The following is a 56,888-nucleotide window of genomic DNA, read 5'->3' on the forward strand; positions in this document are numbered from 1 at the left end:
CCAGGCGCAGAAGGACAAGCTCGACCATATCTGCCGCAAGCTCAGGCTGAAGGCGGGCGACCGGCTGCTCGATATCGGCTGCGGCTGGGGCGCGATGCTGATCCACGCCGCCAAGCACTTTGGCGCCATCGGCCATGGCGTGTCGCTGTCGGAGGAACAGACCCGGCTGGCGCGCGAGCGCATTCGTGCCGAGGGGCTGGAGGACAGGATCACCATCGACATCAAATCCTACACCGAGCTCGACGGCAGCTATGACAAGATCTCGTCGATCGGCATGTTCGAGGCGGTCGGCCTCGCCAACCACGCCACCTATTTCTCGACCGTTCACCGGCTGTTGAAGCCGGGCGGCATCTACCTGCACCATGCCATCACGAGGCGCGGCAAGGGCGGCACGCGCAAGACCTTGCGCAAGGGCCCCGAATACAAAGCGCTGATCAAATACATCTTCCCCGGCGGCGAGGTCGACACGATCGGCATGACACTCGGCAATCTCGAGGCGCACGGGTTCCTCGTCGCCGACGTCGAGAATTTGCGCGAGCACTATGCCCGCACCTGCAGGCTGTGGGCCGAGCGCCTGCACGCGCGTTTCGATGAGGCGATCGCCGAGGTCGGCGAGCCCAAGGCACGGCTGTGGCTGCTTTATCTGACCGGCTGTTCGATCACCTTCGATCGCGGCTCGGCGCAGATTTTCCAGACAGTCGTCACCAAGCGAGCGCGGGGGCCAAGCGGCCTGCCGCCGACGCGAGCGGATCTTTATCGGTAGCTACAGAAAACGCATCGCGTCGCCGACCTTGATACCGGCCGGCCGATCCACCGTGCAGTAGACGCCGAGATTGTGCGCGTTGTGGCGGACCAGATTGCGCAGGATCGCCGGGTCGTCATCGAAGCCGTCCTGGGCGATGATGGTGAAACCGCAGCGGCGGCAAGGCTCCGAGATGGTCACTAGCAATTCGCCGATGGCGAGCTTGCGGCCGATCCATTCCGTTTCGGGAAACGAGCCATCGACCGCCGCCATATCGACGACGATGTTGGGGCGGAAGCGGCGCGGGTCGGCGGCGCCATCCGGATGCAGCGCCGTCAGCCGCGCCAGCGACGCCGTGGTCAGGAGGTGGATCGGCGCCTTGCTGTAGCGGGCGGCGGTGACCGGACCGGCATAGGCAGGCGGGGCATTCTCCCGGCCGAACGGCCGGATCGAGGCGGCGAAGCCGAGATAGGCCGATACTGCGCGGTCGCATTCGACCCCGGGGGCGCTCAACCAGTCGCCGTCAGGGACGGCGATCTCAAGGTTGCGATCATTGGCCAGCCGGGTGCGGATGCGCGGCACCTTGTGCCATTTCGCCTCGCGGTCGGGCCTGGCGATCTCATTGTCCGAGACATCGACGAGGCCGAACATGCGGTCGCCTGCCATGCCCGCCGGTTCGACCAGAATGGCGTCCTGGCGCTCGCCGGCGAGCGAGCTTGCCGGATAGCGCCAGAGCTGCGCGACAGTGCCAATATCATTCATTGCGTTGGTCTCTCGTTCGCCGGGCTTCCCGCGACCTTCGACCAGTCGTTTTCAGCCCTTCTTGTTCTGCCGGTTGGCGATGAGATCGTCAACGACGGCCGGATCGGCGAGCGTCGAGGTGTCGCCAAGGGTGGCAAAATCGTCCTCGGCGATCTTGCGCAGGATGCGGCGCATGATCTTGCCGGAACGCGTCTTGGGCAGGCCGGGGGCGAACTGGATCTTGTCGGGCGAAGCGATTGCGCCGATCTCCTTGCGGACATGAGCGATGAGCTCCTTGCGCAACTCCTCGGTCGGCCCCACCCCCTTCATCAAGGTGACATAGCTGTAGATGCCCTGGCCCTTGATGTCGTGGGGATAGCCGACGACGGCGGCCTCCGAAACCTTGTCATGGCTGACCAGCGCCGATTCGACCTCGGCCGTGCCCATGCGGTGGCCGGAGACGTTGATGACGTCGTCGACGCGACCGGTGATCCAGTAGTAGCCGTCGGCGTCGCGGCGGCAGCCGTCACCGGTGAAGTACTTGCCCTTGTAGGTGGAGAAATAGGTCTGCACGAAACGGTCGTGATCGCCATAGACGGTGCGCATCTGGCCCGGCCAGGAATCGGTGATGCAGAGATTGCCGTCGGCGGCTCCTTCCAGCACCTTGCCTTCGCCGTCGACCAGCTGCGGCTTGACGCCGAAGAAGGGCCGCGTCGCGGAGCCTGCCTTGAGGTCGGTGGCGCCCGGCAGCGGCGTGATCAGGATGCCGCCGGTCTCGGTCTGCCACCAGGTGTCGACGATCGGCACCTTGCCGTTGCCGACGACGTTGAAATACCACTCCCAGGCTTCCGGGTTGATCGGCTCGCCGACCGAACCGAGCACGCGCAGCGATTTGCGCGAGGTCTTCGTCACCGGGTCGTTGCCGGCGCCCATCAGCGCGCGCAGCGCGGTCGGGGCGGTGTAGAAGATGTTGACCTTGTGCTTGTCGATGACTTCCCAGAAACGCGACTGCGACGGGTAGTTCGGCACGCCCTCGAACATCAGCGTGGTGGCGCCGTTGGCGAGCGGGCCATAGACGATGTAGCTGTGGCCGGTGACCCAGCCGACATCGGCGGTGCACCAGTAGATATCGCCGTCATGGTAGTCGAAGACATATTGGTGGGTCATCGACGCATAGACGAGATAGCCGGCGGTGGTGTGCAGCACGCCCTTCGGCTTGCCGGTCGAGCCTGAGGTGTAAAGGATGAACAGCGGGTCTTCCGCCTTCATCTTCTCGGGCTTGCACTCGGCTTTCACCGTCGCGACCTCGTCGTGATACCAGAGGTCGCGGCCTGGCGCCCAGCCGATCTTGCCGCCGGTGCGGCGCACGACGAGGACGTTCTTCACCATGACGAAGTTCTTCGCGGCGATGTCGATCGCCTTGTCGGTGTTCTCCTTCAGCGGAATCGACTTGCCGCCGCGCAGGCCTTCATCCGACGTAATGACGAAGGTCGATTCGCAGTCGACGATGCGGCCGGCCAGCGCATCGGGCGAGAAGCCCCCGAAGACGATCGAATGGATGGCGCCGATACGCGTGCAGGCCAGCATCGCATAGGCGGCTTCCGGGATCATCGGCATGTAGATGGTGACGCGGTCGCCCTTCTTGACGCCGTGCTTCTTCATCACATTGGCGAGCCGGCAGACATGCTCGTAGAGCTCGTTATAGGTGATCTTCTTGTCGTCGTAGGGGTTGTCGCCTTCCCAGATGATGGCGGTCTGGTCGCCGCGCTTCTTCAGATGGCGGTCGATGCAGTTGTAGGAAACATTGGTCAGCCCGTCCTCGAACCATTTGATCGAGACCTTGCCGTCGAAGGAGGTGTTCTTGACCTTGCTGAACGGCTTGAACCAGTCGATGCGCTTGCCGTGCTTGCCCCAGAACTTGTCCGGGTTCTTGATGCTGTCGGCATACCATTTCAGGTAAGTGTCGTTGTCGATCAGCGCATTCTTCTTCCACGTCGGCTGGACGCGATGGACATGAACCTCGGACATTCCTGACTTTCCTCCCAAACCATACGCCGGCTTGAACCGCCGGCGGGATCGCGGCGAAGCGGCCGCGAATTCGGCGGCATTATTACCAGTTCCGGCCTTACGGCAATATTAGACGTTGGGTTTGCGTGGCGGGATGCCGCAGGGGCACGGGCTCGCGTTGTCAGCACTCAGGTTGGCTCGCTGCTAACTGTATGTTTTCGCGTCGAAAAGCCTGTTTCGATCAGGAAAAATCAATAGACAGTTAAGCAACGGCGCGCACAATCTGACGTTGGGAGGAAAGGAGATTCAACCAAGGGACCGCCAAGGGGGCAGCAATGCGCGACCATGCCGAAATGGACCTGATGCTCAAAGGCTATGGCCTGACCACGGCCAAGATTCTTTATCATTTCCCCGATCATCCGCATCTCCTGCAGAGCTTCATCTGGCAGGACTACGACATCGCTCCGACGTTTCCGGTGCTGATCAAATTCATCGAATTCTGGAAGGCCAAGCTGGATGGACCGCTGCACTCGGTTGTCTACACCCACCAGAAGCTGATCGCGCCGAATGAATGGCGCAAGGTGGATGGCGAGTTCGTACTGCATTAAGGCGCAGAAGTGTTGACGGAGTGCTTGCGTGATGTATCGCATGCGTTGGTGGTTAGCGGAAATGCGCCCATCGTTTCGTCATCCTCGGGCCTGACCCGAGGATCCATGCAGTGACCTTTGCCGTGGAGTGCAACGCAGCAGAATTCTGCACCGTTGCAACGCCTTGAAGTCGCGGCATGGATACTAGGGTCTCCGCGACGGAGCTGCGCTCCTGCTTCGCCCTAGGATGACGAACCTCCGAGACCGTGGCCAACTACCAGCGCTTGCGCTGACTCAGCCGGCGCTCAAACGGCCGGCGGGTTCAGCCTGGCGAAACCTTCCTGGCGGCGATAGGGGAAATACGGGTAGGGCGCAGTCACTTCGCTTGCGGCGTCGAGTTTCTTCACCTGCTCCGGCGTCAGCGACCAACCGACGGCGCCCAGGTTCTGGCGCAGTTGCTCCTCGTTGCGGGCGCCGATGATGACGGAGGAAACGGTCGGGCGCTGCAACAGCCAGTTGATGGCGATCTGCGGCACGGTCCTCCCGGTTTCCTGCGCCACCGCGTCCAGCGCATGCATCACCCGGTAGAGATGTTCGTCCTCGACCGGCGGGCCAAAGCCTGCGGTGTCATGCAGCCGGCTCTTTTCCGGCAGAGGCTGGCCGCGGCGGATCTTGCCGGTCAGGCGGCCCCAGCCGAGCGGGCTCCACACCAGCGCGCCGACGCCCTGGTCGAGGCCGAGCGGCATCAGTTCCCACTCATAGTCGCGGCCGACCAGCGAATAGTAGACCTGGTGCGCGACATAGCGCGGATAACCGTGCTTATCGGCCTCCGCCAGCGACTTCATCACTTGCCAGCCGGAGAAGTTGGAGACGCCGACATAGCGCAGCTTGCCGGCGCGCACGAGCTCGTCCAGCGTCGACAGCACCTCCTCGATCGGCGTGCCGGCGTCGAAGGCATGCAGTTGCAACAGGTCGATGTAGTCGGTGCCGAGGCGCTTCAGCGCGGCGTCCACGGATTTGATCAGGCGCGAACGCGAGGAGCCGTAATCGGCCGGCCCGTCGCCCATCGGCAAGGACGTCTTGGTCGAGATCAGCACGGCATCGCGCCGGCCCTTGATGGCTTCGCCGAGCACCTCTTCGGAGGCGCCGTTCGAATAGACGTCGGCGGTGTCGAACAGATTGACGCCGGCCTCGAGGCAGATGTCGACCAGCCGCCGCGCTTCCTTGGCGTCGCTGTTGCCCCAGGCGCCGAACAGCGGGCCGGAGCCGCCAAAGGTTCCCGCGCCGAAGGAGAGTGCGGGCACTTTCAGGCCCGACGCGCCGAGACGTCGATAGTCCATGATTTTGTCCTTTCAATTGCTGGATGAAGTCAGTTGCCGGCTGCTCAATTCTTGATCAGTTGGCCGAGATCGATGGCCGCGGCCATGGCCCGGTTTCCCTTGTCGCCCGGATGGAGGTGGTCGCCGGAATCGAACTCCGGCAGCAGGCGTGTCGGGTGCACGGGATCGCGGAGCAGCAGGTCGAAGTCGACGACCGCATCGAAGGCACCGCTGGTTCTGATCCAGTTGTTGACCTTCTGGCGCAACGCTTCTTTTTCAGGCGTGTAGTAGGCATCGAGCGGCGTGCCGCTCAGCGCGCCCTCAAAGGGCGTCAACGTGCCGCCGACGATGATCAGATTATGGGCGTGGGCCTGGGCTGCGAGTTGCAGGTATCCAGTGGTGAGTGCCGCCAGAGAGGGCAGGGATTTCTCAGGTGCGAATGGCGTGCCGGGCCAGCTGATATCGTTGATGCCGATGAGCAGGATGACCGCCTTGACGCCGGGCTGAGCCAGCACGTCACGGTCGAAGCGGGCCGAAGCCTTCACGCCCATCGCATCATCCAGCAGCTGCGCTCCGGATATGCCTGCGTTAAGCACCGACACGTGCTTCGAGACGAGACGCTCGGCGAGGACGTCGGGCCACCGGTTGTCGGCGTCCAGCGTGGCGCCGTTGCCGTCGGTGATCGAATCGCCGATGGCGATCACGGCGCCATCATTTGCCGGCGCATCGACCAGGATCTCGCTGACCAAGGTACGCGCGTCGGTGGTCTGCGCAGCCGCGATGGTTTCGGAAGCCGTCTGGTTGCCGTCGCCGATATAGGCGGTCTGCTTACCGTCCCAATGGAAGGTGGAGATTGGTGTGGGCTGCGGCAGATAGACCGATATCGAAAGGCGGCTCAAGGCGTCGAGGGGCAATTCCACCGGATCGCTGACCAAAGGCGCGCCTGCCGGAACTGTTGCCTTTGCCTGACCGCCGAATGTGACGGCACGATCGGTGCCGGCGGTGATTTTCGAGTCCTTGCCAGCTCTCGCCGCACGTATTTCGCCGATCTGGATCGGCACGTTTGAATACTCGTTCGACAGGACGATGCGGAACCGCCTGCCGCCAACGCTGGTCCTGACTGTCTGGCGTATGGTCTGGTTCTCAAGCTTTGGCATCATTTTCACCGGCAAGGCAAAATCGGTCCCCCATGTCGGTTGAGGGCTGGCCGTCCAGGTGCCCACCCAGTCCTGTTTCTCGCCGGCAATTGCCGGGCTGACCATCGACGAAGCCGCCAACGCGAGCGCGCCGAGCGTCAGGCGCGTTGCCAGAAGGGCGACGGTGGTGCGGTGGATCGGAAGTGTCATAGGTTCTCCTCTCGGTCTCGTTTCGGGGCGTCTGTCGACGGGTCGATATCGGTGCTGCCATCACTTCATGGAGACGGTGCCGGCAGCAGCCGGGATCAGCCGCTCTTCATGTCTGTCGAGGCGCAGCGCCAATCCCGCCACGGCGAGTGCCGCGACCGGCAGCAAAGCGGCGACCCAGGTGAGCGAACCCAGCCCAAGGCCATGGGCGATGACCGCGCCGCCGAGCCAGGCGCCGGCGGCATTGCCGAGATTGAAGGCGGCGATGTTGAAGGAGGAGGCGAGGCTCTGGCCGGCGCCTTGCGCCTTGTCCAGCACCCACATCTGCAGCGGCGCCACGGTGCCGAAGGCGGCGGCCCCCAGCAGGCCGACATAGATCACCGCCAGGACCTGGCTGTGGATGGCGAAGCTCATGGTGGCCAGCACCACAGCCAGCACCACGAGGCTGCCCAGCACCGCCGGCACCAGCCAGCGGTCGGCGATCTTGCCGCCGGCGAGGTTGCCGGCGATGAGGCCGCCGCCGAAGACGAGCAGGATCGGCGACACTGCCGCTTCCTTGAAGCCGCTGATCTCGGTCAGCAGCGGGGCGATGTAGGTGAAGACGGCAAAGACGCCGGCATAGCCAAGCACGGTGGTGGCGAGGCCGAGCAGCACCGGCGCGCGGCGCAGCACGGCGAGATCGGCGCGCAGGTCGCTCTTTTCGGGTGCTGCCTGGCTGCGCGGCACCAGGGCCAGGATGACGGCGAAGGCCGCTAGGCCGACCAAGGTCACCGCCCAGAAGGTCGCGCGCCAGCCGAAGGCCTGGCCGAGCCAGGTGCCGAAGGGCACGCCGAGGATGTTGGCGATGGTCAGCCCCGTGAACATCAGCGCGATCGCCGATGCCTTCTTGTTGGGCGCGACCAGGCCGGTGGCGACGACAGAACCGACGCCGAAGAAGGTGCCATGGGCAAAGGCGGTGACGATGCGAGCGCCCATCAGGGTCCAATAGTCGGGCGCCAGCGCACAGGCGAGATTGCCCAGCGTGAAGATCGCCATCAGCGCCAGCAGCACGGTCTTGCGCGGCCAGTTGCCGGTGGCGATGGTGAGCAGCGGCGCGCCGATGACGACGCCCAGCGCATAGCCCGAAATGAGCTGGCCGGCGGCCGAGATCGAGACGCCGAAATCCTTGCTGACGTCGATGAGCAGACCCATGATGACGAATTCGGTGACGCCGATGCCAAAGGCACCGGCGGCGAGGGCGTAGAGAGCAAGAGGCATGACGGTTCCCACTTTGGCGACGACGAGCGCCTTGTCCAAACCGCGCTCCGAGCCGAAAGATCGTGTCGCCATGCACTGTGAACCAGACTTGCGTTCGGCACATTTACTGTGAAATAGATTCACAAATGGCCAGACCCGATATCAACCGCTCCGGCGAGATCGAAGTGTTCGTGCGCGTTGTCGAGGCCGGTAGCTTCTCGGCGGCTGCGCGCACGTTGCGCATGACGCCATCAGCCGTCAGCAAGCTGATCGCGCGTCTGGAAGCCCGGCTCGGCGCGCGGCTGGTCAGCCGCTCGACACGCAAGCTGCAGCTGACGCCGGAGGGAACGGCATTCTACGACAGCGGATTGCGTATCCTGTCCGATATGGCCGCGGCCGAGCGCGAGGCGGCGGCGGGTGCGGCACCGCGCGGGCGGCTGCGCGTCAACACCTACGTGCCCTTCGGCGTGCACCGGCTGATCCCGCTCCTGCCGCGCTTCCTTGAACGCTATCCCGAAATTTCGGTCGATCTGGTGCTGACCGACAGCGTCATCGACCTGATGGCCGAACGCGCCGATGTCGCCATCCGCGCCGGGCCGCTCGGCGAATCGCGGCTGGTGGCGCGCAAGCTCGGGCAAAGCCGGGTGGTGGTGGTTGCGGCCCCGTCCTATCTCGAAGCGCAGGGAAAACCGCTGACGCCGGCCGATCTCGATGGGCATAATCGCATGGGCTTCGGCTTCGTAAGGCATATTGATGGCTGGCCGTTTGTCGACGCTGCCGGCAACGCGGTCATGGTCCCGATCACCGGCAACACGCTGGTCAGTGACGGCGAGGCGATGCGGCTGATGACGCTGGCCGGAGCAGGCATCTCCCGGCTGGCGCGCTGGCATGTCGCGGCCGATATCGTAGCCGGTCGGCTGGTGACGCTGCTGGAGGATTTCAATCCGGGCGACGAGGAGGCGACCCATGCCGTCTATGTCGGCCAGGGCCGGCATCTGCCGGCGCGGGTGCGGGCCTTTCTCGATTTTCTGGCCGAGACTGTACGGCTCTGAGGAAACGCAGGTTTTCAAGGTCCGTTCGACAACCCGGCAGGGGCGGGATATGGAATCCCCGTCCGCTCATCATCTCGGGATCGCAACGATGCTGTTCCGAAATTGCGCGGCGGATGGTGCCATCGTCACCTCCAGACATCCCCATATGCTGCTCCGGCTTACCGATGGTAGCCGCAATCGCGTCCGGTACAAGGCGGCCGTGCGGCTTGAAGCGCGAAAAAGCCGCGCGCCCGAAGGAACGCGCGGCTTTGCAGAAAATCGCGTCGTGGTGGAGACGGACTACCCCTTCGGCACGAATGGCGCCGGGCGACGGCCGGCCGCCTGGCGCTCCAGCATCCAGCCGGGATATTCGGACGGCAGCGCGCTGACCTCGTCGAGCCTGGCGAGATCGTCCGCGTCGAGCTTCACTTCAGTCGCGGCAAGGTTCTGTTCGAGCTGGTCCATGCGGCTGGCGCCGATGATGACGCTCATCACGAAGGGCTTGGCCAGGACATAGCCGAGCGCCACCGTGGCAACGCTGACACCATGCTTCTTGGCGATCTCGCGCATGACGGCGACGGCCGCCCAGGCGCGATCCTCGTTGACCGGCGGGAAGTTGAAGGACGCACGGCGGCCCTCGCCATTGCCGGGCGCACCGGGACCGTACTTGCCGGAAAGCAGGCCGCCCGCCATCGGCGACCACACCATCAGGCCCAGCTTCTCCTCGTTGATGAGCGGCACGATCTCGCGCTCGAGGTCGCGGCCGGCGATCGAATAGTAGGACTGGATGGTCTCGAAGCGGGCGAAGCCCTTGCGGTCGGCGATACCGAGCGCCTTGGCGATGCGCCATGCCGCCCAGTTGGAAACGCCGACATAGCGGACCTTGCCACTGGCAACGAGGTCGTCCAGCGCCCGCAGCGTCTCGTCGATCGGCGTCACCGCGTCGGTGCCGTGCAGCTGATAGAGATCGATATGGTCGAGCTGCAGCCGTTCGAGGCTGGCATCGACCGAATCCATGATGTGGCCGCGCGAGGAGCCGCGCTCGTTCGGACCCTGGCCCATGGCGCCATGAACCTTGGTGGCGATGACGACGTCCGAACGCTTGACGCCGAGGTCCCTGAGCGACTGGCCGAGCAGGCGCTCGGACTCACCGAAGGAGTAGACGTCGGCCGTGTCGAAGAAGTTGACGCCGGCGGCGATCGAGCGGCCAACGATCTCGTTGACGCCCTTCTGGTCGAGGCTGGCGATCAGCCCCCATTGGGCATTCTGGCCGGCGGCACCGAAGGTCATGGTGCCGAGGCACAGTTCGGAGACGTACATCCCCGTATTTCCAAGCTGGTTGTAACGCATGGCGAAGCTCCAGGAGAAACTTGTGATGACACAAAACAAATAGGAACGGTACGTTTCGTTTCCAGTCGTGGCGCAGCCAGCTTGCCGAACTGGCCCAAAGGCGTGCGTATCAGCGGCTGCCGAAGATCGCCGAGCCGACCCTGACGCTGGTGGCGCCGAAGGCGATGGCCGTCTCGTAGTCGCCGGACATGCCCATCGACAGTTTGGCGACGCCGGCCTCGCGAGCGAGCTTTTCCAGCAGAGCGAAATGCGGGCCGGGGTTCTCGTCGGCCGGCGGGATGCACATAAGCCCTTCGATGGCGAGGCCGTGGACATCGCGGCAGCGGGCGACGAAAGCAACGGCGTCGCGCGGTTCGATGCCGGCCTTCTGTGGCTCGGAGCCGGTGTTGACCTGGACATAGAGCTTTGGGGAGCGTCCCTGCCGGGCAATCTCCTTGGCGAGTTCGACGGCGATTTTCTCGCGGTCGACCGTCTCGATGACGTCGAACAGCGCCACCGCCTCCTTGGCCTTGTTCGATTGCAGCGGACCGATGAGATGCAGCTCGATGTCAGGAAAAGCCTGCTTCAGATCAGGCCATTTGCCCTGCGCTTCCTGCACGCGGTTCTCGCCGAAAACGCGCTGGCCGGCCTCGATGACGGGGCGGATGTCGGCGGCGTCAAAGGTCTTGGAGACGGCCACCAGCGTCACCGCGCCGGCCTCGCGGCGGGCCTCCTGCTCGGCGGCGGCGATCTTCGCCTTGACCGCGAAAAACTGCTGAACGGTGTCACCCATATGCAAATCCCGCTGTTTTGATCCGCGTTTTTAGCCGCCGCGAAGCCCATATGGTTGACGGGTTTGCCAAACCATGGTGAACACCCGGACCACATTCCCTGAACCGCGGAGCCAGTCGCCCGCGGTTCGCGCCTGCTTTTAAGTGAAAAACGTCCCATGGCAACCGAACGATACAATCCGCGCGCGTCAGAACCCAAATGGCAGAAGGCCTGGGCCGAAAAGAAGCTGTTCGAAGCGCGCAATGACGACCCGAAGCCGAAATACTACGTGCTGGAGATGTTCCCCTATCCGTCGGGGCGCATCCATATCGGCCACACCCGCAATTACACGATGGGCGACGTGGTGGCGCGCTACAAGCGGGCCAAGGGCTTCAACGTGCTGCATCCGATGGGCTGGGACGCCTTCGGCATGCCGGCCGAAAACGCGGCGATGCAGAACAAGGTCCACCCCAAGGAATGGACCTACCAGAACATCGCCACCATGCGCGAGCAGCTCAAGGTCATGGGCCTGTCGCTGGACTGGGCGCGCGAATTCGCGACCTGCGATGTCGAGTACTACCACCGCCAGCAGATGCTGTTCCTCGATTTCGTCGAGAAGGGGCTGGTGACGCGCAAATCCTCCAAGGTCAACTGGGACCCGGAGGATATGACGGTGCTTGCCAACGAGCAGGTCATCGACGGGCGCGGTTGGCGCTCCGGCGCGCTGGTCGAACAGCGCGAACTGACGCAGTGGTTCTTCAAGATCACCGAATTTGCGCAGGACCTGCTGGATTCGCTCGACGGCCTCGACGAATGGCCCGAAAAAGTGAAGCTGATGCAGCAGAACTGGATCGGCCGTTCGGAAGGTCTGCTGATCCGCTGGCCTCTGGCTGCACCGATCGCCGGCGAGCATGAGCTGGAAGTCTACACGACGCGGCCCGACACCATCTTCGGCGCCTCCTTCATGGCCGTCGCCGCCGATCACCCGCTGGCCAGGAAGGCCGCCGAGACCAATCCGGCGCTGGCGAAGTTCATCGACGAGGTCCGCCATATGGGCACGTCGGTGGCCGCACTTGAGACGGCCGAGAAGAAGGGTTTCGACACCGGCATCCGCGTTGTTCATCCCTTCGACGACAGCTGGACACTGCCTGTCTACGTCGCCAATTTCGTGCTGATGGAATACGGCACCGGCGCCATATTCGGCTGTCCGTCCGGCGACCAGCGCGACCTCGACTTCGCCAACAAATACGGCTTGCCGGTGATCCCGGTGGTGATGCCCGAAGGCGTCGATGCCAAGTCGTTCCAGATCACGGAAGAAGCGTATGTCGACGACGGCGTGATGATCAATTCACGCTTCCTCGATGGCATGAAGCCGGACCGCGCTTTCGACGAGGTGGCGAAGCTGCTGGAGCAGAAGACGATCGGCAACCGGCCGATGGCCGAGCGCAAGGTGAATTTCCGCCTGCGCGACTGGGGCATTTCGCGCCAGCGCTACTGGGGCTGCCCGATCCCGATGATCCATTGCGAGGATTGCGGCGTGGTGCCGGTGCCGAAGGCCGACCTGCCGGTCAAGCTGCCCGACGATGTCGATTTCGACCGGCCGGGCAATCCGCTCGACCGGCATCCGACCTGGCGGCATGTGAAGTGCCCGCAATGCGGCAGGGACGCGCGGCGCGAAACCGACACGATGGACACGTTCGTCGATTCGTCCTGGTATTTTGCCCGCTTCACCGCGCCCTGGGCGCATGAGCCGACCGATCCCAGGGCGGCCAATGAATGGCTGCCGGTGGATCAGTATATCGGCGGCATCGAGCATGCGATCCTGCATCTGCTCTATTCGCGCTTCTTCACCCGCGCCATGCGCGAAACCGGCCATGTCGACCTGGCCGAGCCGTTCAAGGGCCTGTTCACGCAAGGCATGGTGGTGCACGAAACCTACCGCGTCGGATCGGCTTCGAACGGCCGCTGGCTGGCGCCGACCGAGGTGCGGCTGGAGGGCGTCGACGGCGAACGCCGCGCCTTCGACATCGCCACCGGCGACGCTGTCACGATCGGCCCGCTGGAGAAGATGTCGAAGTCGAAGAAGAACACGGTGAGTCCCGAAGACATCACCGATGGCTACGGCGCCGACACGGCACGCTGGTTCATGCTGTCGGACTCGCCGCCCGAGCGCGACGTCGAATGGACCGACGACGGCGCCGCCGGCGCGCATCGCTTCATCCAGCGCGTCTGGCGCCTGGTGTCGACGGCGGCCGAGACGCTGGCCGGCATCAAGCCCGAGGTGGCCAATACCGGCGAGGCTGGAGCGGTTTCCAAGGCGGCGCACAAGATCCTGAAGGCGGTCGGCGAGGATATCGAGAAGCTCGCCTTCAACCGCGCCATCGCCCGCATCTACGAACTGGCCAATGCGCTGACCACGCCGCTCAACCAGGTGGCGGAAGGCAAGGCCGAGCCGGCCCTGCAGAGCGCCTGCCGCCAGGCGGTGGAGATCCTGGTGCATCTGATCGCGCCTGTCATGCCGCATCTGGCCGAAGAGTGCTGGGAGACGCTCGGCGGCACCGATCTGGTCGCCGAACGGCCATGGCCGGTCTTCGACCCGGCGCTGGTCGTCGACAACGAAGTGACCTATCCGGTGCAGGTCAACGGCAAGAAGCGGGGGGATTTGACAATTGCCCGCGACGCGGACCAAGGTGCGGTCGAAAAAGCGGTACTGGCTCTCGACTTCGTGCAGAAAGCACTCGAAGGTAAGGCTCCGCGCAAGGTGATCATCGTGCCGCAGAGGATCGTCAATGTCGTTGCCTGATCGGGAAAAGACAGAGCTGAGCCGTCTGCTGCGCCGCGTGGCGCTTGTCGGCTCGCTGGCGCTGGTTTCGGCCTGCACGGTGCACCCGCTCTATTCCAACGCGCCGTTGTCCACGGGCGCGAGCGCCAATGCCGAGCTGGCGTCGATCGCCATCAAGCCGGTCAGGACGCGTTATGCCCAGCAGGTGCGCAACAATCTGATCTTCGGCTTCGGGCGGGGTGCCGGCGAACCGGCGTCGCCGCTTTATTCGCTTACTCTCAGCGTGACCGAAGCTGTTGAATCCTCGGCCCTCGTGCAGGTCGGCACCGATGAGGACGAGCCGACCGCCGGCTCGGTGACGCTGACCGCCAACTATACGCTGACCGATGCGAAAACCGGCGCCGTCATCACCGTCGGCAAGCGCTCGATCACCTCGTCCTTCGACAGGCCGCGCCAGGAATTTGCCTCGTACCGGGCGCAGATTGATGCCGAGAACCGCGCCGCGCGCGAACTGGCCGAGGCGCTGCAGCTGTCCATCGCCCAGGATCTGGTCCGGCACGGGAAGTCGGCCAGCTAGCGCCACCTTCTTTTCACGGAAAACGCTGCCTCGATCCAGGTGCACGGCCCGCTTCGCGATGGCCGAGAGTTCTCTTTTTAACCCGACGCATGTGCGCGAGCGGATGATCGTGAGGTGACGATCATCGGCTCGAATCCGGCTCGTGCGCCATCGCCGCGAAAGATATTTTTCGGCCGCTCCAAAAGCGCTGACGGGAAGCAACTGTTAACCACTCGCTCCCTATTGCTCAGCAGACATTTCAGAGTGAGTCTTGAGAATGGAATCCAAGCGTTTTCCTCGGGTCAATTCATTGAAGCCAGCTTCGCCCGATGACCCCGAGGGAAAGCGTTTCAACGGCCCGGGCGGCAAGGCGGGCGGCCAGCAGACCGGCGCGGCCGCGGCCGGCAATTTCCCGCCACCTGTCGATCTCGGCGGCAACGAAAGCCCCGCCTGGCAGGAATATTTCTTCCTGGCGCCCAATGTGCGGTTTACCCGCACCCCGGACTATGAAGCCAGCCCGCGCCATCCGCGCCAGATCACCTCCGAGCAAGGCGAACCGCCGGCGCGGCAAGCCGTCACACAGCCTGCCGCGGCCGCGCCGTCGTCAGGGGTCTCGTCCCCGTCATTGCCGGCGGCGATGAAAAGCCGGAGCGCCGCTCTGGAAGCCGCCCGGCCGCCCGCCGGCAACAAAGCCGCGATGCATGAGAGATCGCCGGCCTCGGCATCCGTTCCGCCAAGCCATGCCAACGAAAAGGCGCGGACCGTTGTGACGGCCGGTCCGAGGACCGCTGCGCCGGTACGGGCACCCGCGCCGGCCGCGCCTGCCCAGGCAATGGCGGCGCCAGTCAGGACGACAGGCCGCGAAACCGTCCGCTGGCCCTATCTGTCGGATCACGTCTTCTTCGAGCTCATGGCGCCCTACATGATCGAAGGTTCGTCGCCCGCGTCGCGAGCCGTCCCGGTCCCGCGCGCCGCCGCGCCAGCCGTCGCCGGTCGGGTCGATGTCCGCGCCGCGCCCTCGGCCGACCCGACCGCGTCGTTCCGCGTCATCGACTGGCTTCCAGGCCAGCAAGCCCCTGCCGCTTTGCCGGATGTCCGGCCGGCCAACTCCAACGAAGCCGCGGTTCAGCCGGTAGCGGGTGGTGTGCCGAAGCGAGCCCAAGCGCGGATGGCAACCTCTGCCGTCGCGGGCAAGGCCGCTCCGGCGCAGGTCGCGCAAGGCGCCGAGGAGACCGTGCAGGCTCCGGCCGTGCGCGCCTCTTCGCCGCTGCCTTTGGTCGGCAAGATCGTGCCGGCCACGACCGGCGAGGCGTACGAACTTCCCTCGGAAGAGCTGCTGCAGCAGCCGCCGGAAGGGCAGGGCTTCTATATGTCGCAGGAGCGGCTCGAGCAGAATGCCGATCTCCTGGAGAGCGTGCTCGAGGATTTCGGCGTCAAGGGCGAGATCATCCACGTTCGCCCGGGTCCGGTCGTGACCCTCTATGAGTTCGAGCCGGCGCCAGGCGTCAAATCGTCCCGCGTCATCGGCCTTGCCGATGATATCGCCCGCTCCATGTCGGCGATTTCGGCGCGCGTCGCCGTCGTGCCCGGCCGCAACGTCATCGGCATCGAGCTGCCGAACGAGACGCGAGAGACCGTCTATTTCCGCGAACTGATCGAATCGCAGGGCTTCCGCAAGACCAGCTGCAAGCTGGCGCTTTGCCTCGGCAAGACGATCGGCGGCGAGCCCGTCATCGCCGAACTGGCGAAGATGCCGCATCTGCTCGTCGCCGGCACCACCGGTTCCGGCAAGTCTGTCGCCATCAACACCATGATCCTGTCGCTGCTCTACCGGCTGAAGCCGGAAGAATGCCGGCTGATCATGGTCGATCCGAAGATGCTGGAACTCTCCGTCTATGATGGCATCCCGCATCTTCTGACGCCCGTCGTCACCGATCCCAAGAAGGCCGTCACCGCACTCAAATGGGCGGTGCGCGAGATGGAGGACCGCTATCGCAAGATGGCACGGCTCGGCGTGCGCAACATCGACGGCTACAACGAGCGCGCCGCCCAAGCCCGCGACAAGGGCGAGGCGGTCATCATGACGGTGCAGACCGGCTTCGAAAAGGGCACCGGCGAGCCGCTGTTCGAGCAGCAGGAAATCGATCTTGCGCCGATGCCTTACATCGTCGTCATCGTCGACGAGATGGCCGACCTGATGATGGTCGCCGGCAAGGAGATCGAAGGCGCCATCCAGCGCCTGGCGCAGATGGCGCGCGCCGCCGGCATCCATCTGATCATGGCAACGCAGCGCCCCTCGGTCGATGTCATCACCGGCACGATCAAGGCCAACTTCCCGACCCGAATTTCCTTCCAGGTCACCTCCAAGATCGACAGCCGCACCATCCTGGGCGAGCAGGGCGCCGAGCAGCTGCTCGGCCAGGGCGACATGCTGCACATGATGGGGGGCGGGCGGATATCACGCGTGCACGGCCCATTCGTCTCCGACGCGGAGGTCGAGCATGTCGTGGCGCATCTGAAGGCGCAGGGCCGCCCGGAATATCTGGAGACCGTGACCGCCGACGAGGACGAGGAAGAGGTCGAGGACGACCAGGGCGCGGTCTTCGACAAGGGATCGGTCGCGGCCGAGGACGGCGATTCCAGCTATGACGAAGCGGTCAAGGTGGTGGTGCGCGACAAGAAGTGTTCGACGTCCTACATCCAGCGCCGGCTCGGCATTGGCTACAACCGCGCCGCCTCCCTGGTCGAGCGCATGGAGAAGGAAGGCCTGGTCGGCGCGCCCAACCATGTCGGCAAGCGCGAAATCATCATGGGCCGGCGCCCGCAGGCAGCCGCGGCCGACGACGACGGCACGGAATGATCGGCGGTCCTTTCGGCGATCGGGCTTCTTGCGACGCGTAATAAAAAAGGCCGGTCGCCCGGCCTTTTCTCATTGAAGCAGTGCGATCTCAGCCGATCTTCTGGCCGGTCTTGGCCCAATCTGCGAGGAACTGTTCCAGGCCCTTGTCGGTCAGCGGGTGCTTGACCAGCGCCTTCAGCGTCGCCGGCGGCGCGGTGATGACGTCGGCGCCGATCAGGGCCGCCTGCTTGACGTGGTTCACCGTGCGCACCGATGCGGTCAGGATCTCGGTCTGGAAGTCGTAATTGTCGTAGATCTGGCGGATCTCCTGGATCAGCTCCATGCCGTCCGAGCCGGTGTCGTCGATGCGGCCGACGAAGGGCGAGATGAACGAGGCACCGGCCTTGGCGGCGAGCAGAGCCTGATTCGCCGAGAAGCACAGCGTGACGTTGACCATGCGGTTCATCTGGGTGCGGATCGTCTTGCAGGCCTTCAGGCCGTCCAGCGTCAGCGGCACCTTGATGCAGACATTGGGCGCGATCTTGGCCAGCACCTCGGCCTCCGCCATCATGTCCTTGTATTCGGTCGCCACGACTTCGGCCGAGACCGGGCCGGCGACGATATCGCAGATCTGCTTGGTGACGTCGGCGATCTTGCCGCCGGATTTGAGAATCAGCGACGGATTGGTGGTGACGCCGTCGAGCAGCCCCAGATCGTTCAGCTCACGGATATCCTTGATGTCGGCGGTGTCGACAAAAAATTTCATGGCGGGTCTCCTGACGATTTCGTCGTGCCTGGGAAGGCACGTTCAGCGTTGCTCTTTGATCTAGACCAAAGTCGGGGCAAGGTCACGCCTCATGATCGAAGATTCGCCCTTTGTCGCAGCCGCACCGGTGCTGGTGCCGATGCCTGCCGAACGCCCCTACACCTATGCCGTGCCGGCCGGCATGCGCGTCGTGCCAGGGTCGATCGTGCGCGTGCCGCTCGGGCCGCGCCAGGTTGCCGGCATCGTCTGGGATGGCGCGGTCGAGACTGTCGATGCGAAAAAACTGCGCCCGATCGAACAGGTCTTCGACTGCCCGCCGATCGACCGTTCGATGCGCCGTTTCGTCGACTGGGTGGCGCAATACACGCTGTCGGCGCCGGGCATGGTGGCGCGCATGCTGCTCAGAGCGCCGGAGGCCTTTGACCCGGAGCCCTGGATCGAGGGATTGCAACGCACGCTTATCGTTCCCGACCGGATGACGGATGCGCGGGCGCGCGTGCTGGAAACGGCCGAAGGCGGGCTGGCCTGGACGCGGTCGGGCCTCGCGCATGCGGCCGGTGTGTCGTCGACTGTGATCGAGGGGCTGAAGGCGCAAGGCGTGTTCGAGACGGTGATGATCCCGCCGCGCCCGGTCGTGGCAGCACCTGATCCGAGCTATGCCGTGCCGGAATTGATGCCGGACCAGAGCGACGCCGCATCGATGCTGCGCGCCAATGTCGCGGCCGGCGCCTTCAACGTCGCGCTGCTCGACGGCGTTACCGGGTCTGGCAAGACGGAGGTCTATTTCGAGGCGGTGGCGGCGGCGCTCGACCAGGGCAAGCAGGTGCTGATCCTTTTGCCGGAAATTGCGCTGACCCACGCTTTCCTCGAACGCTTCCAGCAGCGCTTCGGCGCCAAGCCGGGCGAATGGCATTCCGACCTGCCGCCCAGGATGCGCGAAAAAGTCTGGCGGCAGGTGGCGGAAGGCACGGTGCGCGTCGTTGCCGGCGCGCGCTCGGCGCTGTTCCTGCCGTTCAAGGAGCTTGGCCTGATCGTCGTCGACGAAGAGCACGACCCTGCCTACAAGCAGGAGGACCGTGTCTTCTACAATGCGCGCGACATGGCGGTGGTGCGCGGCCATATTGGCGGCTTTCCGGTGGTGCTGGCGTCGGCGACGCCTTCGGTCGAGAGCCGCGTCAATGCGAGCCAAGGCAAGTACAACAGGGCCATCCTTTCCGCCCGCTTCGCCGAGGCGGCGCTGCCGCAGCTGAAGTCGATCGACTTGCGGCGCGCGCCACCGGCGCGTGGCGGCTTCCTGTCTCCGGTGCTGATCGACCATATGCGCAAGACGCTGGAGAAGAAGGAACAGTCGCTCCTGTTCCTCAACCGGCGCGGCTATGCGCCGCTGACGCTGTGCCGCGTCTGCGGCCACCGTTTCGGCTGCCCGGTCTGTTCGGCCTGGCTGGTCGAGCATCGCTTTCGAGGCCAACTGGTCTGCCATCATTGCGGGCACAATGAACGCCGCCCCGAAGCCTGCCCGGAATGCGGTACGCTCGACCATCTGGTCGCCTGCGGCCCGGGTGTCGAGCGCATCGCCGAGGAGGTCGTCACGCATTTCCCCGATGCGCGCACCATCGTCTTGTCGTCCGACCTGATGGGCGGGGTGCGGCGGCTGCGGCTGGAACTGGAAGCGATCGCCGATGGCGAGGCCGATATCGTCATCGGCACGCAGCTCGTGGCCAAGGGCCACAATTTTCCCAACATGACGCTGGTCGGCGTCGTCGATGCCGATCTCGGTCTTGCCAATGGCGATCCGCGCGCCGCCGAGCGCACCTTCCAGCTGCTCAGCCAGGTGACCGGCCGCGCCGGCCGCACCGGCAAGAAGAGCCTCGGCCTGCTGCAGACTTTCCAGCCCGACCATCCGGTGATGCGGGCGATCGTCTCGGGCGATGCCGAGGCTTTTTACGAGCGCGAGATCGCCGAGCGGGAGCGGGCGGCCCTGCCGCCCTTCGGCCGGTTGGCCGGCGTCATCGTCAGCGCGGTGACGCGAGCGGAAGCGGAAGGGCATGCACGCGGCCTGCGCCGCGCTGCGCCCGAGGCGTCGGACCTGTTCGTGCTGGGGCCGGCGGAAGCGCCGCTCTCCCTACTCGGCGGTCGCCATAGGTTCCGCCTGCTGATCCAGGGCGAACGGCGCGCCGACATGCAAGGATTTATCCGCACCATGCTGGCCAATGGGCCGAAGCAGCGCGGCTCGGTCCGGGTGCAGGTCGACATCGACCCGCAGAGCTTTTTGTAAGGTCGCCATATCGGCGATAGGCTGCTGGCCAGCGAGAAACGGAAGATCACATGAAAACCCTTGGCTTGCTCGGCGGCATGAGCTGGGAATCGACCGCCATCTACTATCGCCTGCTCAACGAGATCGTGCGCGATCGCCTTGGCGGGCTGCATTCGGCGAAGCTGCTGCTCTGGTCGTTCGACTTCGCCGAGATCGCCGAGCGGCAGCATCATGGCGATTGGGACGGCGCCGGCGTGCTTCTGATTGATGCCGCGCGCAAGCTGGAGGCGGGCGGCGCGGAGGGTCTGGTTCTGTGCACCAACACCATGCACAGACTGGCTGACCAGGTGCAGGCGGCGGTGTCGATCCCCTTGATCCATATCGCTGACGCCACGGCGGCGGCGATCAAGCGCACCGGCATGCAGCGCCCGGCGCTGCTGGCGACGCGCTTCACCATGGAGCAGGATTTCTACAAGGGCCGGCTTGCCGACAAATACGGCCTCTCGCCAGTGGTGCCCGATACGGCCGGGCGCGACATGGTGCATCGCGTCATCTATGAGGAGCTCTGCCAAGGCATCGTCACCGAAGCCTCGAAGGCGGCTTATATCGAAGAGGCCGAACGCCTGCGCCGCGACGAGGCCGCCGACAGCATCATCATGGGCTGCACCGAGATCACCATGCTGATCGGACAGGACGATTTCGACATTCCGGTATTCGACACGACACGCATCCATGCCGAGGCGGCGGTGGAATTCGCGCTCGGTTGACGCGCTCTCTTTTGATTTTGACGCAATTCCTTAGGGAAAACGCTGCGCGTTTTTCCCGGGAGAACCGTTTCACACTTTTCCTGGCATTGCTTTGAAAGTGCCTGATGCCATCTGGCGCGGCGCTTTTCCTCGGCTAGAATGCCCGGAATTTCAAAACAGGCATTTCGAGGGGACACAATGGACTTTGCGCTTCCATGGCCGACGAGCCAGGGCGAATGGCTGGCCTGGTCGAGCGCAGTCTTCACCGTGCTGCTCGGCCTTCTGTTTTTCCTGGCACCCAGCCTGGCCTTCCGCATCCTGCGCCTGCAGGCGAAGCCGGAGAAAGCGGCGGCGATCGCCGAGGGGCGTGGCCGGATGTCGGGCTTCTATCTCGGCGTCGGCCTGTGCTGCATCCTCTTGGCGCAGCCGCTGGTTTACATGGCGCTCGGCTTCTCCTGGCTGTTCACGGCCTTCGGCCGGCTGCTGTCGATGATGTCGGATGGCGCCAATACACCTTTCAATTGGGTTTCCATTGTGGTGGAATTGGTCCTGGCGGCGTTGCCGCTTGCCTTTGCCTTCGGCTTTGTGCCTTGAATCGCTAGCTATTCCGTGGCGCGAGGCGAGACTCTTTCGCCGGATGCGACAATAGTGCCTGAAAAGCATGCGGAACGACGCATTGCGGTCTTAAAATGCCTGTGCTAGACGGCAATCGACTTTCGGCCGGGGATAGCGGAAGCCGCGCCTCCGTGCTTGAAAAAATGCAGTAAGGTCAAAGATTTAGCCAGAGTTTTTGCTCGCGCCAACAATCTGCGGCCTGTCAGACAAGAGAAAAGACGGTCCGTGGCCCAATCGTCATCGCCAATCTCAGGTGTCGCAGAACGCTACGCGGGTTCGCTGTTCGAACTCGCCCTGCAGGCAAATTCCGTGGCCAAGGTCGAGTCCGACCTCAACAGTTTCGAGGCGATGCTGGCTGGCAGTTCCGACCTGACCCGGCTGATCAACAGCCCGGTGTTCTCCAGCGAGGAGCAGGCCAAGGCCATCGCGGCGATCGCCGACAAGGCTGGGATCACCGGCCTCACCGGTAATTTCCTGCGCGTCGTCGCCCGCAATCGCCGGCTCTTCGCCGTGCCCGGCATGATCAAGGCGTTCCGCCAGATCGCCGCCGAGCATCGTGGCGAGACCGCTGCTGAAGTGACGTCGGCTCATGAGCTGACGGCTGCCCAGCAGACCGAACTCAAGGCGGCGCTGAAAAGTGTTGCCGGCAAGGACGTGGCCATTTCCGTCACCGTCGATCCGTCGCTGCTCGGCGGGCTGGTGGTCAAGATGGGCTCGCGCCAGATCGATACGTCGCTCAAAACCAAACTCAATTCGCTCAAGCTTGCACTGAAAGAGGTCGGCTGATGGACATCCGCGCCGCGGAAATTTCCGCAATTCTGAAAGACCAGATCAAGAATTTCGGCAAGGAGGCCGAGGTCTCCGAAGTTGGACAGGTGCTGTCCGTCGGTGACGGTATCGCCCGCGTCTACGGCCTCGACAATGTCCAGGCCGGCGAGATGGTCGAATTCCCCGGCGGCATCCGCGGCATGGCGCTCAACCTCGAAGCCGACAATGTCGGCGTCGTCATCTTCGGCGCCGACCGCGACATCAAGGAAGGCGACACCGTCAAGCGCACCGGCGCCATCGTCGACGTTCCGGTCGGTCCGGGCCTGCTCGGCCGCGTCGTCGACGCGCTCGGCAATCCGATCGACGGCAAGGGCCCGATCAAGGCGACCGAACGCAAGCGCGTCGACGTCAAGGCGCCCGGTATCATCCCGCGCAAGTCGGTGCATGAGCCGATGTCGACCGGCCTCAAGGCCATCGATGCGCTGATCCCGGTCGGCCGTGGCCAGCGCGAGCTGGTCATCGGCGACCGTCAGACCGGCAAGACCGCCATCATCCTCGACACGATGCTCAACCAGAAGTCGGTGCACGACAACGGCCCCGAGAAGGAAAAGCTCTACTGCGTCTATGTCGCCGTCGGCCAGAAGCGCTCGACCGTCGCGCAGTTCGTCAAGGTGCTGGAAGAGCGCGGCGCGCTCGAATATTCGATCATCGTCGCCGCCACCGCTTCCGATCCGGCGCCGATGCAGTTCCTGGCGCCGTTCGCCGGCTGCACCATGGGCGAGTATTTCCGCGACAATGGCATGCATGCGCTGATCAGCTACGACGATCTGTCGAAGCAGGCCGTCGCCTATCGCCAGATGTCGCTGCTCCTGCGCCGCCCGCCGGGCCGCGAAGCCTATCCGGGCGACGTCTTCTATCTGCACTCGCGCCTGCTCGAGCGCGCCGCCAAGCTCAATGACGATCTGGGCAATGGCTCGCTGACGGCGCTGCCAGTCATCGAAACGCAGGCCAACGACGTGTCGGCCTACATCCCGACCAACGTGATCTCGATCACCGACGGCCAGATCTTCCTCGAAACCAACCTGTTCTTCCAGGGCATCCGTCCGGCCGTCAACGTCGGTCTGTCGGTGTCGCGCGTCGGTTCCTCGGCGCAGATCAAGGCGATGAAGCAGGTTGCCGGCTCGATCAAGGGCGAGCTCGCGCAGTACCGCGAAATGGCGGCCTTCGCGCAGTTCGGCTCGGATCTCGACGCCGCCACGCAGCGCCTGCTCAACCGCGGATCGCGCCTGACCGAACTCCTGAAGCAGCCGCAGTTCTCGCCGCTGAAGACGGAAGAGCAGGTCGCGGTGATCTTCGCCGGCGTCAACGGCTATCTCGACAAGCTGCCGGTCAACCAGGTCGGCAAGTTCGAGCATGGCCTGCTCAGCCACATGCGTGCGGCAGGCAAGGACGTTCTCGACGCCATTCGCAAGGAAAAGGCGCTGTCGGACGATCTGCGCGCCAAGCTGAAGGCAGAGATCGACGCTTTCGCCAAGACCTTCGCCTGAGCGAAGCGACAAGACGGGATCAGGTTTGAAGCATGCCTTCATTAAAAGACCTTCGTAACCGTATCGCCTCGGTCAAGGCGACGCAGAAGATCACCAAGGCGATGCAGATGGTCGCCGCGGCGAAGCTGCGCCGTGCGCAAGAGGCAGCGGAAGCGGCGCGCCCCTATTCGGAGCGCATGGGTTCCGTGCTGGCCAACATCACCCAGGCAATCGGCGGCGGCGGCGATGCCCCGGCGCTGATGACCGGCACCGGCAAGGACAACGTGCATCTGCTCGTCGTCTGCACCGCCGAGCGTGGCCTGTGCGGCGGCTTCAATTCGCAGATCGCCCGCCTGGCCCGCGATCATATCCGGCGGCTTCTAGCCGACGGCAAGCAGGTCAAGATCATCTGCGTCGGCAAGAAGGGTTTCGATATCCTGCGCCGCGACTATGCCTCGATGATCCTCGACCGTGTCGATCTGCGCGAGGTCAAGACACTCGGCTTCGTCAATGCCGACGCGATCGCCAAGAAGGTCATCCACCTCTTCAACGAGGGCGCCTTCGACATCTGCACGCTGTTCTATTCGCAGTTCAAATCGGTGATCAGCCAGGTCCCGACCGCGCAGCAGATCATTCCCGCCGGCGTCGCTTCGGCTCCCGCCGCGGCGGTGGATGGCGGCAATGCCGTCTACGAGTACGAGCCGGAGCCGGGCGAAATCCTCTCCGACCTCATCCCGCGCAATATTTCCGTGCAGGTTTTCCGGGCGCTGCTCGAAAACGCGGCCGGCGAAATGGGCGCCAAGATGAGCGCCATGGACAATGCGACGCGCAACGCCGGCGAGATGATCAACAAGCTGTCGATCACCTATAACCGCCAGCGGCAGGCGCAGATCACCAAGGAACTGATCGAAATCATTTCGGGCGCCGAAGCGCTCTAGGCGCGGTTCGCGGGCCATCGGCCCGCTCTAGGACCGCGTGAGAAACAAAGGACGAAAAAGGGTAAAGACGATGGCGAAAGCAGCGACCCCCAAGACGGCGGCCCCCAAGGCCGCAGCCCCCGTAAAGGCGGCCAAGGCTCCGGCAGCCGCCGCGAAGGCAGCTCCGGCAAAGACGGCGGCAGCGCCGGCCAAGGCCGCGGCGGCCAAGACTTCGGCCGTGGCCGCCAAGGCAACCGGCGTTGTCGGCAAGGTCCGCCAGGTCATCGGCGCCGTCGTCGACGTGCAGTTCGGCGATCACCTTCCGGCGATCCTGAACGCGCTCGAGACGACCAATGTCGGCAATCGTCTGGTGCTCGAAGTTGCCCAGCATCTGGGTGAAAACACCGTTCGCTGCATCGCCATGGACTCCACCGAAGGTCTGGTGCGCGGCCAGGAAGTGCGTGACACCGGTGCGCCGATCACCGTGCCGGTCGGCCCGGGCATGCTCGGCCGCATCATCAACGTCATCGGCGAGCCGGTCGACGAAGAGGGTCCGGTCGACGCGATCGAAATGCGCTCCATCCACCAGCCGGCTCCGACCTATGTCGAGCAGTCGACGGAAGCGCAGATCCTGATCACCGGCATCAAGGTGCTCGATCTGCTGGCACCCTACGCCAAGGGCGGCAAGATCGGCCTGTTCGGCGGCGCCGGCGTCGGCAAGACCGTGCTGATCCAGGAACTGATCAACAACATCGCCAAGGCGCATGGCGGCTATTCGGTGTTCGCCGGCGTCGGCGAGCGCACCCGCGAGGGCAACGATCTCTATCACGAGTTCATCGAATCCGGCGTCAACAAGAAGGGCGGCGGCGAAGGCTCCAAGGCGGCTCTCGTGTACGGCCAGATGAACGAGCCGCCGGGCGCGCGCGCCCGTGTCGGCCTGACCGGCCTGACGGTGGCTGAATATTTCCGCGACCAGGGCCAGGACGTGCTGTTCTTCGTCGACAACATCTTCCGCTTCACGCAGGCGGGTTCGGAAGTGTCGGCTCTGCTCGGCCGTATCCCGTCGGCCGTGGGCTATCAGCCGACGCTCGCCACCGACATGGGCGCGCTGCAGGAACGCATCACCACCACCACCAAGGGCTCGATCACTTCGGTGCAGGCCATCTACGTGCCCGCCGACGACTTGACCGATCCGGCACCGGCGACCTCGTTCGCCCACCTTGACGCCACGACGACGCTGAACCGCGCCATCGCCGAGAAGGGCATCTATCCGGCGGTCGATCCGCTGGACTCGACCTCGCGCATGCTCGACCCGATGGTTGTCGGTGAAGAGCACTATGCGGTTGCCCGCCAGGTGCAGTCGATCCTCCAGCGCTACAAGTCGCTGCAGGACATCATCGCCATCCTGGGCATGGACGAGCTGTCGGAAGAGGACAAGCAGACCGTGGCCCGCGCCCGCAAGATCGAGCGCTTCCTGTCGCAGCCTTTCTTCGTCGCCGAAGTATTCACCGGCGCGCCGGGCAAGCTCGTCGACCTCGCCGACACCATCAAGGGCTTCAAGGGCCTCTGCAACGGCGACTACGATCACCTTCCGGAAGCTGCCTTCTACATGGTCGGCGGCATCGAGGAAGCGGTCGAGAAGGCACAGCGCCTGGCGGCCGAAGCGGCCTGATGAAAGATGGAGGACCCGAATACGCTCAAGGCGATCGGGTCCGGTTACTTCGACTCAGCGATGAGTTTCTTTCTGGTCTTCCAGAAGAGGACGTCGCAGAGCTAAACACCCTCATCGGTCGGGAGTGGACTGTGGAGGAGTGGCACGAGGAACTCGGTCAGTTGGAGATCTCCAACGCTCTGAGCCAATCGGCAACCATACATTTTGCGTGGGTGCCGCCCGAATGGGTTGAACGGATACGATAATGGCTGAAGCTTTCAAATTCGAACTGGTCTCGCCGGAACGCCTGCTGGTTTCCGAGCAGGTCGAATCCGTCGTCATTCCGGGCGCCGAAGGCGAGATGACCGTGATGGCGCATCACGCGCCGGTCATGACCACGATCAAGCCGGGTGTCGTCACGGTGAAGACCGCCTCGGGCGGCGAAGAACGCTATGTCGTGTTCGGCGGTTTCGCCGACATCGTCCCAGCCGGCTGTACGCTGCTGGCGGAATCAGCTGTCGCGGTGAAAGATGTCGACCGGGCCGATCTCGCCCGCCGCATCCAGGAAGCCAAGGAAGATGCAGCCGACGCCAAGGACGACCAGGCGCGCAGCAAGGCCGAGCAGTTCCTCAGCCAGCTGACCACGCTGGAAGGCGCGATTCTTCCGGCCTGAAATCCGCATCAGATGACTTGATGAAAAGCGGGGCTTTGCCTCGCTTTTTTCGTTTAGATGCCCAAGGCGGCGAAGGCCAGAATCGGACCGTCCCGCCGCAAATGCACCAGATGCACCGCCGTGAGCTCGATCAACGTCTGGCGTTCGGCGTGATCCCTGGCAAAGCCGGCCAGGTCGAACACGGCCGTTACGGTTTCGTTCGCCGGCAATTGCTGGTCCAAAAGTGCCGTCAGCGCCGCATCGAGCGGATCGGTGAAATGGTTTTCGGGCAAGGTTTTTCCGCGCGCGGCGCAGGCGGCGATCCAGGCCGCCACCACCAGCGTGAGATGCACGAACTCGGTGCCGGCTTCGAGGCACTCGATGGCGGAAGCGATGATGCGCTGCGGCAGTTTCTGGCTGCCATCATTGGCGATCTGCGCCGTGCGGTGGGCGAGCGCGGTGTTTGAAAAACGCTCGGCAAGCTCGGCTGTGTAGGTCGCCGTATCCAGTCCGGCATCTTCAGGCAATGTCGGGATGGCCTCGGCCCAGAGCCCGTCGACAAATCGCCGGATCGCCGGATCGGCGAAAGCGCGGTCGACGGTGGCATGGCCGCTGAGCAGGCCGAGATAGGCGATGCCTGAATGCGCGCCGTTGAGCAGCCTGAGCTTCATGTCCTCGAAGGGGCCGACATCGCCGACCATGGTGACGCCGAACTTTTCCCAGTCCGGCCTGCCGGCGGAGAAATTGTCTTCGACCACCCATTGGCGGAATGGCTCGGTCATCACCGGCCAAGCATCGTCGACACCGAGTTCGCCGGCAATGCGTGTCCGGTCGGCGTCGGTGGTTGCCGGTACGATGCGATCGACCATGCTCGACGGGAAGGCGACCTGGTTTGCGATATGGTCGGCGATTCCGGTGTCGCCTGCTGCGGAGAGGCTGCCGTCGCGCAACGCAGCGAATTCGGTCAGCAGCCGGTGCAGCGTGGCGCCGTTGGCAGGCAGGTTGTCGCAGCACAGCACGGTGAAGGGCGGGGTGCCGGCGGCCAGTCTGCGGGTAAGCGCCTCGGCGAGGAAGCCATGCGCCGTCCTCGGCATTTGCGGATTGGCCAGATCGTGGATGATGTCGGGATGGGCGGTGTCCAATCCGCCGCCCGCGGCCCTGAGATAGGCTTTTTCGGTGATGGTCAGCGTGACGATGCGGGTGCGCGGATCGGTCAGCGCGGCCAGCACAGCGCCCGGATCTTCCGGCGCCACCAGCATCGACTGGATAGAGCCGATGACGCGCAACTCCTCCTCGCCACTGCTGCGGATCGCCAGCGTGTAGAGCCCGTCCTGCGGCGACAGCGCGTCGCGCGTATCGGGGCTGCGCAAGGAGACGCCGACGATGCCCCAGCCCGTTTCGCCCGCCGCCATGCACTCGTCGACATAGGCGGCCTGATGGGCGCGATGGAAGGCGCCGACGCCGAGATGCACGATGCCTGGAGCAACGCGGCCGCGGTCATATGCGGGGATTTTGGTCCCGGCGGGCAGCTTGTGGAGCGTGGCGTCGGATAGATGGCTTCTGGTCATCAGCATACCGGGGCTGGGGGCTGTGGATGACAGGCGGGGTAACACCTGTTCGAGCCTGCCGCAAGGATGCCGCTTTGCCGACGCACATTGACATCGCCTAGGCCCGAACGTACCGGTATCCAGACTGGAGGAGCCGCTTTCCCCATGGTCGCGCTGACCGATCCGGACCTGCTGTTTCCGCCCGAAGCGCATTCGCGCTCGCTTGCCCGCGGCCTTTACGCCGGCATCAAGGACCTTCCCATCGTCAGCCCGCACGGCCACACCGATCCGCGCTGGTATGCGCTGAACGAGCCGTTCCCGGATCCAGCGCAACTGCTCATCGTGCCCGACCACTACATCTTCCGCATGCTGTTCAGCCAGGGCGTGCGGCTGGAGGATCTCGGCGTGGCCAGCCTGGATGGCGCGCCGGTGGAGACCGACGGCAGGACGATCTGGCGGCGCTTTGCCGAGCACTATTACCTGTTTCGCGCCACGCCGACCCGGCTGTGGTTCGACCATGTGCTGGCGCATCTGTTCGGCATCGAAGAGCCGCTGGATGCCACGACGGCCGACCGCCACTACGACACGATCGCGACGGTGCTGCAGTGGGAGAATTTCCGCCCGCGCGCCCTGTTCGAGCGCTTCAACATCGAGGTCATCGCCACGACCGAAGGCGCGCTCGACGATCTCAAATGGCATAAGATGATCCGCGACAGCGGCTGGGAAGGCCGCGTCGTCACCGCCTATCGGCCGGACGCGGTCATCGACCCCGATTTCGAAGGCTTTTCGGCCAATCTCGACCGGCTTGGCGAGATCACCGGCTGCGACACCGGCAGCTGGGCCGGCTATCTCGACGCGCATCGGCAGCGGCGCGCCTTCTTCAAGGATTATGGCGCGACCTCGTCGGATCATGGCCACCCGACGGCGGAGACCGCCAATCTTTCCGACGCGGCGGCGCAGGAGCTGTTCAACCGCATCCGCCGCGGCTCGGAGGATGAGCGCGAGCGCAAACTGTTCCGCGCCCAGATGCTGACCGAGATGGCCAAGATGAGCCGGGATGACGGCCTGGTGCTGCAGATCCATCCCGGTTCCTGGCGCAATCATTCGCCTTCTGTCTTCCAGAGGTTCGGCCGCGACAAGGGTTTCGATATCCCGATGCGGACCGACTATGTGACGGCGCTGAAGCCGCTGCTCGATTGCGTCGGGCTGGAGCGTGACCTGACGGTTATTCTCTTCACGCTCGACGAAAGCAGTTACGCGCGCGAGCTGGCGCCGCTGGCCGGTGTCTACCCGGCGCTGAAGCTTGGCCCCGCCTGGTGGTTCCATGACAGTCCGGAAGGCATGCGCCGGTTTCGAGAGATGACGACGGAAACGGCCGGCTTCTACAACACTGTCGGCTTCAACGACGACACCCGTGCCTTTCCCTCGATCCCGGCCCGCCACGACGTGGCGCGGCGAGTCGACTGCGCTTTCCTCGCGCGCCTCGTCGCCGAGCATCGGCTGCGCGAGGACGAGGCGCATGAGCTGGCACGGGAATTGGCCTATACGCTGGCGAAGAAGGCGTACCGGCTTTGATGGCGGCGGCCCAATATCCCAACGGCGCCGGTGGTTGGATCAGCGTGACAGGCTGATATGAACAGCACAGGCATCGATCTCTCCGCCTTCAGCCTGGCCGGCAAGCGCATCCTGGTCACCGGCGCCAACACCGGCATCGGACAAGGCATCGTCCTCTCGATCGCGCGCGCGGGCGGCGCGGTGGTCGGCGTCGGTCGTTCGTCGATGGACGATACGGCGAGCAAGGTCGCGGCCATCGGTGCCAGGTTCGAGGCGGTGAGCGCCGACCTTGCCGACACGGCGGCCGCCGGTCCGATGCTGGATCGGGTCTGGGACGAAAGCGGGCCGCTCGACGGGCTGGTCAACAATGCCGGGATCATCCGGCGCGCCGATGCCGTCGATCTGACCGAGACCGACTGGGACGACGTCATGGATGTCAATTTGAAGACGGTCTTTCTGCTTTGCCAGTCCTTCGCCAGGCGCGCGCTTGCCCAAGGTCGCCGGGGCAAGATCGTCAACATCGCTTCGGTGCTGAGTTTCCAGGGCGGCATCCGCGTCGCCTCCTACACCGCCTCCAAGCATGGCGTGCTCGGCATCACCCGGCTGCTCGCCTGCGAATGGGCGGCCAAGGGCATCAACGTCAACGCCATCGCGCCGGGCTATGTCGAGACCAACAACACGCAGGCGCTGCGCGCGGACCCCGACCGCAGTGCCGCCATTGTCGGGCGCATTCCGGCGGGGCGGTGGGGCGAGCCGTCGGACATTGGCGATGCCGCCGTCTTCCTGCTGGCACGGGCTTCCGACTATATGCACGGCGCGGCGGTGCCGGTGGATGGCGGCTGGCTGGCGCGATGAGGAGAGGACGATGACGAAGCCCAAGATCTTCGCGCATGCCGATGAGGGCGCCTGGACTCCGACGCCAGACGGCAACAGGCGGCGCGTTCTCCTCTCCACCGATGAGCTGATGCTGGTCGAATTCGGCTTCGACAAGGGCGGCGTCGGTGCCTTGCATTCGCACCCGCATGTCCAGTCAAGCTATGTCGCCGAAGGCCGTTTCGAGGTGACCATCGACGGGAGCACGGCGATCCTTGAAGCCGGCGGCAGCTTCATCGTGCCGTCCGGCCTGGTGCACGGCGTCAAGGCGCTGGAAGCGGGACGGCTGGTCGATAGCTTTACGCCGCACCGTGCCGATTTTCTTGCTATAAATCAAATAGATAGCTAGTGATGTCGTCCAAAGCCGCTTCACACTTTTCGGCATCATGCTTTGGCCGATGATTTGCCTAGCCAAGACTGGACGATCGAGTGCGGGCGAATGACCCGCGCCCCAAAAGAGGCGCGGGTTGTTGCCTGGGCGCTTGTGGCGCCGCGGTACTCAAGACATGACCGCAGGATGTGAAGCCTGCCGCATCGTGGTGAAGATAAGCTTAATGCGCCGTACAACCGATGGCTGTCCCAGAGCGGTTCCTGGAATTGCTCTGGGTCAGGTGATGTGCCGGAGAAGGCCGAAAAGCCGCTCGAACGTCTTGCCGTAGGGCGGGCGCAGCAGGGCGCCGGCGCTCAGGCGCGACTGCAGGAAAACCGGCTTCTCCTTGCTGAAGGTGCGGAACCCCCATTCGCCGTGATAGGCGCCCATGCCGCTGGCGCCGACGCCGCCGAAAGGCTGGTTCTCCTGCACCAGATGCAGCATGCAGTCGTTGATGGTGACGCCGCCGGCGGCGGTCTCGCGCAGGATGCGCTGGCGGTTGGTGCTGTCCTTGCCGAACCAGTAGAGCGCCAACGGCCGGTCGGCCTGGTTCACATGGCTGATCGCCTCGTCGATGGCGGCGTATTCGACGATCGGCAGCACCGGACCGAAAATCTCCTCGCGCATCAGCCGCAAATCCGGGCCGGCATTGCTGACCAGGGTCGGCAAAAGCTTGCGGCTCGTGGCGCCGAAGTCTTCGCCGGCCGGGTTGATTTCGACGACATCGGCACCGGCATCGCGGGCTTCCGCGATCATGGCGCGCAGGCGTTGAAAATGGCGGTCGCTGATGATGGCGGTATAGTCGGGGTTGTCGCGCAAGGTGGGATAGAGCCGCGCCACCGTCGCAGCGAGCTTGGCGGCGACCGTGCCGGACTGTCCCTTGGGCACCAGCAGATAGTCCGGCGCGATGCAGGTCTGCCCGGCATTGAGCAGCTTGCCATAGGCGATGCTGGCCGTTGCCGCATCGAGATCGCAGGAGGGATCGAAGATCGCCGGCGACTTGCCGCCGAGTTCGAGCGTGACCGGGGTCAGGTTGGCGGCGGCGGCGACCGCGACCTGTCGGCCGACCGCGGTCGAGCCGGTGAACAGCAGGTGATCGAAAGGCTTCGACACGAAAGCCTTGCCCATCTCGGCATCGCCGGTGATGACGCTCAACTCGTCCGGGGCGAAGTGCTCGCCGGCCAGTCTGGCGAGCAGCGCCGAGAAGGCCGGCGTCAGTTCGGACGGCTTGACCAGCACGCGGTTGCCGGCGGCGAGCGCTGCCGTGACCGGCGCGACGGCAAGCTGGAAGGGGTAATTCCACGGCGAGACGATACCGACGACACCAAGCGGCTGCGGCAGGAGGCGATTGCGGCCCGGCAGGAACGGCAAGGTGGTGGCGACACGACGCTCGCGCATCCAGCCGCTCAGATGAGACAGTGTGTGGCGGATGCCGGCGCGCACGACAAACAGTTCCGCAAGGCGCGTCTCATGCGCCGAGCGGCCGCCGAAGTCGGCGTCGATCGCGGCGCAAATGTCGGCCTCATGCCGCTCGGTCAGGGCCAACAGGCGCTTGAGGCGGTCTTTCCGAACGCTTAGATCCGGAAAGGGCTGCTTTTCGAAGGCGGCGCGTTGCAGCTGGAACCGTTCGCCCAGGACATCCTTTCTCACCTGCAGCATCGCGCCCTCCCTGGCTCGTCCGACCAAGCTTACATCCTGGCGCGTGAAGGAATCCAGCAGGGGTGCGGGTGTCGCAGGGGAAGGTGTGCCTTCGCCAGCCGCTGCCAATCAGTCCGCCGTCAACATGGGATGACTGTTCCGGTTGTGTTCCGAGGGCGGCTGCGCTACTCCAAAGCGTCACGCGGAGAGCATCTTGATCGATTCCCACATCCTCTCCCATCCCCGAAAAATCGCTTCCCGTCCGGTGTCCGCCTGATGTCGGCACAGGCAGCGAGTGTTCGGGCGGAGGATCCCAAGCAGCGCGTCCTGAAGGACGTGTTCGGCTTCGACGATTTCCGCCCCGGCCAGGCAGATGTCATGGACGCGCTGCTCGGCGGGCGCCATGTGCTGGCCGTCATGCCGACGGGTGCGGGCAAATCGCTCTGCTACCAGGTGCCGGCGCTGGTCATGGGTGGGCTCACCCTGGTCGTGTCGCCGCTGGTGGCGCTGATGCAGGATCAGGTCGCGGCCTTGCGGCTGGCGGGCGTTGGCGCCGATACGATCAATTCCTCGCTCGACCGGGAGGCCAATGTCGCCGCCTGGCGACGCGTGGCATCAGGCCAGACGCGGCTGCTCTATCTGGCGCCGGAACGGCTGATGACCGAGCGCATGCTCGAGGCGCTTTCCAGGCTCGAAATCAGCCTGATCGCCATCGACGAGGCGCATTGCATCTCGCAATGGGGTCCGGCGTTCCGGCCTGAGTATGAGGATTTGTCGCGCCTGCGCCACATCTTCCCCAACGTGCCGATCATCGCGGTGACGGCGACGGCGGACGAGAGCACGCGCAGCGATATCGAGGCACGGCTGTTCGCCGAGCGGGTCGAAACGCTGGTGCTGGGTTTCGACCGGCCAAACATCAAGCTCGCCATCGAATCCAAACAGGACAGCAAGCGGCAATTGCTGCGTTTCATCGAGCGTCACCCGGGCAAGAGCGGCATCGTCTACTGCCTGTCGCGCAAGAAGACGGAGGAGATGGCGGCCTTCCTCGAGAAGAACGGCGTCACCGCGCTCGCCTATCACGCCGGCATGAGCAAGGACGCGCGCGAGGCCAATCAGAACGCCTTCATGACGCTGTCCGGCGTCGTCATGGTGGCAACCATCGCCTTCGGCATGGGCATCGACAAGCCCGACGTCGCCTATGTCTTCCACACCGACATGCCGGGCAGCCTGGAGGCCTATTATCAGGAGATCGGCCGTGCCGGCCGTGACGGGCGCAAGGCCGAGGCGCATATGCTGTATGGGCTTGGCGACATCCGCATGCGGCGGCTGTTCATCGACGACGAGGATGCTGCGGTCGAGCACAAGAAGCGCGCGCATCGCCGGCTCGACACCCTGATCGGCTATTGCGAGACTGCGCAGTGCCGCCGCCAGGTGCTGCTTGGCTATTTCGGAGAAGAAGCCGAGCCCTGCGGCAATTGTGACAACTGCCTCGAGCAGGTGCCGCGCGCCGATGGCGGCGCGGAAGCACGCATCATCCTGGCCGCGGTCGCGCAGAGCGGCGAGCGCTTCGGCGCCGCCCATGTCATCGATATCCTGCTCGGCCATGAGACCGAGAAGATCGTGGCCCGCGGTCACCAGAAGCTTGCCAGCTTCGGCAGCGGCGCGGCGCACAAGAAGGATCTCTGGCAATCGCTGATCCGGCAGCTCGTCGCCGGCGGTTTCCTCGAGCCGGATCCGAGCGGTCATGGCGGCCTCGCCATCGCCGAGAAAGGCCATGCGCTCGGCCGTGGCGAGATCCCGTTCCACTACCGTGTCGAGATGCGCAGCCGCGCCTTGCGCAAGATGCGGGCCGCGGAGGGTTCGGGTGCCGAAGGCGTCGATGCTTCGCTGCTGGCGACGCTCAAATCCCTGCGGCTGCGGCTGGCCAAGGAGCGCCAGGTGCCAGCCTATGTGGTGTTTTCCGACCGCACGCTGATCGACATGGCCGAACGCCGCCCGCGCGACCTCGACGCCTTTGCCGAGGTCAACGGCGTGGGAGGGGCCAAGCTCAAGGAGTTCGGGGAGATTTTTCTGAAGGCGATTGCCGCGCACCGGTCCGAAGGATCGGTCTGAAAGCCCTAACCAGATCCTGCAGCAATCGTCACATCTGGATCGACGCCATCGACGGTCAGGCGGGCGTTTGCCCCTCAGTTCGCCTGCCGCACATTGCGCCCAAAAGGCTAGATCAATCCGCCGCTGCGGTGAGTGATCGGCGGGATTTGTGTTGGAACTTTAGTTAGAAAGCGGCCCAGCATCGTGTTAGCTAAAATACAAGGAATCAAACCAGCGTGAATGCTTTGACGGCTTGCGCAAAGCAACCAACCCCTCCGCCGCTCGTTGACCTAAGCTGGGATGATCCCTGGCCACCTCTTGGCCCGCCCTTGGTCCCCATTCCGGGCGGGCTCTTTTTGCCTATTGGGCGCCAGCATTTCGATGCCGGGCAAGAACGCATCCTCAGCTCGTCCCCTGCTTTTTCGAGGAAGGTCGCCGCCGTGCAGTTGCCGGGTGGACCAAATACCTTCGTCGCGACCGCTCGACCTCGCGTCGCAATAAAAGTTTCGGAACTATTTTAGTGTATGCTAATTGAATCGCGATTGTCGCGGCCAGTTTATGCGTTTCGCCACAAGATTTCGGGAGGAATGAAAAGGTGAGCGGCAAACCCGATGATCCACCAATCGAACGACGCTCACTTCCCCGGGCGGCCGTTCTAAAGGATGGAACCATCATCACGGAGGATACGACGATCGCTTGCTCCGTCAGAAATCAGCACGCTCATGGTGCGGAGCTACGGGTGGAGCCGGGCGTGGTTGTTCCCGAGCGGTTCGTCCTGTACGTCCCTGCGGATGGTGTCGAATATCGTGCCGTGGTGCGATGGAGGAAGAACGAGCGGCTTGGCGTACAGATCAATTGAAACAGGACGCCATTGACTAATCGGACGACGGAACCCAGGCAACTGGCCGAATTTATCGCGTCATCAGCACTCGCGGAGTGCGCGATCCTCGATGCGATTGGTCATTAGTGGCGGAGAGGGAGGGATTCGAACCCCCGATGGGCTTGCACCCATGCCGCATTTCGAGTGCGGTGCATTCGACCACTCTGCCACCTCTCCGCGGTCATGGTCGGCCGTTGCCGGCGCGGCGCACTAGATAACGGCTGAACGGGCAGGTTACAAGGCCAAATCCACCGATATTTGGCTTGTCATCCGGCCTGCCGGGCAAGCAGCTGAAACAGGGCAGGTCATTGCGGTCGAACCCACGCGGTTTCACGGGCCAACCACGCATACCCGCCGCCAGGTGAAGGCAACGCCGGTCGGTCAAGTCGACATGCCTGGTCTTTGCCGGCCATTGACCTCCCCGGCAACGGCTGTTGCCTTGACTCCCACGCAACCTTCGGTTAGGGACAGCGCGCAATCGGCGTGGAGGGTTCTTCCGCGCCGCTTGTTTTTTGAACCCGCAGACTGACAAAAAGACGGCCGAACCGCCTCAGGCGGTTCATCGAGGCCGACCGAACAGCGAAAGGCAAAAAATGTTCGCAGTCATTAAAACGGGCGGTAAGCAGTATCGCGTTGCCGCCAACGATCTCCTGAAGATCGAAAAAGTCGAAGCCAATGTCGGCGATATCGTCGAGATCGGCCACGTGCTCGCGCATGGCGAGGGCGAGAATGTGACGTTCGGTGCGCCGTTCGTCGATGGCGCTCTGGTCACCGCCGAAGTCGTCGAGCAGGGCAAGAACCGCACGGTCATCGCTTTCAAGAAGCGCCGCCGTCAGAATTCGCGCCGCAAGATCGGCCATCGCCAGCTTTTGACCACCGTGCGGATCTCCGAGATCCTGCTGGGTGGCGCGAAGCCCGCCAAGAAGGCCGCCGTGAAGGCGGAAGCCAAGGCCGAGGTTGCTGCCGAGGCTGCGCCGAAGGAGGCCAAGGCCAAGAAGGAAGCTGCCCCCAAGGCAGACGTGACGGCCGAGACCGCCGCCGCGCCGCTGTTCAAGGCGCCGAAGGGCGAGCCGGACGACCTGACCGTGATCAAGGGCATCGGCCCGGTCGCCGCCAAGGATCTCAACGAGCAGGGCATCATCACCTTCGCGCAGCTCGCCAAGCTGACCGACAAGGATGTCGCCAAGATCGACGAGCACATGCCGTTCAGCGCCGACCAGATCAAGGACTGGCGCGAACAGGCCAAGGAACTGGCGAAGAAGTAATTTTTCCGGCGAAACATCCGCCGGATCGGACTTGAAACGGAACGCGAACGCGTTCATAAGGCCTTTTAGGCGCCTTGCGGCGCAACGGAGTTAGTTAGATGGCACACAAGAAAGCTGGCGGCTCGTCGCGCAACGGTCGCGACTCGCATTCCAAGCGTCTGGGCGTGAAGAAGTTCGGCGGCGAAGCCGTCATCCCGGGCAACATCATCATTCGTCAACGCGGCACCACCTGGCATCCCGGCGTCAATGTCGGCATGGGAACGGACCATACGCTTTTTGCGCTCGAATCCGGCGCAGTCACCTTCAACAAAAAAGCCAACGGCCGAACCTACGTATCGGTCAACCCGATTACCAAAGCCGCGGAGTAGCCGGTTCCGCACTAGAACACCGGCGCCCATCTCGGGAACCGGTGTCTGGCAATGCCAGGAAAAGGATCAGGGGAGATGGGTTTTCCATCTCCCCTTTTTTCTTGCCTGGAGGACTAAAATGGTTGCCGAAGCGGAAGACTCAGAAGACGAAAGTTACGCGATAGACTGCCCGGTGCTGGTCACCGAGCGGCTGGTGATGCGGGCGCCGCGCGAGAGCGACATCGCGCAACTGGTCGAGCTTGCCGACAACCGTCATGTCGCCGAAATGCTGGCACGCATGCCGCACCCCTATGGCGAGGCCGAGGCCCGCGCTTTCCTGGCCATGACACGGTCGCGCCGCGCTGGCATCGCCTATGCCTTGACGCTGGCCGGCACCGACACTTTCGTCGGCTGCGCGGGGCTCAACACCACCGATCGCGGGCTGGAGCTCGGCTACTGGATCGGCGAACCCTACTGGAAGCGCGGCTATGCGACGGAAGCCGCCCACGCGCTGGTCGACCTCGCCTTCCAGAAGACATCGGTCCAGGTGCTGCATGCCTCGACGCGGGTCATCAATCCGGCCTCGCGCCGGGTGATCCACAAGTGCGGCTTCCAGTATGCCGGCCAGGGCATGCTGAACTCGATCGTCGCCGGCCAGGTGCCTGTCGAGCGCTACAGGCTCGACAGGAAGACGTGGATCAGCCTGCGCAACTGGGTGCATTTTTGATGGATGGCGCTTTGATGGATGGCGCCGGGCAAGCCAATGGCCGATGACAGCAACGATATTGAAACGATCGCGATCGCGCCGATAACGCCGGGTCGCATCGAAAGCTTTCATCGCGCGCTCGATCTCGTTGCGCGTGAGCGGAAGTACCTGTCCTTCCTCGAGGCGCCGCCACTCGACCAAACCCGGCGATTCGTGTTGGACCGTATCGTGGCCGGCGATCCAGGTTTCGTCGCCGTTGTTCACGGCGAGGTGGTCGGCTGGTGCGATATCTCACGCCATGACCGGCTCATCCATGCGCATCGTGGCAGCCTCGGAATGGGGATTGTTGCCTCCCATCGCGGGCGTGGCCTCGGACTGCGGCTTATCAATGCCACCCTGGCGCAGGCACGCAAGGTCGGCTTTGCCCGCGTCGAGCTGTCCGTACATGCCGACAATGCCCGTGCAATCGCCCTTTACGACAAGGTGGGGTTTGTCAGGGAGGGCGTGCAGCGCGACGCTATCCTTATCGACGGGCACTACGGCGATACGATCATGATGGCGATCGTTGAACGCGAAAACGCAGCCGGATGAGGTGCGTCAGCCCAGTTCGGCCCACACCGGCAGGTGGTCCGAACCGGTTGCCTTGTGGTCGACCCACAGGCGCTTCAGCGATCTGGCAAGCGAGGCGCTGGTGAAGACGTAGTCGATGCGCTTGTGGCGGCTGGTGTTCGCCGGGTCCTTGGGGTCGACCCAACTGGCGAGATCGTCGCCGGCGACGTTGAGGCGCACGGCGGCGTCGACGGCGAAGTCGGCGGTCAGCGGCATACCGAACTGGTGATCCGGCCGGCCGGCCAGTTCGACATATTCGGGCGAGCCTGCCAGCATGTTGAAATCGCCCATGGCGACAAAGGCCTCGGGGTGCGGCAATTCCGGCAGTCCGATCTCGGCGACGCCGGACAGCGCGCCGCCTTCGAGCGCGTAGTTCAAAAGGCGCCGGCGCAGGAACTGGATCTGGCTCGCGCGTTCGACCGGGCTACGGTGATCGAGATGGATGGAATAGAAGCGTATAAAGCCAAGCGGCGTCTCGATCAGCGCTTCCAGCGCGCCGCGCTGGAAGTTCATCATCTCGAAGCTGCGGCTGCGCGGCAAAAGCAGGTTGCGCGACAGATGAATGGGCGTCTTCGACAGCATCATGTTGCCGAGCTGGAAGGTTGTGGTGATGGCGCGGCCGTTGTCGATGCGCGAGCCGATATTGGCCTCGAAATTGCTGCCATAGACCGCGAAATAGTCCGGCAGCGCCTCGCCGATCTCGGCGACCATGTCGCGCCCGCCGTTCCTCGGATTGTTGCGGGTGACCTCCTGCAGCGCGATCACATCGGCGCCGCGCACCGCGTCGGCAATGCGCGCGACATCGTATTGCCCATCAAGGCCGATGCCGTACTGGATGTTGTAGGTTACAAGCTTCATGCCAACATGTCTCCGGCCGACCCCAAGCGGCCATTGTCACAAAACGGTCTCGCCCTTGACCGCGCCTTGGTTTAGAGCAAGGCCCAAGGTTTAGAGCAATGCCGCAAGGCCAATAAAAGAAACTGCAATCCCATGAAATTTCTCGATCAAGCCAAGGTCTATGTCCGCTCGGGTGACGGGGGCGCCGGTTCGGTGTCGTTCCGGCGCGAGAAATTCATCGAGTTCGGCGGGCCGGACGGCGGCGATGGCGGCCGCGGCGGCGATGTCTGGCTGGAAGCGGTCGACGGCCTGAACACGCTGATCGACTATCGCTACCAGCAGCATTTCAAGGCCAAGACCGGCGTCCACGGCATGGGCCGCAACATGACCGGCGCAAAGGGCGCCGACGTGACGCTGAAGGTGCCGGCGGGAACGCAGGTGTTCGAGGAAGACAATGAGACGCTGATCTGCGACCTCACCGTGGTCGGCCAGCGCTTCCTGCTCGCCAAGGGCGGCAATGGCGGCTTCGGCAACCAGCATTTCAAGACCTCGACCAACCAGGCGCCGCGCCGCGCCAATCCCGGCCTTCCCGGTGAAGAGCTCAATATCTGGCTGCGGTTGAAGCTGATCGCCGATGCCGGGCTGGTCGGGCTGCCCAATGCCGGCAAGTCGACTTTTCTCGCCGCCGTCACCGCGGCCAAGCCGAAGATCGCCGATTATCCGTTCACGACGTTGCATCCCGGCCTCGGCGTCGCCCGCATCGATGCGCGCGAATTCGTCATCGCCGACATTCCGGGCCTCATCGAGGGCGCGCATGAGGGCGTTGGCATCGGCGACCGTTTCCTCGGCCATGTCGAGCGCACGCGCGTGCTGCTGCATTTGGTTTCGGCGCAGGAGGAAAACCCGGGCAAGGCCTACAAGACCGTGCGGGCCGAGCTCGATGCCTATGGCAATGGCCTGACCGAAAAGGTCGAGATCCTGGCGCTCAGCCAGGTCGACACGCTTGATGCCGATGAGCGCAAGAAGAAGGTCGCCTCGCTGAAGCGCGCCGCCGGCCGCGCGCCGATGCTTTTGTCCGCCGTCACCGGCGAAGGTGTCGAGGCCGTTCTGCGGGCGCTGATGACGGTGATTGCCGAGGCGCGCGCGGAGGCCGCGCCCATGGTCGAGACGCGCTGGGAAAAGTAAGACCATGCAGTCGCTGAAAAAATACCGGCGCATCACCGTCAAGATCGGCTCGGCGCTGCTCGTCGACCGCGCGAGCGGCCTGAAGCGCGACTGGCTGGACTCGCTCGCCGACGACATCACGGTGCTTGCCCAGGGCGGCGCCGAAATCCTCGTCGTCTCCTCTGGCGCCATCGCGCTTGGCCGAACGATCTTGGGCCTTGGCAAGCGCGCCTTGAAGCTCGAGGAGAGCCAGGCGGCCGCCGCCGTCGGGCAGATCGCGCTCGCCGGCGCCTGGTCGGATGCGCTCGGCAAGGGTGCGCTGAAGTCGGGCCAGATTCTTCTGACCCTTGGCGACACCGAGGAGCGCCGCCGCTATCTCAATGCGCGCGCGACGATCTCGACGCTGCTCAAGATGAAGGCGGTGCCGGTCATCAACGAGAACGACACGGTGGCCACGTCCGAAATCCGCTATGGCGACAATGACCGGCTGGCCGCGCGCGTTGCCACCATGATGGGCGCCGACCTTCTGGTGCTGCTCTCCGACATTGACGGGCTCTACACCGCACCGCCGGCGCGCGATCCGCAAGCCAAGTTCATTCCGGTGGTCGACCGCATTACGCCGGACATCGAGGCGATGGCGGGGGCTGCCGCCTCCGAACTGTCGCGCGGCGGCATGCGCACCAAGCTCGATGCCGGCAAGATCGCCACCGCCGCCGGCACCGCGATGATCATCACCTCGGGCACGCGGCTGTCGCCGCTGATGGCGATCGAGCGCGGCGAGCGCGCCACCTTCTTCCGGCCGAGCGCCAATCCGGTCAAGGGCTACAAGACCTGGATCGCCGGCCAGCTCGAACCGGCCGGCCGGCTGACGGTCGATGCCGGCGCCGTCGGTGCGCTCGCATCGGGCAAATCGCTGCTGCCGGCCGGCGTCAAACTGGTCAGCGGCAATTTCTCGCGCGGCGATACGGTTGCGATCCTGTCGCCAGAGGGCCGCGAGATCGCGCGCGGGCTGGTTGCCTATGATGCCGCCGATGCCGTAAGGATCGCAGGCCTGAAGACGGCCGAGATCGAAACCGTGCTCGGTTACGAAGCGCGTTCGGCGATGATCCACCGCGATGATCTCGTGGTGAGTCACGCGGGAGGCGACATAAGCGGAGGATGAGCCATGCTGAAGCTGCATGAAAAATCCGGGGATGACACCGTGGCGTTGATGGCCGATATCGGCCGCCGCGCCCGTGCCGCCGCCCGACCGCTGGCCATCGCCACCACCGCCGCCAAGAATGCCGCGCTGCTTGCCATGGCGGACGCGATCGTCGCCCGCGAGCAGGACATTCTCGACGCCAATGCCATCGACATCTCGAATGGTGAGGAGTCAGGGCTTTCCGCCTCCTTCATGGACCGGCTGAAACTCAATCCCGCGCGCATCCGCGCGGTGGCCGACGGCATTCGCGAAATCGCCGAACTCAAGGATCCGGTCGGTGACGTGATCGCCGCCTGGGAACGGCCGAACGGCCTGCGGATCGAGCGCGTGCGCACGCCGCTCGGCGTCGTCGGCGTCATCTATGAGAGCCGCCCGAACGTGACGGCGGATGCCGGTGCGCTCTGCCTCAAGGCCGGCAATCCGGTGATCCTGCGCGGCGGTTCGGATTCGCTCAATTCGTCCGCTGCCATCCATGCCTGCCTGGTCGAGGGCCTGAAGGCCGCCGGCCTGCCGGAAGACGCCATCCAACTGGTGCCGACCACCGACCGCGCCGCTGTCGGCGAGATGCTGAAGGGGCTAGGCGGTGCGCTCGACGTCATCATCCCGCGCGGCGGCAAAAGCCTGGTCGGGCGGGTGCAGAGCGAGGCGCGGGTGCCGGTCTTCGCCCATCTCGAAGGCATCTGTCACCTCTACATCGACCGCTCCGCCGATCTCGACATGGCGGTCAGGATCGCCGTCAACGCCAAGATGCGGCGCACCGGGGTCTGCGGCGCCGCCGAAACGCTGCTGGTCGACCGCGTTGTGGCGTCCACGCATCTGGCACCGATCCTCGATGCGCTGCGCGCCGCCGGCTGCGAGATCCATGCCGATCAAGAAGTGCTGAAGGTGTTTTTCGACGCCAAGCCGGCGACCGATGCCGACTGGGTGACCGAATATCTCGACGCCATCATCGCGGTGAAGCTGGTCGACGGCATCGGTGGCGCGATCGAGCATATCGAGACCTTCTCCTCGCATCACACAGAGGCGATCATCGCCGAGGACGCGAAGGCCGTGGAACGGTTCTTCAACGAGATCGATTCGGCGATCCTGCTGCACAATGCCTCGACCCAGTTCGCCGATGGCGGCGAGTTCGGCATGGGCGCCGAGATCGGCATCGCCACCGGCAAGATGCATGCGCGCGGGCCGGTCGGTGTCGAGCAGCTGACCTCGTTCAAATATCGCGTACGCGGGTCGGGACAGGTGAGGCCTTGATTTTATTTTGCCACTAGAGCGTGAACCGTTGCGCCCAGGCACCCCCCTCTGTCCTACCGGACATCTCCCCCGCAAGGGGGGAGATCGGCTGGAATTTCCGGTTTCGCCAATCATCTGCGTTGCAGGATTTGCTCCTGCAGTCGAACTGCTAATCTCCCCCCTTGCGGGGGAGATGGCCGGCAGGCCAGAGGGGGGTGCCTAGCGCGATGCCATCCTCTTCCCCCCAGGCTGCCCCCTCCGCCTACCTGAAGATGCCGCATGCCGAAAAAGGTCTCGCCGTCGGCCTGTTCGGCGGCTCGTTCAATCCGCCGCATGCCGGCCATGCCCTGGTCGCCGAGATCGCGCTGAGGCGCCTGGCGCTCGACCAGCTTTGGTGGATGGTGACGCCGGGCAATCCTCTGAAGAGCACGCGCGAATTGGCGCCGCTGGCCGAGCGGCTGCAACTGTCGGAGCAGATCGCCAAGAACCCGAAGATCAAGGTCACCGCCTTCGAGGCGGCGCATCATGTGCGCTATACCGCCGACACGCTGGCGCTGGTCAAGGCGCGCAACCCGGGTGTCGACTTCGTCTGGATCATGGGCGCGGACAGTCTGCGCGATTTCCATCGCTGGCAGCGCTGGCGCGAGATCGTGCTGACGTTCCCCATCGCGGTCATCGACCGGCCGGGCGCGACGCTGTCGTTCCTGTCGTCGGTCGTCGCCAAGACCTTCGACTATGCCCGCATCGATGAAGGCGACGCGCCGCTGCTCGCCCGCATGAAGGCGCCGGCCTGGACCTTCATCCACGGCCCGCGCTCGTCGCTGTCGTCGAGCGCGATCCGCAAGATGGCGAAGGGGTAGGACCTGCACGGTCTTCCTTTCTCCCAGGGGAGAAGGGAAGACCGCCGATGTCGTTTTTGCAGGGGCTTTTCGCTGCCGCATAGGCGATCTTGTCTGAACATGACCACTCCCGTGAAGCACAATACCAAAATCGATCCGGTGCATGGCAGTGCGCCGACGCCGCTGATCGCGATCGCCAGTGTCATCGTGTCGATGGCGCTGATCGCCATCGGCAACGGGCTGATGTTTGCCTACATCCCGGTGCGGCTCGGCGTCGAGGGCTTCGATCCGACCTGGGCCGGGCTGATCGTCACCGGCCTGTCGGCCGGCGGTCTTGCCGGCTGCATCCTGACCGGGCCGCTGGTGCGCAGGGTCGGCCATGCCCGCGCCTTCATGGTGCTGTCGGCGCTGATCGCGCTTTCCAACGCGGCCATCGGTGCCGGTCCGCACCCCGTGCTGTGGATCGGCGCGCGCGCCCTCTACGGCTTTGCCATATGCGGCCTGTTCATCGTCGCGCAGAGCTGGCTGAACGATGCCGTGGCCAACGCCATACGCGGCCGGGTGATGGCCTTTTTCTACGTCGCCTATGTCGCCGGGCTCGGTGTCGGCTATGCGACGCTGGCGCTGGTCGACATCAAGACCGCGGACGCGCCCTTGATCGGCATTGCCTTCACCGCCTTGTCGATCCTGCCCGTCGGCATGACGCGGCTGGCGCAGCCGCCGGCGCCGCAGGCCGCCTCGGTGGCGCTGGGCCGGGCCTGGCGGATTTCACCGGTCGGCGTTGCCGGCATGCTGGCGGTCGGTGGCCTGTCCATGTCGATTTCCGGTTTCGCGCCGATCCATGCCACGGCCAAGGGCTATAGCCAGGCCGATGTGGCATTGCTGCTTTCGGTGATGCCGCTCGGCACGCTGATCCTGCAGCTTCCCTTCGGCTGGATATCCGACCGCACCGATCGCCGCTACGTGCTGATCGGGGCATCCGCGCTGGCCGCGGTGGCCGGCATGTTCGCGCTCGGTTTCGACGGCGGCGCGCTGCCGGCGCTGCTGGTGATCTATGTCTTGTGGGACGGCGCTTCGGAATCGATCTATTCGCTGTCAAGCGCGCATGCCGCCGACCGCGCCGGCAAGGACGACATGGTGGCGCTGTCCAGCTCGCTCCTGTTTGCCTGGTCGCTGGCCGGGTTCGTGGTGCCGGGCATCGTGACGGCGCTGTCGGCCGTCTTCGGCACGCAGGCCTTCATCTATGTGGCCGTTGTCATCGCCTGCGCCTTCTGCCTGTTCGTGCTGTTGCGCGTGTTCACCACACAGGCCGTGCCTGCCACCGAGACCGGCAGCTTCGCACCGATGACGGCGCAGGCGCCGCTGCCGGTCGAACTCGCTTATGCGCCGGACGAGATCGCAGGCCGGACCAAGGACTGAACGGGTTTCCTTCGATCGCCGTAGTGAAAGTGCTCTGGACGTCTCGCGACTGCTTACTGCTTACGGGTCTCCTGTGCCGGTGCTTCCGGTGGCGGCAGCGGGATGGAGATGCCCTCGCTGTCGAAAGCCTGCTTTGCACGTTTCGTCATGTCGATATTCGTGGAGAAGTAGTCGGCCGCCGAAGTCCAATAGCGCAAGGTAAGCGAAACGGTCGTATCGCCGAGGCCGGCCACGAAGGCGATCGGCGCCGGTTCACGACGGATGCGCTTGTCGGCGCCGGCAAGAGCAAGCAATGTCTTCTGGGCGCCGTCGATGTCGTTCCACGAACCGATGCTCAAGCTGATGTCGCTGCGGCGCACCCCATTGCGCGAAAAATTGCGCACCGGCTGGTTCCACAGCGTCGAATTGGGCGCTAGTATGTAGACGCCGTCGGCGGTCCTGAGCCTGGTGGCGAACAGGCCGATTTCCTCGATCGACCCTGAAATGGCGCCGACCTCGACGGATTCGCCGATGCGGAACGGCCGCAGCGCCAGAAGCATGATGCCGGCGGCGATGTTCTGCAGCGTGCCTTGCAGCGCCAGGCCGATGGCAAGGCCGATGGCGCCGATCGCGGCGATGATCGAGGCGGTCTGCACGCCGAACTGGCCGAGCACCATGATGACGACCAGGATCAGGATGGCGTACCGGACGATCTTGGAAAAGAAATGCCGCAGCGTCGCGTCGAAACCGTGGATATGGCCGAGGCCGGCAAAGATCGAACGCTCGGCGAGGCCGGCGACGATGTAGCCGACCACCAGCAGGATGATGGCGCCGATGGCCGAGAAGGAATAGGAAACGATCAGCGTACTGAGCTGCGCCAGGCCGGCCTGGACGGTAAGAAGGGTGTTTTGCGGGTCGATCGGCATGGCGGGATTCCGGTTGGTCGGTCAGCCGATAACCCATGCCAGACGCCTGGGTTCCGCTTTTTTTGCCTCCCTCTGGAACAAGCGGGCAACCGGCGAGTTCGCGTGAGTTGGGGCTGCGTCTTGAAACTGTCAGGGAACTCTGCCTATCTAAGTGGCGTCACCTGCTTTTGGGGGTGATTTGGTTGTTCTTGCTGCGAAAGGAAATACACTGAGAACAGCACTGCGGAAGAAGGCCGACATCGTGCCTTCGCCGGCCGGGATCAGCGTAAACGACGCCGTGTCCCGCGCCATCAACACAGTCCTTGCCAGTCTGGAAGACTCCAAGGCCGAAAACATCGTCTCAATCGACATTCAGGGGAAATCGAGCCTCGGCGACTACATGGTCGTCGCGTCGGGCCGATCGCACCGTCATGTCTCGGCTGTCGCCGACCATCTCCTCAAGGCGCTCAAGGATGCCGGCCTCGGCACGGCGCGCGTCGAGGGGCTGTCCGGCGCCGACTGGGTCCTGATCGATTCGGGCGACATCATCGTCCATGTCTTCCGCCCCGAAGTCCGCGAATTCTACAATCTCGAAAAGATGTGGCAGGCGCCGGATCTCGAGGAAGAGACCCTCCACTAAGCCGCCGTTGTTTTGATGCATGTCATTGTCCCAAAACCGCTTCCCACTTTGGGTGACATGCACTAGCGGCTTATAGAGGCGAGGATGAAGATTTCAGTTCATGCCGTGGGCCGAATGAAAGCCGGCCCCGAGCGGGAGTTGGCCGACCGCTATTTCGAGCGCTTCGCCAAGAGCGGGCCGGCGGTCGGGCTTGAATTCGCCGGGATAACCGAGATCACAGAGGGCCGGTCGCAGAGCGCTGTAGAGCGCCAGCGCGACGAAGGCTCCCGACTGCAGGCGCAGCTGCAGCCGGGCACGGCGATGATCGTGCTCGATGAGCGCGGCAAGAGCCTTTCCTCGCAGGATTTAGCCAATCGCATCGGGCAGTTGCGCGACGGTGGGCGCAAGGCGCTGGTGCTGGCCATAGGCGGCGCCGACGGCCACGATCCGCCGCTGCGCGACCAGGCGGATCTGGTGCTGTCGTTCGGTGCGCTGACCTGGCCGCATCAACTGGTGCGGGTGATGCTGGGGGAGCAGCTCTACAGGGTGGCGACGATCCTTTCCGGCCACCCCTATCATCGCGCATGAGCCTGCCGCACAGTTGGCGCCAGCGGTGATTCGTCGCCCATTGCCCGGATTTCCGCCCCAATGCCGAGCTAGATTCAGAATCTGTGGTTTTGATGCATGTCGTTGCCCAAAACGGGGACCACTTTGGGCAACATCCATTCGGGGACGGGCTGGTCGAACATGGTTGATGGTTCGTTAACGAAGCCGCGGATAGTATAGATCGCGAATGTCTGAGGGCTGGAAATCGATAACGGGCCCGACAGGGGGCTCCTGGCGCGCGCGCTGCGGCATGGCTGCGGTGGCGATGCTTCTGTCGTTCCACTCGGCGCGGGCCGAAAACACGCTCGACATGGCGCCCGATCCGGACCAGAGCCGCGCCGAGTACGAGCAGGTTTCCAAGGAAATAACGCTGTCGTCCGAACGGCTTGCCAAGCTCGCCGCCGATATCGCCGCGGTCAAGAAGGACCATGCCTCGATTACCGCCGCGCTGATCCAGTCGGCGATGACCGAGCAGAAGCTTGGCCAGGACATCGAGGACATCGGCGCCAAGCTGGAAGGGCTGAAGGACCGGCAACAGAAAATCCGTGCCTCGCTGATGGCGCGGCGCGACGTGCTGGCCGAGGTGCTGGGCGCGCTGCAGCGCATGGGGCTCAACCCGCCGCCGGCGATCCTGGTCAAGCCAGAGGACGCGCTGTCGTCGGTGCGAAGCGCCATCCTGCTCGGCGCCGTGGTGCCGGAATTGCGCCAGCAGACCGACAGCCTGCTGGCCGACCTCAAGGAGCAGACCCGGGTAACGGCCTCGATCGAGGCCGAGCGGGCGCGGCTGACGGACGCTGTCGGCGAGCAGGTGGCGGAAAAGAAGCGGCTCGGCATGCTGCTGGAAGCCAAGCAGAAGCTCGAGGCCGACACGCAGGCGCAAATGGCGGCCGAACAGCAGCGTTCCGAGCAGCTGGCGGCCAAGGCCAGCAGCCTGAAGGACCTGATCGCCTCGCTCGAAGCGCAGGCCGACAAGGCCCGCAAGGCCGCCGATGCCGCAAAGGCAGCCGCTGCGGGCCAGCCGGGTGACGTTCCGAACAGTGATGGAAACGATGGCGGCGACAAAACGGCATCGCTGGCGTCGCTGCCGGTTCCCGAAGGCAACCGGCTCACCGCGACCGCCCCCTTTTCGGCGCTGCAGGGGCAGATCGCGCTGCCGGTCACCGGCCGCATCAAGCGCCGGTTTGGCGCGGACGACGGTAATGGCGCGGTGATGCTTGGCGACATGCTTGCGACACAATCGGGAGCCATCGTCACCGCTCCGGCGGATGGGAATGTGCTTTATGCGGGGCCGTTTCGCTCCTATGGTCAACTCTTGATCCTCAATGCTGGCGACGGTTATCATGTCGTTCTGGCGGGGATGAGCAGAATCAGCGTCGTGACTGGCCAGTCAGTGCTCGCAGGAGAGCCGGTCGGTGCGATGGGAGAGGCCCGGGTGGCAAGCACCTCGGTTTCGAAGAATGGAAATGCCACGCCGGAACTCTACGTCGAGTTCCGCAAGGATGGAAAACCCGTCGATCCGACCCCATGGTGGGCGGACCGTTATTCTGGAAGGACGTGAAATGATGCGGAAACTGTCGCTTCTGTTTGCCGGTGCGCTGATGGGCGCATCCGCCATGAGCCTCGTCTATGGTGCTCCTGGCTCGTCGGCGAACGCTGCGGGATCGGAGACCTACAAGCAGCTGGCGATCTTCGGCGACATCTTCGAGCGGGTGCGGGCGCAATATGTCACGCCGCCCGACGACAAGTCGCTGGTCGAGAACGCCATCAACGGCATGCTTTCCTCTCTCGATCCGCACTCCTCCTACATGAATGCCGAACAGGCGCAGGATATGCGCGTGCAGACCAAGGGCGAGTTCGGCGGCCTCGGCATCGAGGTCACCATGGAGAACGACCTGGTCAAGGTGATCACGCCTATCGACGATACGCCCGCCGCCAAGGCTGGCGTGCTGGCCGGCGACTACATCGCCAAGATCGACGGCGAAGAGGTTCGTGGCCTGACGCTCAACGACGCGGTCGAAAAGATGCGCGGCCTGGTCAACACGCCGATCAAGCTCACCATCCTGCGCCAGGGCGCCGACAAGCCGATCGAGCTGACGGTGGTGCGCGACATCATCAAGGTCAAGGCGGTCAAGTTCCGGGTCGAGAACGACATCGGCTACATGAAGATCACCTCCTTCACCGAAAAGACCTATGACGACCTCGAGAGCGCCATCGACACCATCAAGAAGCAGGTGCCGGACGACAAGCTCAAGGGCTATGTGCTCGACCTGCGCCTCAATCCGGGTGGCCTGCTCGACCAGGCGGTGAGCGTGTCCGACGCCTTCCTGAAGCGCGGCGAGATCGTCTCGACGCGTGGCCGTGATCCGAAGGACGTCACCCGCTTCGACGCCAAGCCGAAGCAGACCGACGACATCAACGGCAAGCCGATGATCGTGCTCGTCAATGGCGGCTCGGCCAGCGCGTCCGAAATCGTCGCCGGCGCGCTGCAGGATCTGCGCCGCGTCACGGTGGTGGGCACGCAGTCCTTCGGCAAGGGTTCGGTGCAGACCATCATTCCGCTCGGCGAGAATGGCGCGCTGCGGCTGACGACGGCGCTCTACTACACGCCATCGGGCAAGTCGATCCAGGGCAAGGGCATCACGCCCGACATCAAGGTCGACCAGCCGCTGCCGCCGGAACTGCAGGGCAGGGACCTGACGCGCGGCGAATCCGATCTCAAGGGCCACATCAAGGGCGCCGACGAGAGCGCGACCGGCTCGGGCTCGGCAGCCTATGTGCCGCCGGATCCCAAGGACGATCTGCAGCTGATCTTTGCCGAGAAGCTGCTGCGCGGCGAGAAGACCGATCCGGCCTTCCCGCCCAATCCGGAAAAGGCCGTGCTCAACCAGTAACGGTTTGGTCGGCCGGGTCTGGCCGCCTGAACGAAGCAATGCGATGCTGCCGGGACCGAAAGGTTCCGGCAGTTTGATTCGGGGAGGCAAGACCAGGCCTCCGGATGCGGCGCCAGGGGGCGCCAGGGTTGATGAATTCGCGCATGTCGTCGAAGGGGTCGCCTTCGCAACCATGCGCCCCGGGGACAGGGCTTGGCTGATATCGGCAAGGACATCGAACGCCCGCTTGGACAGACGCTCCGAGCGCCGCGCGCTGCCCGCAAGTTCAGCACTGGCGTGGTTGCGTCGACCGTTGTCGTGCTGGCGCTGGTCGGCGTCTCGGCCGCGATCGCGCTCCGGGAAAAGCCGTTTCGAAAGCCGCAAGAGGTCGCCGTTTCGACGCCGAAAGTGACGGCTGCGGCCGAGCCGGCCGCCGCGCCATCCGCTCTGGCCCCGGTGGCGGCGCCAAAGGTTGAAACGCCGTCCAAAACCGGTGGTCCTCAGATCATCCATGTGCAGAAGGAGGAGGGCGATGGCCCTCCGCAAGCCGCCATCGTCATCCGTGATCCATCGAGCATTGGGCAGAACCTGAAGATCGCGCATCTTCCCGACAAGGCGCTGATCGAAGCCAGCGACACCGGACCGCTGCCGATACGCTCCGCCGATGGAAGGCGGCCTTTCGATGTCTATGCACGGCCGTGGTCCGGCGCGCGTGGGGCGCGGGTGGCGATCGTCATCGGCGGGCTAGCCGTCTCGCAGACCGGCACCCAGGCTGCGATCGCCAAGCTGCCGGCGGAAGTGACACTGGCCTTCGCGCCGCAAGGCAACAGCATCGGCCGCTGGATGCAAGCCGCCCGGCAGGGCGGCCACGAGATCGTCATGCAGGTGCCGCTCGAACCATTCGACTATCCCAACGTCAACCCCGGCCGCAACACGCTGACGGTGGCGGCGAGCGCTGAGGAGAACCTCAAGAGTTTGCACTGGGCGCTGTCGCGGACGACGAACTACACCGGCGTCATGAACTATATGGGCGCGCGTTTCTCCGCCGACCCGGCGGCAATGGGGCCGTTCATGGCCGAACTCGGCAAACGGGGTCTGGCCTATATAGACGACGGTTCGTCGGCGCGCAGCCTGGCGCCCGACCTGGCGCTGAAGGACGGCGTGCCCTTCGTAGCCGGCGATACGGCGATCGACGCCGTGCAGGATCGCGGCGCAATCCTGAAGAAACTCGACAGTCTCGAAGCCACAGCGCGGGCCAAGGGCACTGCCGTCGGCATCGGCTCGGCCTTCGATCTCACGGTCGACACCGTGTCGTCCTGGATTGCCGAGGCCAGGAAGCGCGGCATCGAGATCGTGCCGATTTCAGCGGTGGCGATCGATCCGCAAAAGGGTTAGCCATCGCAAGATGGCTGGAGAGACTGACTGATGCCGAAGACGAAAATAGTCGACCGCGAAACGCTGCCCTATCGTCCCTGTGTCGGGCTGATGATCCTCAATGGCGAAGGCCTGGTCTGGGTCGGGCATCGCATTGCCGAGCCCGACAGCGAATTCGCCGGCACGACGCAGCTGTGGCAGATGCCGCAAGGCGGCATCGACAAGGGTGAGGAACCGCTGCAGGCGGCCGAGCGTGAGCTTTATGAGGAGACCGGCATGCGCAGCGTCTCGCTGCTCGCCGAGGCGCCGGACTGGATCAATTACGACCTGCCGGATCATCTCGTCGGCATTGCCTTCAAGGGCCGGTATCGCGGCCAGACGCAGAAATGGTTCGCCTTCCGCTTCCATGGCGAGAGCAGCGAAATCCACATCAATCCGCCGCCCGGCGGCCACACCGCCGAATTCGACAAATGGTCGTGGCGGCCGATGCAGGATCTGCCCGACCTGATCGTGCCGTTCAAGCGCAAGGTCTATGAAGAGGTGGTGGCGGCGTTCAGCCATCTGGCGCGGTAATCGCGCGTCGAGGTTGCCGCGTTGGTGCGAGGGTCGTATTGAAGGCCGATGCAATGAGGGTCGCCATGAACGACGCCGTCAACCGGTCCGCTGCGAAAACCGTCACCGGGTGGCCGGTCAGCGAGGCGGCGGCCGGCGCGATCCTGACGATCGATCTCGGCGCGATCCGTGAAAACTACCGGCGGCTGAAGGCGCGGCTGGGCGGCGTGGCCTGCGCGGGCGTGGTCAAGGCCAATGGCTACGGGCTTGGCGCCGCCCAGGTGGCGGCGGCACTGACCCGGGAAGGCTGCGACATCTTCTTTGTCGCTCTGCTGGCCGAAGGCATTGCGCTGCGCAAGGCGATCGGAACCGGGCCGGATATCTATGTGCTGAACGGGCTGCCGCCTGGCTCCGAGCCGGAAGCGATGGCGGCTGGGCTTTGCGCGGTCATCAACAGTGGCGCGCAGTTGAAGGCCTGGCGCGCGGCGGCGCCGGCTGCCGGTCGCCGGCTGCCGGCTGCCATCCAAGTCGACAGCGGCATGTCGCGGCTCGGCATGGCGCCGGCCGAAGTCGAGGCGCTGGCTGGGGATAGCAGTGCGTTCGACGGCATCGACGTCAAATATGTGATGAGCCATCTGGCCTGCGCCGACGAGCCTCACCATCCGGCCAACGAGCAGCAGCGGCTGGCCTTTGAACGGCTGCGCGCCGTACTGCCCGAGGCGCCTGCCTCGCTCGCCAATTCCTCCGGCATCTTTCTCGGGCCGTCCTACCATCACGATCTCGCTCGGCCGGGAGCGGCGCTCTACGGCATCAACCCGACGCCTGGTGAGGCCAATCCGATGCTGCCCGTGGTGCGGCTGCAGGCCAAGGTGGCGCAGACGCGCCGCGTCGAAAAGGGCGCCGGCATCGGCTATGGCCACAGCTATCACGCGGACGCTCCGCTGAGCCTGGCGACGATTTCGTTCGGCTATGCGGATGGCTGGCTGCGCCGCTCCGCTTCGGCGGCCTGGTTCGGGGGCGTGCGCCTGCCTTTCCTCGGGCGTGTGTCGATGGATTCGATCATTCTCGACATATCGGCCCTGCCGCCCGGCAGGCTGCGCGAGGGCGATGTGGTCGAGCTGCTCGGTCCCTCGCAGAGCGTCGACGATGCCGCCGGCCATGCCGGCACCATCGGTTATGAAATCCTGGCCAGTCTCGGCCCGCGCTTTCACCGCCACTATGTCGGCGGTTGAGCGGTTTGGCCGCGCTTGACAAGCGGGCGCCTGTCGGCAAGGTTCGGGGCATGAGCAACCTCGCTTACACCAGAACCTTGTTCAGGGTCTGCCCGATCGCGGGATCGTAGCCCCGGCGCGGCCGCCTTCTGGCGTCCGTCCGTATCGGGGCATCCATACATCCAAACCGCCATCAAGCCGTACAGCCCTTCGTGGCTGCCGGCTTTCATCACGCCGCCATCAGTGCGGCGGCAAGCGCGCATCCATTCGATGCGCCGATCCAAGAGGTGTGCCATGCAACATGCAACAGGACCGCGTCCATCGAGTCGGATTGTGATCAGCGACACCGACCACGACAGGTTGACCGGCCTGGCGAGAGCCTTGCTCGACCGTGCCCCCGAGACGGCCGAGGAACTGCTCTTCGAGATGGACCGCGCCGTCGTCACGGACGCGGCGGCGATGCCGGCCGACGTGGTGCGTATGGGTTCGATCGTGACGGTCCGCGGCGAAGGCGGGGAGACCCAGCGCATCATGCTGGTCTATCCCGGCGACGCCGACATTGCCGAAAACAGGATCTCGGTGCTGACGCCGATGGGAACGGCGCTCATCGGGGCGGCGGCCGGGCAGGCGGTGTGCTGGAGCAGTCGGGGCGGCCGTGAACTGTCGGTGACCGTCGAAGCCGTCGACACGCCGGCCTCCGGCGCGCAGCGGCGCTGATCGTGGAGGCGGTGATGAAGAACACGAATTGCTGCCTGACGACGAAGGACCGCGCCGTCCTCGAAGTCATGCTGGAGCGCCGGCGGGCATTCGCGGATCCGATCGTGCGCATGCTCGAACACAAGCTTTCAAGCGCCGATATCGTGCCGATCGATTCGGTCGGCCCCGATATCGTCACGCTGAACAGCAGGGTGGTGTTCAGCGTCGATGCCGGTCACGCCGAGACGCGTACCCTGGTGCAGAACGAGGGCCGCGGGCCGGTGGGCTCCAGCCTGTCGGTGGCAACCAGGCGTGGGCTGTGCATGCTTGGCATGGCGCAGGGCCAAGCGGCTTCGATCGAGCACGCCGACGGCCGGCGGGAGTCGATCCTGATCAAGGCCGTGCTCTACCAGCCGGAGGCTGCCCGGCGCGCGGTCAGGCAGAGGGACCGGGCCGACGGGCGGCGACCGCACGGGCTCACTCTCGTCTACAGCGCCGCGGACGATTGGCGGCCTCTTGGCGAGACGCCCGGAATGCGGCAGACAGAAGACGACGACCCCGGTCCCTCGGCGGCGTGAATGGGCAACAGCGCATGGTTCTCGAAAATCGGCATCGATTTTCATTTGGGATCATGCGCAAATCGAGAAATGCGGTCGCGTCCACGGGCGTCCTGAGGACGCGCGGCGCGGCAAGGAGTGAACGATGCAGATCATGGTGCTGGGCGGCGGCGTCATCGGGGTGACCACGGCCTATTATCTTGCCGAGGCCGGCCACGAGGTGACGGTGCTCGACCGCCAGAAAGGCCCGGCGCTGGAAACCAGTTTCGCCAATGCCGGCGAGATTTCGCCCGGCTATGCCTCGCCCTGGGCCGGCCCCGGCATTCCGCTCAAGGCGATCAAATGGCTGTTGATGAAGCATGGCCCGCTGGTGGTGCGGCCGGCCTTCGATCCGCATATGTGGACCTGGCTGGTCAAGATGCTGCGCAACTGCACCGCGGAGCGCTATGCCATCAACAAGTCGCGCATGGTGCCGCTGGCCGAATACAGCCGCGACACGCTGAAGGCGCTGCGCGAGGCGACCGGCATCACCTATGACGAGCGCAGCCGGGGCACGCTGCAGCTGTTTCGCACGCAAAAGCAGCTCGACGGTACCGGTGGCGATGTCGATGTGCTGAAGAAATATGGCGTGCCCTACGAGATCCTCGACCAGGACGGCTGCATCGCGGCGGAGCCGGCGCTGGCCGGCGTGCGCGAGAAATTCGTCGGCGGGCTGAGGCTGCCGCATGACGAGACCGGCGACTGCAAGATGTTCACGGAGAAACTGGCCGAGCTCTGCGTGGCGCGGGGCGTCAAGTTCGAATACGACACGACGATCTGGCGCGTCCTGCGCAGCCGCAACCGCATTGCCAATGTCAGCACCAGCAAGGGGTTCAAGGCCTCCGAAGCCTATGTGATGGCGCTGGGCAGCTACTCGGCCGGCTTCATGCGCCGGATGAAGCGGTCGATCCCTGTCTATCCGGTCAAGGGCTATTCGATCACCGTGCCGATCAAGGATGCCGCCCTGGCGCCGGTGTCGACCGTGATGGACGAAACCTACAAGGTGGCGATCACCCGGCTGGGCGACCGCATCCGCGTCGGCGGCACGGCCGAGATTTCAGGCTTTGACCTCAGGTTGCACGAATCGCGGCGGCGCACGCTCGAACATTCGGTCGGCGATCTCTTTCCGGGCTCCGGCGCCATGCGCGAGGCGACCTTCTGGTGCGGCCTGCGGCCGATGACGCCGGATGGGCCGCCGCTGATCGGCCGTACCGAGCTTTCCAATCTCTTCCTCAATACCGGCCATGGCACGCTCGGCTGGACCATGGCCTGCGGCTCGGCCAAGGTGCTGGCCGACATCATGTCGAACAAGGTGCCTGACATCGATGCCCGTGCCCTGGCGCAGGAGCGCTACCTGAAATAGGCGGCGCTAGAGATCAGAACGCCTGCTTGACCCAGGCTTCGTCGAACAGCAGCCGATAGATCCACGGGATCGTCACGTTGCTGGAAACCGGATTCGAATGGGCGAGATAGTCGTCATAGATCGGCTTCATCCTGACGTAGAAGGCGGGATCGAGCACCATCATGCCGTTCTCTGAATCGTGGAAGAAGCTGCGGTTGTTGAGGTTGACCGAGGAGATGGCGACCAGCCTTTCGTCGATCATCATGATCTTGGAATGCAGCACCACGTCGGGCGCCTTGAACTCGCGGATGTTGATGCGGTCGCCATATTTCTCGACGAACAGCTTGTTGAGCGCGGTGAGGAACTTGCCGCCAATATCGCCCTTGAGAT

Annotated in this window: 51 protein-coding genes and 1 tRNA gene (2 of these 52 cut by a window edge); 38 read left to right on the forward strand and 14 right to left on the reverse strand. The window is 64.5% G+C overall.

Annotated features, from left to right (window positions below):
* Positions 1–763, forward strand: the 3' portion of a protein-coding gene (locus JG747_RS05730; RefSeq protein ID WP_202361346.1) for an SAM-dependent methyltransferase. It extends 500 nt beyond the left edge of the window; 763 of the gene's 1,263 nt are visible here — the last part of the coding sequence; the start codon falls outside the window, past its left edge; it ends in the stop codon at positions 761–763.
* On the opposite strand, the gene JG747_RS05735 is transcribed toward JG747_RS05730, so the two are convergent.
* Both JG747_RS05735 and acs read right to left on the reverse strand, forming a co-directional pair.
* The gene (locus JG747_RS05735) at positions 764–1,504 is read right to left on the reverse strand and encodes an MOSC domain-containing protein (protein WP_202361347.1); all 741 of its coding nucleotides are present in this window, start codon (positions 1,502–1,504) and stop codon (positions 764–766) included.
* Positions 1,505–1,555: 51 nt separating this feature from the next.
* A complete protein-coding gene (gene acs, locus JG747_RS05740) occupies positions 1,556–3,511 on the reverse strand; it encodes an acetate--CoA ligase (RefSeq protein WP_064981332.1) in 1,956 nt (651 codons plus the stop codon).
* 314 nt (positions 3,512–3,825) lie between these two features.
* Between acs and JG747_RS05745 the strand changes: the two genes are divergently transcribed.
* Positions 3,826–4,098 carry an usg protein gene (locus JG747_RS05745; RefSeq protein WP_019861862.1) on the forward strand — a complete coding sequence of 91 codons (273 nt, stop codon included), beginning with the start codon at positions 3,826–3,828 and terminating at the stop codon, positions 4,096–4,098.
* 284 nt (positions 4,099–4,382) lie between these two features.
* Here the strand turns inward: JG747_RS05745 and JG747_RS05750 are convergent, their stop codons facing one another.
* Genes JG747_RS05750 through JG747_RS05760 form a run of 3 tightly spaced genes read right to left on the reverse strand, consistent with a single transcriptional unit; the run spans position 4,383 to position 7,996 of the window.
* A complete protein-coding gene (locus tag JG747_RS05750; protein WP_202361348.1) occupies positions 4,383–5,417 on the reverse strand; it encodes an aldo/keto reductase in 1,035 nt (344 codons plus the stop codon).
* Between the two features lie 44 nt (positions 5,418–5,461).
* Positions 5,462–6,742 (reverse strand): SGNH/GDSL hydrolase family protein, encoded by a 1,281-nt coding sequence (locus JG747_RS05755; protein ID WP_064981329.1) that lies wholly within the window; start codon positions 6,740–6,742, stop codon positions 5,462–5,464.
* A gap of 60 nt (positions 6,743–6,802) precedes the next feature.
* Complete coding sequence (locus tag JG747_RS05760; RefSeq protein ID WP_202362234.1) at positions 6,803–7,996, reverse strand: MFS transporter; 1,194 nt, start codon at positions 7,994–7,996, stop codon at positions 6,803–6,805.
* A gap of 125 nt (positions 7,997–8,121) precedes the next feature.
* On the opposite strand from JG747_RS05760, the gene JG747_RS05765 reads away from it, so the two are divergent.
* Positions 8,122–9,027 carry a LysR family transcriptional regulator gene (locus JG747_RS05765; protein ID WP_202361349.1) on the forward strand — a complete coding sequence of 302 codons (906 nt, stop codon included), beginning with the start codon at positions 8,122–8,124 and terminating at the stop codon, positions 9,025–9,027.
* A gap of 279 nt (positions 9,028–9,306) precedes the next feature.
* Here JG747_RS05765 and JG747_RS05770 read toward each other — a convergent pair whose 3' ends face one another.
* Complete coding sequence (locus JG747_RS05770; RefSeq protein WP_064981325.1) at positions 9,307–10,356, reverse strand: aldo/keto reductase; 1,050 nt, start codon at positions 10,354–10,356, stop codon at positions 9,307–9,309.
* Positions 10,357–10,465: 109 nt separating this feature from the next.
* Positions 10,466–11,128 (reverse strand): YggS family pyridoxal phosphate-dependent enzyme, encoded by a 663-nt coding sequence (locus tag JG747_RS05775; RefSeq protein ID WP_202361350.1) that lies wholly within the window; start codon positions 11,126–11,128, stop codon positions 10,466–10,468.
* Between the two features lie 156 nt (positions 11,129–11,284).
* On the opposite strand from JG747_RS05775, the gene leuS reads away from it, so the two are divergent.
* From leuS to JG747_RS05790, 3 genes are all read left to right on the forward strand, one after another.
* The gene (leuS, locus tag JG747_RS05780) at positions 11,285–13,909 is read left to right on the forward strand and encodes a leucine--tRNA ligase (RefSeq protein ID WP_202361351.1); all 2,625 of its coding nucleotides are present in this window, start codon (positions 11,285–11,287) and stop codon (positions 13,907–13,909) included.
* The gene (gene lptE, locus JG747_RS05785) at positions 13,896–14,465 is read left to right on the forward strand and encodes an LPS assembly lipoprotein LptE (RefSeq protein WP_202361352.1); all 570 of its coding nucleotides are present in this window, start codon (positions 13,896–13,898) and stop codon (positions 14,463–14,465) included. Before leuS ends, lptE begins: the two co-directional genes overlap by 14 nt.
* Before the next feature lie 256 nt (positions 14,466–14,721).
* Positions 14,722–17,304: a DNA translocase FtsK gene (locus tag JG747_RS05790; protein ID WP_202361353.1), complete on the forward strand. Its 2,583-nt coding sequence runs from the start codon at positions 14,722–14,724 to the stop codon at positions 17,302–17,304.
* Between the two features lie 88 nt (positions 17,305–17,392).
* Here the strand turns inward: JG747_RS05790 and fsa are convergent, their stop codons facing one another.
* Positions 17,393–18,049, reverse strand: coding sequence for a fructose-6-phosphate aldolase (fsa, locus tag JG747_RS05795; protein WP_019861850.1), 657 nt, complete (start codon positions 18,047–18,049; stop codon positions 17,393–17,395).
* 91 nt (positions 18,050–18,140) lie between these two features.
* On the opposite strand from fsa, the gene JG747_RS05800 reads away from it, so the two are divergent.
* The 8 genes from JG747_RS05800 (at position 18,141) to JG747_RS05835 (ending at position 27,199) form a co-directional block, all read left to right on the forward strand.
* Positions 18,141–20,324 carry a primosomal protein N' gene (locus JG747_RS05800; RefSeq protein ID WP_202361354.1) on the forward strand — a complete coding sequence of 728 codons (2,184 nt, stop codon included), beginning with the start codon at positions 18,141–18,143 and terminating at the stop codon, positions 20,322–20,324.
* A gap of 50 nt (positions 20,325–20,374) precedes the next feature.
* The gene (locus tag JG747_RS05805) at positions 20,375–21,070 is read left to right on the forward strand and encodes an aspartate/glutamate racemase family protein (RefSeq protein ID WP_064981316.1); all 696 of its coding nucleotides are present in this window, start codon (positions 20,375–20,377) and stop codon (positions 21,068–21,070) included.
* Between the two features lie 177 nt (positions 21,071–21,247).
* Positions 21,248–21,643, forward strand: coding sequence for an AGROH133_08824 family phage infection protein (locus JG747_RS05810; protein WP_064981315.1), 396 nt, complete (start codon positions 21,248–21,250; stop codon positions 21,641–21,643).
* Between the two features lie 246 nt (positions 21,644–21,889).
* Positions 21,890–22,450 (forward strand): F0F1 ATP synthase subunit delta, encoded by a 561-nt coding sequence (locus JG747_RS05815; RefSeq protein ID WP_064981313.1) that lies wholly within the window; start codon positions 21,890–21,892, stop codon positions 22,448–22,450.
* Positions 22,450–23,979, forward strand: coding sequence for a F0F1 ATP synthase subunit alpha (gene atpA, locus JG747_RS05820; protein ID WP_019861845.1), 1,530 nt, complete (start codon positions 22,450–22,452; stop codon positions 23,977–23,979). Before JG747_RS05815 ends, atpA begins: the two co-directional genes overlap by 1 nt.
* A gap of 32 nt (positions 23,980–24,011) precedes the next feature.
* Positions 24,012–24,896, forward strand: coding sequence for a F0F1 ATP synthase subunit gamma (locus JG747_RS05825; protein WP_010912153.1), 885 nt, complete (start codon positions 24,012–24,014; stop codon positions 24,894–24,896).
* Between the two features lie 70 nt (positions 24,897–24,966).
* Positions 24,967–26,547 (forward strand): F0F1 ATP synthase subunit beta, encoded by a 1,581-nt coding sequence (gene atpD, locus JG747_RS05830; protein WP_032932130.1) that lies wholly within the window; start codon positions 24,967–24,969, stop codon positions 26,545–26,547.
* 244 nt (positions 26,548–26,791) lie between these two features.
* Entirely contained in the window at positions 26,792–27,199 is a 408-nt protein-coding gene (locus JG747_RS05835) for a F0F1 ATP synthase subunit epsilon (RefSeq protein WP_010912151.1), read from the forward strand.
* 53 nt (positions 27,200–27,252) lie between these two features.
* Here the strand turns inward: JG747_RS05835 and JG747_RS05840 are convergent, their stop codons facing one another.
* Complete coding sequence (locus tag JG747_RS05840) at positions 27,253–28,752, reverse strand: mannitol dehydrogenase family protein (protein ID WP_202361355.1); 1,500 nt, start codon at positions 28,750–28,752, stop codon at positions 27,253–27,255.
* Positions 28,753–28,890: 138 nt separating this feature from the next.
* Between JG747_RS05840 and uxaC the strand changes: the two genes are divergently transcribed.
* Genes uxaC through JG747_RS05855 form a run of 3 tightly spaced genes read left to right on the forward strand, consistent with a single transcriptional unit; the run spans position 28,891 to position 31,501 of the window.
* On the forward strand, positions 28,891–30,300 hold the full coding sequence (gene uxaC / locus JG747_RS05845) for a glucuronate isomerase (RefSeq protein WP_202361356.1): 1,410 nt from the start codon (positions 28,891–28,893) through the stop codon (positions 30,298–30,300).
* 57 nt (positions 30,301–30,357) lie between these two features.
* A complete protein-coding gene (gene kduD / locus JG747_RS05850; protein ID WP_202361357.1) occupies positions 30,358–31,134 on the forward strand; it encodes a 2-dehydro-3-deoxy-D-gluconate 5-dehydrogenase KduD in 777 nt (258 codons plus the stop codon).
* Between the two features lie 10 nt (positions 31,135–31,144).
* A complete protein-coding gene (locus JG747_RS05855; protein ID WP_202361358.1) occupies positions 31,145–31,501 on the forward strand; it encodes a cupin domain-containing protein in 357 nt (118 codons plus the stop codon).
* Positions 31,502–31,759: 258 nt separating this feature from the next.
* On the opposite strand, the gene JG747_RS05860 is transcribed toward JG747_RS05855, so the two are convergent.
* Positions 31,760–33,181, reverse strand: a complete 1,422-nt coding sequence (locus tag JG747_RS05860) for a coniferyl aldehyde dehydrogenase (RefSeq protein WP_202361359.1) — start codon at positions 33,179–33,181, stop codon at positions 31,760–31,762.
* Positions 33,182–33,436: 255 nt separating this feature from the next.
* Between JG747_RS05860 and recQ the strand changes: the two genes are divergently transcribed.
* Complete coding sequence (gene recQ / locus JG747_RS05865; RefSeq protein ID WP_038650349.1) at positions 33,437–35,272, forward strand: DNA helicase RecQ; 1,836 nt, start codon at positions 33,437–33,439, stop codon at positions 35,270–35,272.
* 574 nt (positions 35,273–35,846) lie between these two features.
* Complete coding sequence (locus JG747_RS05870) at positions 35,847–36,110, forward strand: PilZ domain-containing protein (RefSeq protein ID WP_019861831.1); 264 nt, start codon at positions 35,847–35,849, stop codon at positions 36,108–36,110.
* A 108-nt stretch (positions 36,111–36,218) separates the two neighbouring features.
* Here JG747_RS05870 and JG747_RS05875 read toward each other — a convergent pair.
* Positions 36,219–36,308: transfer RNA gene (locus JG747_RS05875), tRNA-Ser, on the reverse strand.
* Between the two features lie 416 nt (positions 36,309–36,724).
* Between JG747_RS05875 and JG747_RS05880 the strand changes: the two genes are divergently transcribed.
* The 4 genes from JG747_RS05880 (at position 36,725) to JG747_RS05895 (ending at position 39,040) form a co-directional block, all read left to right on the forward strand.
* Positions 36,725–37,396: a 50S ribosomal protein L21 gene (locus tag JG747_RS05880; RefSeq protein ID WP_010912121.1), complete on the forward strand. Its 672-nt coding sequence runs from the start codon at positions 36,725–36,727 to the stop codon at positions 37,394–37,396.
* A gap of 98 nt (positions 37,397–37,494) precedes the next feature.
* Positions 37,495–37,764, forward strand: a complete 270-nt coding sequence (gene rpmA, locus JG747_RS05885; protein ID WP_010912120.1) for a 50S ribosomal protein L27 — start codon at positions 37,495–37,497, stop codon at positions 37,762–37,764.
* A 118-nt stretch (positions 37,765–37,882) separates the two neighbouring features.
* On the forward strand, positions 37,883–38,470 hold the full coding sequence (locus JG747_RS05890; RefSeq protein WP_019861830.1) for a GNAT family N-acetyltransferase: 588 nt from the start codon (positions 37,883–37,885) through the stop codon (positions 38,468–38,470).
* A 36-nt stretch (positions 38,471–38,506) separates the two neighbouring features.
* Positions 38,507–39,040 (forward strand): GNAT family N-acetyltransferase, encoded by a 534-nt coding sequence (locus JG747_RS05895; RefSeq protein WP_244748339.1) that lies wholly within the window; start codon positions 38,507–38,509, stop codon positions 39,038–39,040.
* Between the two features lie 6 nt (positions 39,041–39,046).
* Here JG747_RS05895 and JG747_RS05900 read toward each other — a convergent pair whose 3' ends face one another.
* Entirely contained in the window at positions 39,047–39,916 is an 870-nt protein-coding gene (locus JG747_RS05900; RefSeq protein ID WP_064981303.1) for an endonuclease/exonuclease/phosphatase family protein, read from the reverse strand.
* A gap of 132 nt (positions 39,917–40,048) precedes the next feature.
* Between JG747_RS05900 and obgE the strand changes: the two genes are divergently transcribed.
* From obgE to JG747_RS05925, 5 genes are all read left to right on the forward strand, one after another.
* Positions 40,049–41,080 carry a GTPase ObgE gene (gene obgE / locus JG747_RS05905; protein WP_019861827.1) on the forward strand — a complete coding sequence of 344 codons (1,032 nt, stop codon included), beginning with the start codon at positions 40,049–40,051 and terminating at the stop codon, positions 41,078–41,080.
* A 4-nt stretch (positions 41,081–41,084) separates the two neighbouring features.
* Positions 41,085–42,221: a glutamate 5-kinase gene (gene proB, locus JG747_RS05910; protein ID WP_019861826.1), complete on the forward strand. Its 1,137-nt coding sequence runs from the start codon at positions 41,085–41,087 to the stop codon at positions 42,219–42,221.
* Between the two features lie 3 nt (positions 42,222–42,224).
* The gene (locus tag JG747_RS05915; RefSeq protein ID WP_202361361.1) at positions 42,225–43,511 is read left to right on the forward strand and encodes a glutamate-5-semialdehyde dehydrogenase; all 1,287 of its coding nucleotides are present in this window, start codon (positions 42,225–42,227) and stop codon (positions 43,509–43,511) included.
* A gap of 251 nt (positions 43,512–43,762) precedes the next feature.
* Positions 43,763–44,350: a nicotinate-nucleotide adenylyltransferase gene (locus JG747_RS05920; protein WP_019861821.1), complete on the forward strand. Its 588-nt coding sequence runs from the start codon at positions 43,763–43,765 to the stop codon at positions 44,348–44,350.
* 99 nt (positions 44,351–44,449) lie between these two features.
* Positions 44,450–45,748, forward strand: a complete 1,299-nt coding sequence (locus JG747_RS05925; RefSeq protein ID WP_019861820.1) for an MFS transporter — start codon at positions 44,450–44,452, stop codon at positions 45,746–45,748.
* Positions 45,749–45,801: 53 nt separating this feature from the next.
* Here JG747_RS05925 and JG747_RS05930 read toward each other — a convergent pair whose 3' ends face one another.
* On the reverse strand, positions 45,802–46,653 hold the full coding sequence (locus JG747_RS05930) for a mechanosensitive ion channel family protein (protein ID WP_202361362.1): 852 nt from the start codon (positions 46,651–46,653) through the stop codon (positions 45,802–45,804).
* A gap of 241 nt (positions 46,654–46,894) precedes the next feature.
* Between JG747_RS05930 and rsfS the strand changes: the two genes are divergently transcribed.
* The 10 genes from rsfS (at position 46,895) to JG747_RS05980 (ending at position 56,519) form a co-directional block, all read left to right on the forward strand.
* Entirely contained in the window at positions 46,895–47,272 is a 378-nt protein-coding gene (gene rsfS, locus JG747_RS05935) for a ribosome silencing factor (protein WP_010912111.1), read from the forward strand.
* Positions 47,273–47,356: 84 nt separating this feature from the next.
* On the forward strand, positions 47,357–47,839 hold the full coding sequence (rlmH, locus tag JG747_RS05940; protein ID WP_202361363.1) for a 23S rRNA (pseudouridine(1915)-N(3))-methyltransferase RlmH: 483 nt from the start codon (positions 47,357–47,359) through the stop codon (positions 47,837–47,839).
* A 205-nt stretch (positions 47,840–48,044) separates the two neighbouring features.
* Positions 48,045–49,415, forward strand: coding sequence for a murein hydrolase activator EnvC family protein (locus JG747_RS05945; RefSeq protein WP_019861816.1), 1,371 nt, complete (start codon positions 48,045–48,047; stop codon positions 49,413–49,415).
* A 1-nt stretch (position 49,416) separates the two neighbouring features.
* Complete coding sequence (locus JG747_RS05950; RefSeq protein WP_064981294.1) at positions 49,417–50,748, forward strand: S41 family peptidase; 1,332 nt, start codon at positions 49,417–49,419, stop codon at positions 50,746–50,748.
* 192 nt (positions 50,749–50,940) lie between these two features.
* Positions 50,941–52,122, forward strand: coding sequence for a divergent polysaccharide deacetylase family protein (locus tag JG747_RS05955; RefSeq protein WP_064981292.1), 1,182 nt, complete (start codon positions 50,941–50,943; stop codon positions 52,120–52,122).
* A gap of 30 nt (positions 52,123–52,152) precedes the next feature.
* A complete protein-coding gene (locus JG747_RS05960) occupies positions 52,153–52,674 on the forward strand; it encodes an RNA pyrophosphohydrolase (protein WP_019861812.1) in 522 nt (173 codons plus the stop codon).
* Positions 52,675–52,739: 65 nt separating this feature from the next.
* Positions 52,740–53,885, forward strand: coding sequence for an alanine racemase (gene alr / locus JG747_RS05965; protein WP_202361364.1), 1,146 nt, complete (start codon positions 52,740–52,742; stop codon positions 53,883–53,885).
* A 273-nt stretch (positions 53,886–54,158) separates the two neighbouring features.
* Entirely contained in the window at positions 54,159–54,581 is a 423-nt protein-coding gene (gene rnk / locus JG747_RS05970) for a nucleoside diphosphate kinase regulator (protein WP_064981290.1), read from the forward strand.
* Positions 54,582–54,595: 14 nt separating this feature from the next.
* Positions 54,596–55,138, forward strand: a complete 543-nt coding sequence (locus JG747_RS05975; protein WP_019861809.1) for a nucleoside-diphosphate kinase — start codon at positions 54,596–54,598, stop codon at positions 55,136–55,138.
* 124 nt (positions 55,139–55,262) lie between these two features.
* Complete coding sequence (locus JG747_RS05980; protein ID WP_202361365.1) at positions 55,263–56,519, forward strand: D-amino acid dehydrogenase; 1,257 nt, start codon at positions 55,263–55,265, stop codon at positions 56,517–56,519.
* A gap of 13 nt (positions 56,520–56,532) precedes the next feature.
* On the opposite strand, the gene JG747_RS05985 is transcribed toward JG747_RS05980, so the two are convergent.
* On the reverse strand, positions 56,533–56,888 hold the 3' portion of the coding sequence (locus JG747_RS05985; protein WP_202361366.1) for a phospholipase D-like domain-containing protein. It continues 1,798 nt past the right edge of the window; 356 of the gene's 2,154 nt are visible here — the last part of the coding sequence; its start codon lies beyond the right edge, outside the window; its stop codon occupies positions 56,533–56,535.

Origin of the sequence: Mesorhizobium sp. 131-3-5 (genome assembly GCF_016756575.1) — a bacterium.
Taxonomy (GTDB): domain Bacteria; phylum Pseudomonadota; class Alphaproteobacteria; order Rhizobiales; family Rhizobiaceae; genus Mesorhizobium; species Mesorhizobium jarvisii.

What these genes read in the sequence shown, in the direction of transcription:
- JG747_RS05825 (WP_010912153.1), top strand. Translation starts at nt 24,012, where the DNA reads ATGCCTTCATTAAAAGACCTTCGTAACCGTATCGCCTCGGTCAAGGCG.
- JG747_RS05975 (WP_019861809.1), top strand. Translation starts at nt 54,596, where the DNA reads ATGAAGAACACGAATTGCTGCCTGACGACGAAGGACCGCGCCGTCCTC.
- JG747_RS05960 (WP_019861812.1), top strand. Translation starts at nt 52,153, where the DNA reads ATGCCGAAGACGAAAATAGTCGACCGCGAAACGCTGCCCTATCGTCCC.
- JG747_RS05920 (WP_019861821.1), top strand. Translation starts at nt 43,763, where the DNA reads ATGCCGCATGCCGAAAAAGGTCTCGCCGTCGGCCTGTTCGGCGGCTCG.
- kduD (WP_202361357.1), top strand. Translation starts at nt 30,358, where the DNA reads ATGAACAGCACAGGCATCGATCTCTCCGCCTTCAGCCTGGCCGGCAAG.
- leuS (WP_202361351.1), top strand. Translation starts at nt 11,285, where the DNA reads ATGGCAACCGAACGATACAATCCGCGCGCGTCAGAACCCAAATGGCAG.
- rlmH (WP_202361363.1), top strand. Translation starts at nt 47,357, where the DNA reads ATGAAGATTTCAGTTCATGCCGTGGGCCGAATGAAAGCCGGCCCCGAG.
- JG747_RS05855 (WP_202361358.1), top strand. Translation starts at nt 31,145, where the DNA reads ATGACGAAGCCCAAGATCTTCGCGCATGCCGATGAGGGCGCCTGGACT.
- JG747_RS05915 (WP_202361361.1), top strand. Translation starts at nt 42,225, where the DNA reads ATGCTGAAGCTGCATGAAAAATCCGGGGATGACACCGTGGCGTTGATG.
- JG747_RS05735 (WP_202361347.1), bottom strand. Translation starts at nt 1,504, where the DNA reads ATGAATGATATTGGCACTGTCGCGCAGCTCTGGCGCTATCCGGCAAGC.
- JG747_RS05805 (WP_064981316.1), top strand. Translation starts at nt 20,375, where the DNA reads ATGAAAACCCTTGGCTTGCTCGGCGGCATGAGCTGGGAATCGACCGCC.
- JG747_RS05840 (WP_202361355.1), bottom strand. Translation starts at nt 28,752, where the DNA reads ATGCTGATGACCAGAAGCCATCTATCCGACGCCACGCTCCACAAGCTG.
- alr (WP_202361364.1), top strand. Translation starts at nt 52,740, where the DNA reads ATGAACGACGCCGTCAACCGGTCCGCTGCGAAAACCGTCACCGGGTGG.
- JG747_RS05790 (WP_202361353.1), top strand. Translation starts at nt 14,722, where the DNA reads ATGGAATCCAAGCGTTTTCCTCGGGTCAATTCATTGAAGCCAGCTTCG.
- obgE (WP_019861827.1), top strand. Translation starts at nt 40,049, where the DNA reads ATGAAATTTCTCGATCAAGCCAAGGTCTATGTCCGCTCGGGTGACGGG.
- JG747_RS05810 (WP_064981315.1), top strand. Translation starts at nt 21,248, where the DNA reads ATGGACTTTGCGCTTCCATGGCCGACGAGCCAGGGCGAATGGCTGGCC.
- JG747_RS05945 (WP_019861816.1), top strand. Translation starts at nt 48,045, where the DNA reads ATGTCTGAGGGCTGGAAATCGATAACGGGCCCGACAGGGGGCTCCTGG.
- fsa (WP_019861850.1), bottom strand. Translation starts at nt 18,049, where the DNA reads ATGAAATTTTTTGTCGACACCGCCGACATCAAGGATATCCGTGAGCTG.
- JG747_RS05890 (WP_019861830.1), top strand. Translation starts at nt 37,883, where the DNA reads ATGGTTGCCGAAGCGGAAGACTCAGAAGACGAAAGTTACGCGATAGAC.
- JG747_RS05800 (WP_202361354.1), top strand. Translation starts at nt 18,141, where the DNA reads ATGATCGAAGATTCGCCCTTTGTCGCAGCCGCACCGGTGCTGGTGCCG.
- atpA (WP_019861845.1), top strand. Translation starts at nt 22,450, where the DNA reads ATGGACATCCGCGCCGCGGAAATTTCCGCAATTCTGAAAGACCAGATC.
- JG747_RS05860 (WP_202361359.1), bottom strand. Translation starts at nt 33,181, where the DNA reads ATGCTGCAGGTGAGAAAGGATGTCCTGGGCGAACGGTTCCAGCTGCAA.
- JG747_RS05900 (WP_064981303.1), bottom strand. Translation starts at nt 39,916, where the DNA reads ATGAAGCTTGTAACCTACAACATCCAGTACGGCATCGGCCTTGATGGG.
- JG747_RS05930 (WP_202361362.1), bottom strand. Translation starts at nt 46,653, where the DNA reads ATGCCGATCGACCCGCAAAACACCCTTCTTACCGTCCAGGCCGGCCTG.
- JG747_RS05925 (WP_019861820.1), top strand. Translation starts at nt 44,450, where the DNA reads ATGACCACTCCCGTGAAGCACAATACCAAAATCGATCCGGTGCATGGC.
- JG747_RS05980 (WP_202361365.1), top strand. Translation starts at nt 55,263, where the DNA reads ATGCAGATCATGGTGCTGGGCGGCGGCGTCATCGGGGTGACCACGGCC.
- rnk (WP_064981290.1), top strand. Translation starts at nt 54,159, where the DNA reads ATGCAACATGCAACAGGACCGCGTCCATCGAGTCGGATTGTGATCAGC.
- lptE (WP_202361352.1), top strand. Translation starts at nt 13,896, where the DNA reads ATGTCGTTGCCTGATCGGGAAAAGACAGAGCTGAGCCGTCTGCTGCGC.
- proB (WP_019861826.1), top strand. Translation starts at nt 41,085, where the DNA reads ATGCAGTCGCTGAAAAAATACCGGCGCATCACCGTCAAGATCGGCTCG.
- JG747_RS05950 (WP_064981294.1), top strand. Translation starts at nt 49,417, where the DNA reads ATGATGCGGAAACTGTCGCTTCTGTTTGCCGGTGCGCTGATGGGCGCA.
- JG747_RS05750 (WP_202361348.1), bottom strand. Translation starts at nt 5,417, where the DNA reads ATGGACTATCGACGTCTCGGCGCGTCGGGCCTGAAAGTGCCCGCACTC.
- JG747_RS05775 (WP_202361350.1), bottom strand. Translation starts at nt 11,128, where the DNA reads ATGGGTGACACCGTTCAGCAGTTTTTCGCGGTCAAGGCGAAGATCGCC.
- JG747_RS05755 (WP_064981329.1), bottom strand. Translation starts at nt 6,742, where the DNA reads ATGACACTTCCGATCCACCGCACCACCGTCGCCCTTCTGGCAACGCGC.
- JG747_RS05765 (WP_202361349.1), top strand. Translation starts at nt 8,122, where the DNA reads ATGGCCAGACCCGATATCAACCGCTCCGGCGAGATCGAAGTGTTCGTG.
- JG747_RS05895 (WP_244748339.1), top strand. Translation starts at nt 38,507, where the DNA reads ATGGCCGATGACAGCAACGATATTGAAACGATCGCGATCGCGCCGATA.
- uxaC (WP_202361356.1), top strand. Translation starts at nt 28,891, where the DNA reads ATGGTCGCGCTGACCGATCCGGACCTGCTGTTTCCGCCCGAAGCGCAT.
- rpmA (WP_010912120.1), top strand. Translation starts at nt 37,495, where the DNA reads ATGGCACACAAGAAAGCTGGCGGCTCGTCGCGCAACGGTCGCGACTCG.
- JG747_RS05760 (WP_202362234.1), bottom strand. Translation starts at nt 7,996, where the DNA reads ATGCCTCTTGCTCTCTACGCCCTCGCCGCCGGTGCCTTTGGCATCGGC.
- atpD (WP_032932130.1), top strand. Translation starts at nt 24,967, where the DNA reads ATGGCGAAAGCAGCGACCCCCAAGACGGCGGCCCCCAAGGCCGCAGCC.
- JG747_RS05835 (WP_010912151.1), top strand. Translation starts at nt 26,792, where the DNA reads ATGGCTGAAGCTTTCAAATTCGAACTGGTCTCGCCGGAACGCCTGCTG.
- JG747_RS05745 (WP_019861862.1), top strand. Translation starts at nt 3,826, where the DNA reads ATGCGCGACCATGCCGAAATGGACCTGATGCTCAAAGGCTATGGCCTG.
- recQ (WP_038650349.1), top strand. Translation starts at nt 33,437, where the DNA reads ATGTCGGCACAGGCAGCGAGTGTTCGGGCGGAGGATCCCAAGCAGCGC.
- acs (WP_064981332.1), bottom strand. Translation starts at nt 3,511, where the DNA reads ATGTCCGAGGTTCATGTCCATCGCGTCCAGCCGACGTGGAAGAAGAAT.
- JG747_RS05770 (WP_064981325.1), bottom strand. Translation starts at nt 10,356, where the DNA reads ATGCGTTACAACCAGCTTGGAAATACGGGGATGTACGTCTCCGAACTG.
- JG747_RS05880 (WP_010912121.1), top strand. Translation starts at nt 36,725, where the DNA reads ATGTTCGCAGTCATTAAAACGGGCGGTAAGCAGTATCGCGTTGCCGCC.